This window comes from Cryobacterium frigoriphilum, from assembly GCF_004403305.1.
In the GTDB taxonomy this organism is placed as follows: Bacteria; Actinomycetota; Actinomycetes; order Actinomycetales; family Microbacteriaceae; genus Cryobacterium; species Cryobacterium frigoriphilum.
The window spans coordinates 1-51,299 of sequence record NZ_SOHE01000002.1 but is presented as its reverse complement, the minus strand read 5'-3'; the positions used below and the strand labels follow the sequence as shown (position 1 = coordinate 51,299).

Annotated in this window: 60 protein-coding genes; 3 read left to right on the top strand and 57 right to left on the bottom strand. The window is 65.5% G+C overall.

The annotated features are described in order from the left end of the window. Positions 1 to 597, top strand: a 597-nt coding sequence (locus tag E3T55_RS20115; RefSeq protein ID WP_478213433.1) for an SGNH/GDSL hydrolase family protein, incomplete at its 5' end; no start/stop codon positions are given. Here the strand turns inward: E3T55_RS20115 and E3T55_RS00350 are convergent. The 3 genes from E3T55_RS00350 to E3T55_RS00340 form a co-directional block, all read right to left on the bottom strand. Then, positions 594 to 1,694 (bottom strand): WxL protein peptidoglycan domain-containing protein, encoded by a 1,101-nt coding sequence (locus E3T55_RS00350; RefSeq protein ID WP_134517598.1) that lies wholly within the window; start codon positions 1,692 to 1,694, stop codon positions 594 to 596. The genes E3T55_RS20115 and E3T55_RS00350 overlap by 4 nt on opposite strands. 89 nt (positions 1,695 to 1,783) lie before the next feature. Further along, positions 1,784 to 3,619 (bottom strand): fibronectin type III domain-containing protein, encoded by a 1,836-nt coding sequence (locus E3T55_RS00345; RefSeq protein ID WP_134517597.1) that lies wholly within the window; start codon positions 3,617 to 3,619, stop codon positions 1,784 to 1,786. Between the two features lie 160 nt (positions 3,620 to 3,779). Next, complete coding sequence (locus E3T55_RS00340) at positions 3,780 to 5,027, bottom strand: HupE/UreJ family protein (protein WP_134517596.1); 1,248 nt, start codon at positions 5,025 to 5,027, stop codon at positions 3,780 to 3,782. Between the two features lie 199 nt (positions 5,028 to 5,226). Between E3T55_RS00340 and E3T55_RS00335 the strand changes: the two genes are divergently transcribed. Next, positions 5,227 to 5,913, top strand: coding sequence for a type 1 periplasmic-binding domain-containing protein (locus E3T55_RS00335; protein WP_134517595.1), 687 nt, complete (start codon positions 5,227 to 5,229; stop codon positions 5,911 to 5,913). Positions 5,914 to 5,944: 31 nt separating this feature from the next. On the opposite strand, the gene E3T55_RS00330 is transcribed toward E3T55_RS00335, so the two are convergent. The 11 genes from E3T55_RS00330 to E3T55_RS00280 all read right to left on the bottom strand — a co-directional run bounded on the left by E3T55_RS00330 (position 5,945) and on the right by E3T55_RS00280 (position 14,007). Further along, on the bottom strand, positions 5,945 to 7,033 hold the full coding sequence (locus E3T55_RS00330; protein ID WP_134517594.1) for a GNAT family N-acetyltransferase: 1,089 nt from the start codon (positions 7,031 to 7,033) through the stop codon (positions 5,945 to 5,947). Positions 7,034 to 7,109: 76 nt separating this feature from the next. After that, positions 7,110 to 7,643 carry a 50S ribosomal protein L17 gene (gene rplQ, locus E3T55_RS00325; protein ID WP_134517593.1) on the bottom strand — a complete coding sequence of 178 codons (534 nt, stop codon included), beginning with the start codon at positions 7,641 to 7,643 and terminating at the stop codon, positions 7,110 to 7,112. A gap of 50 nt (positions 7,644 to 7,693) precedes the next feature. Next, complete coding sequence (locus E3T55_RS00320; protein WP_119971139.1) at positions 7,694 to 8,686, bottom strand: DNA-directed RNA polymerase subunit alpha; 993 nt, start codon at positions 8,684 to 8,686, stop codon at positions 7,694 to 7,696. Between the two features lie 132 nt (positions 8,687 to 8,818). After that, positions 8,819 to 9,217 (bottom strand): 30S ribosomal protein S11, encoded by a 399-nt coding sequence (gene rpsK, locus E3T55_RS00315; protein ID WP_119971141.1) that lies wholly within the window; start codon positions 9,215 to 9,217, stop codon positions 8,819 to 8,821. A gap of 45 nt (positions 9,218 to 9,262) precedes the next feature. After that, on the bottom strand, positions 9,263 to 9,637 hold the full coding sequence (gene rpsM, locus E3T55_RS00310; RefSeq protein WP_134517592.1) for a 30S ribosomal protein S13: 375 nt from the start codon (positions 9,635 to 9,637) through the stop codon (positions 9,263 to 9,265). Positions 9,638 to 9,825: 188 nt separating this feature from the next. Then, positions 9,826 to 9,939 (bottom strand): 50S ribosomal protein L36, encoded by a 114-nt coding sequence (rpmJ, locus tag E3T55_RS00305; protein ID WP_035834639.1) that lies wholly within the window; start codon positions 9,937 to 9,939, stop codon positions 9,826 to 9,828. Positions 9,940 to 10,005: 66 nt separating this feature from the next. Then, entirely contained in the window at positions 10,006 to 10,227 is a 222-nt protein-coding gene (gene infA, locus E3T55_RS00300; protein ID WP_035834638.1) for a translation initiation factor IF-1, read from the bottom strand. 150 nt (positions 10,228 to 10,377) lie between these two features. Then, positions 10,378 to 11,541: a mannitol-1-phosphate 5-dehydrogenase gene (locus E3T55_RS00295; RefSeq protein ID WP_134517591.1), complete on the bottom strand. Its 1,164-nt coding sequence runs from the start codon at positions 11,539 to 11,541 to the stop codon at positions 10,378 to 10,380. Beyond that, positions 11,541 to 12,008 carry a PTS mannitol transporter subunit IIA gene (locus E3T55_RS00290; RefSeq protein WP_134517590.1) on the bottom strand — a complete coding sequence of 156 codons (468 nt, stop codon included), beginning with the start codon at positions 12,006 to 12,008 and terminating at the stop codon, positions 11,541 to 11,543. The genes E3T55_RS00295 and E3T55_RS00290 overlap by 1 nt, the downstream gene beginning before the upstream one ends. Continuing rightward, the gene (locus tag E3T55_RS00285) at positions 12,005 to 13,666 is read right to left on the bottom strand and encodes a PTS mannitol transporter subunit IIBC (protein ID WP_134517589.1); all 1,662 of its coding nucleotides are present in this window, start codon (positions 13,664 to 13,666) and stop codon (positions 12,005 to 12,007) included. The genes E3T55_RS00290 and E3T55_RS00285 overlap by 4 nt, the downstream gene beginning before the upstream one ends. After that, positions 13,663 to 14,007 carry a PTS sugar transporter subunit IIB gene (locus E3T55_RS00280; RefSeq protein WP_134517588.1) on the bottom strand — a complete coding sequence of 115 codons (345 nt, stop codon included), beginning with the start codon at positions 14,005 to 14,007 and terminating at the stop codon, positions 13,663 to 13,665. The genes E3T55_RS00285 and E3T55_RS00280 overlap by 4 nt, the downstream gene beginning before the upstream one ends. Positions 14,008 to 14,229: 222 nt before the next feature. Between E3T55_RS00280 and E3T55_RS00275 the strand changes: the two genes are divergently transcribed. Next, on the top strand, positions 14,230 to 16,143 hold the full coding sequence (locus E3T55_RS00275) for a BglG family transcription antiterminator (RefSeq protein ID WP_174775402.1): 1,914 nt from the start codon (positions 14,230 to 14,232) through the stop codon (positions 16,141 to 16,143). 78 nt (positions 16,144 to 16,221) lie between these two features. Here the strand turns inward: E3T55_RS00275 and map are convergent, their stop codons facing one another. The 43 genes from map to E3T55_RS20105 form a co-directional block, all read right to left on the bottom strand. Beyond that, the gene (map, locus tag E3T55_RS00270) at positions 16,222 to 17,052 is read right to left on the bottom strand and encodes a type I methionyl aminopeptidase (protein ID WP_134517587.1); all 831 of its coding nucleotides are present in this window, start codon (positions 17,050 to 17,052) and stop codon (positions 16,222 to 16,224) included. A gap of 76 nt (positions 17,053 to 17,128) precedes the next feature. Next, complete coding sequence (locus E3T55_RS00265) at positions 17,129 to 17,725, bottom strand: adenylate kinase (protein ID WP_134517586.1); 597 nt, start codon at positions 17,723 to 17,725, stop codon at positions 17,129 to 17,131. After that, the gene (secY, locus tag E3T55_RS00260; protein ID WP_134517585.1) at positions 17,722 to 19,044 is read right to left on the bottom strand and encodes a preprotein translocase subunit SecY; all 1,323 of its coding nucleotides are present in this window, start codon (positions 19,042 to 19,044) and stop codon (positions 17,722 to 17,724) included. Before secY ends, E3T55_RS00265 begins: the two co-directional genes overlap by 4 nt. Positions 19,045 to 19,142: 98 nt before the next feature. Next, positions 19,143 to 19,703 (bottom strand): 50S ribosomal protein L15, encoded by a 561-nt coding sequence (gene rplO, locus E3T55_RS00255; RefSeq protein WP_134517584.1) that lies wholly within the window; start codon positions 19,701 to 19,703, stop codon positions 19,143 to 19,145. Beyond that, positions 19,703 to 19,885: a 50S ribosomal protein L30 gene (gene rpmD / locus E3T55_RS00250; RefSeq protein WP_174775401.1), complete on the bottom strand. Its 183-nt coding sequence runs from the start codon at positions 19,883 to 19,885 to the stop codon at positions 19,703 to 19,705. Before rpmD ends, rplO begins: the two co-directional genes overlap by 1 nt. After that, positions 19,885 to 20,592: a 30S ribosomal protein S5 gene (gene rpsE, locus E3T55_RS00245; RefSeq protein WP_420897953.1), complete on the bottom strand. Its 708-nt coding sequence runs from the start codon at positions 20,590 to 20,592 to the stop codon at positions 19,885 to 19,887. Before rpsE ends, rpmD begins: the two co-directional genes overlap by 1 nt. Then, the gene (gene rplR, locus E3T55_RS00240) at positions 20,589 to 20,960 is read right to left on the bottom strand and encodes a 50S ribosomal protein L18 (protein WP_134517583.1); all 372 of its coding nucleotides are present in this window, start codon (positions 20,958 to 20,960) and stop codon (positions 20,589 to 20,591) included. Before rplR ends, rpsE begins: the two co-directional genes overlap by 4 nt. Positions 20,961 to 20,962: 2 nt before the next feature. Next, positions 20,963 to 21,499, bottom strand: a complete 537-nt coding sequence (rplF, locus tag E3T55_RS00235) for a 50S ribosomal protein L6 (protein WP_134517582.1) — start codon at positions 21,497 to 21,499, stop codon at positions 20,963 to 20,965. A gap of 6 nt (positions 21,500 to 21,505) precedes the next feature. Further along, positions 21,506 to 21,904, bottom strand: coding sequence for a 30S ribosomal protein S8 (gene rpsH, locus E3T55_RS00230; RefSeq protein ID WP_119971172.1), 399 nt, complete (start codon positions 21,902 to 21,904; stop codon positions 21,506 to 21,508). A 149-nt stretch (positions 21,905 to 22,053) separates the two neighbouring features. Then, on the bottom strand, positions 22,054 to 22,653 hold the full coding sequence (gene rplE, locus E3T55_RS00225) for a 50S ribosomal protein L5 (RefSeq protein WP_134517581.1): 600 nt from the start codon (positions 22,651 to 22,653) through the stop codon (positions 22,054 to 22,056). Further along, entirely contained in the window at positions 22,653 to 23,015 is a 363-nt protein-coding gene (gene rplX, locus E3T55_RS00220; protein ID WP_134517580.1) for a 50S ribosomal protein L24, read from the bottom strand. The genes rplE and rplX overlap by 1 nt, the downstream gene beginning before the upstream one ends. 2 nt (positions 23,016 to 23,017) lie before the next feature. Further along, positions 23,018 to 23,386: a 50S ribosomal protein L14 gene (gene rplN / locus E3T55_RS00215; RefSeq protein ID WP_035834620.1), complete on the bottom strand. Its 369-nt coding sequence runs from the start codon at positions 23,384 to 23,386 to the stop codon at positions 23,018 to 23,020. Between the two features lie 33 nt (positions 23,387 to 23,419). Next, complete coding sequence (rpsQ, locus tag E3T55_RS00210; protein ID WP_134517579.1) at positions 23,420 to 23,719, bottom strand: 30S ribosomal protein S17; 300 nt, start codon at positions 23,717 to 23,719, stop codon at positions 23,420 to 23,422. Positions 23,720 to 23,721: 2 nt separating this feature from the next. Further along, positions 23,722 to 24,072 carry a 50S ribosomal protein L29 gene (gene rpmC, locus E3T55_RS21000; RefSeq protein ID WP_134517578.1) on the bottom strand — a complete coding sequence of 117 codons (351 nt, stop codon included), beginning with the start codon at positions 24,070 to 24,072 and terminating at the stop codon, positions 23,722 to 23,724. Further along, positions 24,072 to 24,491 (bottom strand): 50S ribosomal protein L16, encoded by a 420-nt coding sequence (gene rplP / locus E3T55_RS00200; RefSeq protein ID WP_134517577.1) that lies wholly within the window; start codon positions 24,489 to 24,491, stop codon positions 24,072 to 24,074. Before rplP ends, rpmC begins: the two co-directional genes overlap by 1 nt. Continuing rightward, positions 24,491 to 25,261 carry a 30S ribosomal protein S3 gene (rpsC, locus tag E3T55_RS00195; protein ID WP_092107240.1) on the bottom strand — a complete coding sequence of 257 codons (771 nt, stop codon included), beginning with the start codon at positions 25,259 to 25,261 and terminating at the stop codon, positions 24,491 to 24,493. Before rpsC ends, rplP begins: the two co-directional genes overlap by 1 nt. Further along, the gene (gene rplV / locus E3T55_RS00190) at positions 25,261 to 25,626 is read right to left on the bottom strand and encodes a 50S ribosomal protein L22 (RefSeq protein WP_119971185.1); all 366 of its coding nucleotides are present in this window, start codon (positions 25,624 to 25,626) and stop codon (positions 25,261 to 25,263) included. The genes rpsC and rplV overlap by 1 nt, the downstream gene beginning before the upstream one ends. Positions 25,627 to 25,651: 25 nt before the next feature. Continuing rightward, a complete protein-coding gene (rpsS, locus tag E3T55_RS00185) occupies positions 25,652 to 25,933 on the bottom strand; it encodes a 30S ribosomal protein S19 (protein WP_092107237.1) in 282 nt (93 codons plus the stop codon). A 9-nt stretch (positions 25,934 to 25,942) separates the two neighbouring features. Continuing rightward, complete coding sequence (gene rplB / locus E3T55_RS00180) at positions 25,943 to 26,782, bottom strand: 50S ribosomal protein L2 (RefSeq protein ID WP_134517576.1); 840 nt, start codon at positions 26,780 to 26,782, stop codon at positions 25,943 to 25,945. Positions 26,783 to 26,806: 24 nt separating this feature from the next. Further along, positions 26,807 to 27,109 carry a 50S ribosomal protein L23 gene (gene rplW / locus E3T55_RS00175; RefSeq protein ID WP_119971190.1) on the bottom strand — a complete coding sequence of 101 codons (303 nt, stop codon included), beginning with the start codon at positions 27,107 to 27,109 and terminating at the stop codon, positions 26,807 to 26,809. Beyond that, positions 27,109 to 27,759: a 50S ribosomal protein L4 gene (rplD, locus tag E3T55_RS00170; RefSeq protein WP_134517575.1), complete on the bottom strand. Its 651-nt coding sequence runs from the start codon at positions 27,757 to 27,759 to the stop codon at positions 27,109 to 27,111. Before rplD ends, rplW begins: the two co-directional genes overlap by 1 nt. 5 nt (positions 27,760 to 27,764) lie before the next feature. After that, positions 27,765 to 28,424 carry a 50S ribosomal protein L3 gene (gene rplC, locus E3T55_RS00165; RefSeq protein ID WP_134517574.1) on the bottom strand — a complete coding sequence of 220 codons (660 nt, stop codon included), beginning with the start codon at positions 28,422 to 28,424 and terminating at the stop codon, positions 27,765 to 27,767. 8 nt (positions 28,425 to 28,432) lie between these two features. Beyond that, on the bottom strand, positions 28,433 to 28,741 hold the full coding sequence (gene rpsJ / locus E3T55_RS00160) for a 30S ribosomal protein S10 (protein ID WP_035834607.1): 309 nt from the start codon (positions 28,739 to 28,741) through the stop codon (positions 28,433 to 28,435). Positions 28,742 to 29,180: 439 nt separating this feature from the next. Beyond that, complete coding sequence (locus tag E3T55_RS00155; RefSeq protein ID WP_134517573.1) at positions 29,181 to 30,152, bottom strand: type IV toxin-antitoxin system AbiEi family antitoxin domain-containing protein; 972 nt, start codon at positions 30,150 to 30,152, stop codon at positions 29,181 to 29,183. Positions 30,153 to 30,673: 521 nt separating this feature from the next. Further along, the gene (locus E3T55_RS20110; protein WP_166791627.1) at positions 30,674 to 31,705 is read right to left on the bottom strand and encodes a CAP domain-containing protein; all 1,032 of its coding nucleotides are present in this window, start codon (positions 31,703 to 31,705) and stop codon (positions 30,674 to 30,676) included. Between the two features lie 368 nt (positions 31,706 to 32,073). Further along, positions 32,074 to 33,267: an elongation factor Tu gene (gene tuf / locus E3T55_RS00135; RefSeq protein ID WP_134517571.1), complete on the bottom strand. Its 1,194-nt coding sequence runs from the start codon at positions 33,265 to 33,267 to the stop codon at positions 32,074 to 32,076. Between the two features lie 137 nt (positions 33,268 to 33,404). Further along, on the bottom strand, positions 33,405 to 35,519 hold the full coding sequence (gene fusA, locus E3T55_RS00130; protein WP_134517570.1) for an elongation factor G: 2,115 nt from the start codon (positions 35,517 to 35,519) through the stop codon (positions 33,405 to 33,407). 168 nt (positions 35,520 to 35,687) lie between these two features. Continuing rightward, positions 35,688 to 36,158: a 30S ribosomal protein S7 gene (gene rpsG, locus E3T55_RS00125; protein WP_119974622.1), complete on the bottom strand. Its 471-nt coding sequence runs from the start codon at positions 36,156 to 36,158 to the stop codon at positions 35,688 to 35,690. Continuing rightward, on the bottom strand, positions 36,158 to 36,532 hold the full coding sequence (rpsL, locus tag E3T55_RS00120; protein WP_119974621.1) for a 30S ribosomal protein S12: 375 nt from the start codon (positions 36,530 to 36,532) through the stop codon (positions 36,158 to 36,160). The genes rpsG and rpsL overlap by 1 nt, the downstream gene beginning before the upstream one ends. Before the next feature lie 370 nt (positions 36,533 to 36,902). Next, the gene (locus E3T55_RS00115; RefSeq protein WP_134517569.1) at positions 36,903 to 37,577 is read right to left on the bottom strand and encodes a spermidine/putrescine ABC transporter substrate-binding protein; all 675 of its coding nucleotides are present in this window, start codon (positions 37,575 to 37,577) and stop codon (positions 36,903 to 36,905) included. A gap of 115 nt (positions 37,578 to 37,692) precedes the next feature. Further along, positions 37,693 to 38,364: a hypothetical protein gene (locus E3T55_RS00110; protein ID WP_134517568.1), complete on the bottom strand. Its 672-nt coding sequence runs from the start codon at positions 38,362 to 38,364 to the stop codon at positions 37,693 to 37,695. Continuing rightward, positions 38,361 to 38,876 carry a hypothetical protein gene (locus E3T55_RS00105; RefSeq protein ID WP_134517567.1) on the bottom strand — a complete coding sequence of 172 codons (516 nt, stop codon included), beginning with the start codon at positions 38,874 to 38,876 and terminating at the stop codon, positions 38,361 to 38,363. The genes E3T55_RS00110 and E3T55_RS00105 overlap by 4 nt, the downstream gene beginning before the upstream one ends. 4 nt (positions 38,877 to 38,880) lie before the next feature. Then, the gene (locus E3T55_RS00100) at positions 38,881 to 40,539 is read right to left on the bottom strand and encodes a hypothetical protein (RefSeq protein WP_134517566.1); all 1,659 of its coding nucleotides are present in this window, start codon (positions 40,537 to 40,539) and stop codon (positions 38,881 to 38,883) included. Further along, entirely contained in the window at positions 40,526 to 40,831 is a 306-nt protein-coding gene (locus E3T55_RS00095; protein WP_134517565.1) for a hypothetical protein, read from the bottom strand. The genes E3T55_RS00100 and E3T55_RS00095 overlap by 14 nt, the downstream gene beginning before the upstream one ends. Before the next feature lie 64 nt (positions 40,832 to 40,895). Further along, positions 40,896 to 41,795, bottom strand: a complete 900-nt coding sequence (locus E3T55_RS00090; protein WP_134517564.1) for a hypothetical protein — start codon at positions 41,793 to 41,795, stop codon at positions 40,896 to 40,898. Next, the gene (locus tag E3T55_RS00085) at positions 41,792 to 42,421 is read right to left on the bottom strand and encodes a hypothetical protein (protein WP_134517563.1); all 630 of its coding nucleotides are present in this window, start codon (positions 42,419 to 42,421) and stop codon (positions 41,792 to 41,794) included. Before E3T55_RS00085 ends, E3T55_RS00090 begins: the two co-directional genes overlap by 4 nt. Continuing rightward, positions 42,418 to 43,188 carry a hypothetical protein gene (locus E3T55_RS00080; RefSeq protein WP_134517562.1) on the bottom strand — a complete coding sequence of 257 codons (771 nt, stop codon included), beginning with the start codon at positions 43,186 to 43,188 and terminating at the stop codon, positions 42,418 to 42,420. Before E3T55_RS00080 ends, E3T55_RS00085 begins: the two co-directional genes overlap by 4 nt. Next, complete coding sequence (locus E3T55_RS00075) at positions 43,185 to 44,420, bottom strand: hypothetical protein (RefSeq protein WP_134517561.1); 1,236 nt, start codon at positions 44,418 to 44,420, stop codon at positions 43,185 to 43,187. The genes E3T55_RS00080 and E3T55_RS00075 overlap by 4 nt, the downstream gene beginning before the upstream one ends. Positions 44,421 to 44,458: 38 nt before the next feature. Continuing rightward, the gene (locus E3T55_RS00070; RefSeq protein ID WP_134517560.1) at positions 44,459 to 44,767 is read right to left on the bottom strand and encodes a hypothetical protein; all 309 of its coding nucleotides are present in this window, start codon (positions 44,765 to 44,767) and stop codon (positions 44,459 to 44,461) included. Positions 44,768 to 44,907: 140 nt separating this feature from the next. Continuing rightward, the gene (locus E3T55_RS00065) at positions 44,908 to 45,204 is read right to left on the bottom strand and encodes a WXG100 family type VII secretion target (RefSeq protein WP_119974608.1); all 297 of its coding nucleotides are present in this window, start codon (positions 45,202 to 45,204) and stop codon (positions 44,908 to 44,910) included. Positions 45,205 to 45,519: 315 nt separating this feature from the next. After that, positions 45,520 to 50,073: an FtsK/SpoIIIE domain-containing protein gene (locus tag E3T55_RS00060; protein ID WP_134517559.1), complete on the bottom strand. Its 4,554-nt coding sequence runs from the start codon at positions 50,071 to 50,073 to the stop codon at positions 45,520 to 45,522. A 9-nt stretch (positions 50,074 to 50,082) separates the two neighbouring features. After that, complete coding sequence (locus E3T55_RS00055; protein ID WP_134517558.1) at positions 50,083 to 50,565, bottom strand: DUF6121 family protein; 483 nt, start codon at positions 50,563 to 50,565, stop codon at positions 50,083 to 50,085. 59 nt (positions 50,566 to 50,624) lie between these two features. Further along, positions 50,625 to 51,299, bottom strand: a 675-nt coding sequence (locus E3T55_RS20105) for a hypothetical protein (protein ID WP_166791626.1), incomplete at its 5' end; no start/stop codon positions are given.

Below are 51,299 nucleotides of genomic sequence, written 5' to 3'. Positions count from 1 at the left end.
GTCGCCATCGCGCGCGGGCAGGCCGCCCTCGAAGCCGCGGAAGCCGTCGCGGCGGCGCGTACCGCGCAAGAGAACGCCGCGCGTGCCGCCGCCGCTGCGGCCGCCGCGGTGCCGACCGGCGACGCCATCACGGCCGTCGGGGATTCGGTCATGCTCGCCTCCGCCGCCGAGCTGCAGACCACATTTCCCGGCATCACCATCGACGCCGCCGTCAACCGGGGCATGTATTCCGCGGCCGGCATACTCGCGGCATCCGCTGCTGCTGGAACTCTGCGGCCCGTGGTCGTCGTGGGTCTCGGCACGAACGGGCCCATCACGGCCGGGGAGTTGACGGCAATCGAGACTGCGATCGGCCCGGACCGGCACCTTGTGCTCGTCAACGCCTTCGCCGAACGGGACTGGACCCCCACGGTCAACACGACCCTCGCGAATTTCTCCGACGACGAACCCTACGTCGTTCTGGCCAACTGGCATGATGCGATCGCGCCGCGCCTCGACCTGCTGGCCGAGGACCGGGTGCACCCCGGCCCGACGGGCGGGCAGGTCTACGCCGACAGCATCCGCTCTGCGCTCGAGGCCCTCGCGAGCGACAACTAGTTCGACGCGGCACCCTGCTGCTCGACCTGAGGCGCGACTGCGCGCAGCGCCTCGTCAACGGCGTGCTGCACCCGGGCCTCCTCGAGACGAGCACGTTCCGCGCGACGACGCGTGACGAGAATCAGCGCCCCCCACACCGCGCCGGCAAGAAGCACGAGCAGAACCAGCAGCGGCCATGGCACCGCCCAGGTACCGGTGGACGCCTGAACGGGCTCAAGCCCCGGCGTCGAACCGGCAACGACGGCCAGTTCGGGATCGAGCACAACCGAGCCGGTGAGCCAGAACGCGGGGAATACCTTGCTGGCCGCAACCCTGACCGGCCACGATTCGCCCGGAAGCAACTCAGGAACGGGCACGACAGCGCTCACCTGAGCGGGCAGCGCGCCCCACGGCCCGGCAAGCGACACGGTCTGGCCGGCCGCGAGACGTACATTGCCGGTATTGGTCACGGTGTAGCTCACGGTGGCGTCGGATGTTCCGAACGGATTGAGGGTGCCCGCGTACTCAACGGTCAGGTTCTCTACAGCAAGCCCGGGCTGCAACTCTCCCAGAACACGCAGGTGCATGCGGATGCCCAGGCGCCGGTCCACATCGATACCCTGTTCCTGTCCGGGCTGCGGCAGAGACGTGAGGATTCCGCCGAGGTAGTCTCCCGGGGTCTCATCGACCGGCACCGTCACCAGGAAGGGTACCTCCACGGTTTCTCCGGCAGGGATGCTCACGTGACCGGTTTTCAGCACCGTCCACTTGCCCACGGCAACGGATGCGGTGTCGCGTGTGACGAGATCGACCTGGCCGCTCGTGGTCGTGAAGCCATCGGCCGCGTAGACGTCCAACTCGAGGGGTTCAGCATCATGGTTGCTGATGACCAGCGCGTCGCTGAGCGTCTCGCCCGGGTCGAGCACGTAGTCGAAATTCTGACGATCGCTGTCGGTGTCGTTCGTGGCCGTTCTGACCCCCCAGGTGACGTCACCGTCGGTTCCGACGGCCGCGGAGGGGCTGACCGCCATCACACCGATGGCGAAGACCACGGCCACGGGCAGGGCGCGAAGCAGGGATACGGCACTTCTCGTGCTGCGTGATGATCGGGCAGGCATCTGGTGTCCTTGGCTGTGAAATGAAGGGGCAGGTGGTGCTGACGCACGAATTGGGGTGGGCGCCGGCGGCGCCCACCCCAATCGGTCAACTAGCTCAGCGCGGTGAGGGTAAGCGTCGCCTTGTAGGTACCGTCGGTGACGTCGACCGGCACGGAGAGTCCGAGACCCGCGTCGAGTTTCGCGGAACCGAGCGAGTGGCCGTTCGCCGCGTAACCCAGGGTCGAGGAGACGGACAGTCCGTCACCCTCGAAGAATCCGGACGAAACCGGGGCACCGGCAACGGCGTCGCCACCGGTCTCCACGACGGAGGGCGACCAGCCGAGGTAGCGACCCGAGAACGACTTGGCGCCGGAGGTGAAGTCACCAACCTGGGCGGAAACCGACCACGCCGAGCCGGTCGGCCGGGTGTCGGTCACGCGGATCGCGTTGATCGAACCGACGGCCGAGAAGTGGTCACCGGCGTCGACAGCGGTACCGAGATCGAGGATCCCGTTCGTGCCGTCGATGTTCCAAACGAATTCGCCCGGTGCGGCTTCGGGCACGATGACCTGAAGCTCCTGGGCATCCGTGTCCGGCAGGGTCTCGCGGGTCAGCGTGACCTGGTCGACGACGCTGTTGACGGGATTCGCGTCGCCGTAGGCCTGGCTGCGCAGCGTCTTAATCGTGAAAGCATCATCGGTAACCTCGATGGCGCTGTAGTTACGTACCTTCTCCTGGTTGGAGGCCGACAGGTACGAGAAGCCCTGAGCCTGCAGGTTGTAGTACTTCGAGCCGGAGGCCGAGTTGGCCGTGACATACAGCACGCCGCCGGGGCCGGCAATGACGGAATCGGCGCCGGCCTCTTCCTCGGCGTTGGCCTTCTCGCCGTTGTGCAGCAGGTAGCTGCGCGCGTAGGCGTGGTCGTGGCCCTGCAGGACCACGTCGATGCCAAGGTCAGAGATCGCCGTCGGAAGAACACTGCGACGGTCGATGATGTCGGTGTCGGTCGCGTGCACGGCGGGCGAGTAGATCGAGTGGTGGAAGGCAAGAACCTTCCACTTGGCCTCGTCGCCGTGCTCGGCAACGATTTTGTTCATCCACGCGATGTGCGAGTCGTTGTCACGGCTGTTCGAGTTGATGTCAAGGAACAGCACGTCCTTGTAGATGAACCAGTAGTTGCCGCCCGAGGCGGTGTCCGAACCGGCACCCGACGTGGCGTCGACGTTCGGGGTGTTGAAGTGCTGCTCGTAGGCCTTGGAACCGACGTCGTGGTTTCCGTTGGTGGCAACGAACGGAATCTCGCGCAGCTGGTCGGGCTCGAGGAACGCGCTGTACTGGGTCTCGTTGGCGGCGGAGTCAACCTGGTCACCGGCCGAGAACAGCAGTTCGGCGTCGGGGTAGGTGTCGGTGGCCACGTTCAGCGTGTCGGTCCAGCCGGCGGTGTCGCCGGGGATGTCCTTCGACGATCCGATCTGCGGGTCGCCGAAGAACAGAAAGTTGAAGTCTCCGTCGAAGTCCTGGGTGCGGAAGGAGTAGGTGTTTGACCAGTCGCCCTCGCTGCCGACGCGGTACACGTAGGCGGTGTTTTCCGTGAGGCCGCTCACCGTGGCGAAGCGGTTGTACTCGCCGCTCGTGGTGAGTCCGCCGGTAGCCGAGATGCTCGTGGCCAGGCCGGGGAAGGCGCCATCCACGACGTTGGCGGCCAGTGCGACCTGAGCTACCTGCGCGGTATTGCCTGCGGAGTACCACGAGAAGTTGCGCTGGGTTTCGTCAGCACCGACGTGAAGCACGATGTCGGACTGGCTCGAGGTGCTGGCGAAGGCAGACGTCGCCGTGAGCACGCCGCCGGTGAGCGCCATGGAGAGGCAAACGGCAACGGCGCCGAGGACGATCCCCGTGCGTCGGTGTCCGGGCTGTGCGGCCCGTGCTGTGGTGTCAAAAGACATGTGTGATTCCAGTACCTCTCGGTTAAGAACACGCGGATGCGCAACTGCGCACGCACCGTCAGTGTGATCTTGCTGAGTAAATGGGGTGTGAATGCTAGGAGCCGTGCTGGCAAAGGCTGCACAAAACATCCGGCCACGTGACACGGCCGGGACCGTGCATCTAAGCGAGTGCGATCAGTCGCTCCGCGAACCAGACCAGGCCGAACGCGGCCACCGCGGCCGAGACGAGCACGGTGATCCAGGTCCCCAGCCGGGGCGAGCGTCGCCGCATCACAATCAGCAGCGGAAAGACGACGGCGATGATCAGGAGCTGCACCGCCTCGATGCCGACGTTGAACACCAGCAACGACCACAACAGCGTCCACGACCACGCCTCGTCGATTCCGAGCGCCCCCGCAAAGCCGAGACCGTGCACGAGTCCGAAGCCGAAAACGACGGCAAGCCGAACCCACTCGGCCCGGCCGAGCGCCCACGGCCCAGCGGGCGCGGCCCGGACAGTTCCGGAGAGGCGCGAGCGACGACGGTTGATCCACAGCGGCCAGGCGGCGACCACCGCGATCGAGAGGGCGATGATCGGTTCGACGATGGAGTCCGGCACGGCGATCAGGTTGAGCGCCGCGATCACGAAGGTCAGTGAATGAGCGACGGTGAACGTCGTCGCCGCGAGAACCACGTCACGCAGTCGGCGTGATCCGACGATGAGGGCGAGCAGAAAAAGCAGGTGGTCGGGGCCGGCCGCCAGGTGTTCAGCCCCCAGCAGAAAGAATTCGACAAAGCGTTCGTGCCAGGCCTGCCCGGTGGAGAAGGTGGTGTGGGAGGAATCGAGTGCGGCGCTTCCGGACTGGCCGTCGAGCTCGTAGGTCACGATGGTCTTGGTGTCGGTCACGTAGTCTTCGGCGTCGGGAAACAGGCTGCTGGTCAATTCGTAGGACAATTCTTCCCCCGACCCAGCCGCGCAGGCGAAGTCGAGCACCAGCAGGGCGTACGGCACGTCGTCGCGCAGGTCGACCGTGATGTCGCCCACGGGCGTCGGCACGCACGCCGCGCCGGCAGATGCGACCAGAAGCCGTTCCTCAACGTAGTCCAACACCGTGTCGGCGTGGTCGTTCATGGCAATCGCCTCATCGCCGGTCTCAAACAGCGCCATGCCGTCGTCGAACAAGCCGGGATCATTCTGATTCTCGGCCGCGGACACGACCAGCAGGTCGTACTCGAGGTACACGTCGGTGCGAATCTGTCCGCTGGCCGTCGCGGACGCGTCAACGTAGACCGTGGACTCAAAGCCGTGGGCCGATGCCGGTGCCACGGTCAGGGCAACGCTCGCGGCCGCAGCGACCAGACCCAGAAGAACCGGCAGAAGGCTGACGCGGCGGGGTGCCCGATACCGGGAAGAATCGATCCTACTCATCCGCTCAACCTGTCCGAAGCGGATGAACAAGCAACGCCTGAAGCGTGAACTCAGGGTTAAGGGGTATTCGCTTGACGCGGTGCTGAAAGTGTTCACCTGCCTGATTCGCGGCCGACACCCCGTGGCCACCCGCGGCTGCCAACCTGTGGCGGTGTCGGACTCTCCCCGATTCCCGATATGCCTCGGAGGATGAGTTGTCATGCGCCCCAGACCACACGTCTCGACTGTCGTGGCTGCGGCCGTCGCGGTCGCGATGTTCGCCCTCGTGACCGGCTGCACGACCCCCACCGACACGTCAGGTTCTGTCGGCACTTCGGGCTCAAGTCTGCGCCCGCTCGGCTCGGGCTTTCTGGGGGGCATCACGCTCCCCACCTCGGAGGCGACGCTGACTCCACAGCCCGGCTCGTGGCACGGCGTCGTACCGCCCGCGGACTTCAGCGCGGTCGTCATTTACACCGGTGACGACAACGCGACCCGACAGATCGGGGTCGCCGTCGAGCGGTGGGCCAGCGAACACGACGTTGAGCTGCGGGTGATGGAGGCGGCCGATGACGACGAGGTCGAGCGGCACCTCAACACGGCCGTCGAGCTGGCCCCCGATCTGGTTCTCGGAGCCGGCAGCGGTGTCGTCGATGTCTTTTCGCTGCTCACCGCCCAAAACCTGGGTCAGGAGTTTCTTATGATCGGCGCTCAGCTGCCCGAACCGACCGAGAACGTAACGGCGGCGGTCTGGGAGGGAGCCACGTTCCGCGGCACCGGCATCAGCGCCGCCGCAGACCAGACGGCATCTGCGGTCACGGTGGATCGCGCCGAAGACGCCGTCAACGCGGGCGTCGCGAGCGTGTTGCACGACCTGACCGGGATCGTGCTGCGGCTCACCTTCTGACGCTCGTGCTGCGGCTGAGAACTGCTGCCGACTAGTACTGCAGCGTGAAGGCGAGCTTGCGGTGGGTCGGCGCGTAGCCCATGCCCTCGTAGAGGCCGAGGGCGCCGGTCGGGCTCGCGGAGTCCACGGCGAGCGTCGACCGTTCGTAGCCGAGGGCCTGCCCGGCCGAGAGGTGTGCGGCGAGCAGCGATTGGGCGATGTGCCGGCCGCGCCAGGCGCTCGTCACTCCGACCAGGTCGACGTAGCCGCCGGTGAACCCCTGCGTGCGCCAGACGTCTTCGTTCGCGCTCGACAACACGAAGCCCACGACCTGCTCGACGCCGGCGTCGTCGGTTCCGAAGGCAACGAACGACAGGTCCGGTCGAAACCAGCGCCCGGTCACGAAGGCGTTCCAGTTCTCATCGCTCATCGGCTGGCTGGCCCAGTGGTCCATGAACGCGTCGTCGCGGGCGACGTGCACGGCCTGCGACACCTGCGCGGTGAACGGCGCGAGACGGATGCCCGGCGCCGGTTCGACCGCCGCAATCGGTTCGGACAGCAGCCGCTCGAGCGAGAGAAAGTAGCGCGACAGGTGCATGCCGCCCAGGCGCAGCAGTCGGGCATTCTGCGGGGAGCGTTCGTCGGCGTAGGCGAGAATCCAGCCGGGCAGCATCTTGTTCGATGAGGCGAGCTGCTGTTTCGCCCGCCCAAGCTGCCAGGCCAGCAACTGGCGGCCGATTCCGCGGCCGCGCAGCTCAGGGTGCACTCCGCCGATCGGCAGTGAGCGCACGAGCGTGACCTGACGCGGCGGAAACATGACCATGGCGACCGCAACGACCCGGCCGTTACCGTCGATGCCGATCAGCGAGTCGTGTTCGGCGTGAAAGTGGGAGTAGCCAAAGTCGGCCGCGATCGCGCCGCGCGCGGTCAGATAGTTGGGGTGATCGACCCGGCCCATGTCCTGCCGCAGCTGCCAGATGCCGTCGATGTCGGCATCCGTCGCCGCCCGCCAGACGGCCACATCGGGATGCCGCGGTGCGGCCAGTCTCAACGGCGCCGCCACCCGGGAACTCAGCGGTGACTCTCGGGGCGGTCGGGGAGCTTGCGGTCGCACGCTCTGGGCACGTTCCGGATCAGGCATATGACCAGCCTACGGAGTTAATGCGAAAAAAGAGGGGCCCGGCCGAAGCCGGACCCCTCTTGTTGCGAGCTACAAACTATTTGGTCTCTTCGACCGGAGCGTCAGCAACGACCTCGTCAGCGACGACGTCTTCAGCAACAACGTCTTCGACTACGACGTCTTCAGCAACAACGTCTTCGGCAACAACCGCGTCGGAGCCGACCGGAGTCGCGGCGACGGTGGCAACCTTGGAGCGCTTGACCTTGGGCGTGACGGGCTCGAGAACGAGTTCCATCTGCACCATCGAGGCGTTGTCACCCTTACGGAAACCGAGCTTCGTGATGCGGGTGTAGCCGCCCTCGCGCTCGTTGACCTGGGGTGCGATCACGGTGAAGAGCTCGTGAACGACGGTCTTGTCGGTGATCGTCGCGAGAACGCGACGACGAGCGTGCAGGTCGCCGCGCTTGGCGAACTGCACCATGCGCTCGGCGAGCGGACGCAGGCGCTTGGCGCGCGTCTCGGTCGTCTTGATGGACTTGTGGGTGAACAGGGCAGCAGCCAGGTTGGCGAGCATGAGGCGCTCGTGCGCCGGGCCGCCACCGAGCCGGGGTCCCTTTGTGGGCTTAGGCATGGGTAATCTCCAGTATCAAAAAACAGTAGAGGTCGTCGAAGAGACGAACCTTAGTTGGTGGGCTCTTCTTCGTATCCGCTGTAGAAGTGGGCGCCGTCGAATCCGGGAACGGAGTCCTTGAGGCTCAGGCCGAGCTCAACGAGCTTGTCCTTGACCTCGTCGACGGACTTCTGTCCGAAGTTGCGAATGTTCATGAGCTGGGTTTCCGAGAGGGCGACCAGTTCGCTGACATTGTTGATGCCTTCGCGCTTGAGGCAGTTGTACGAACGCACCGACAGGTCGAGGTCTTCGATCGGAATCGAAAGCTCGGTCGAGAGCACGGCGTCGACCGGCGCGGGGCCGATCTCGATGCCCTCGGCTGCGGTGTTGAGTTCGCGTGCCAGGCCGAACAGTTCGGTCAGCGTGCGACCGGACGATGCGATGGCGTCGCGGGGCGAGATGGCCGACTTGGTCTCCACGTCAACGACGAGGCGGTCGAAGTCGGTGCGCTCACCGGCACGAGTTGCCTCGACGCGGTAGGTCACCTTGAGCACGGGCGAGTAGATCGAGTCAACCGGAATCTGGCCGGCCTCGGAGAACTCGTTGCGGTTCTGTGCGCTGGACACGTAACCGCGACCGCGTTCAATGGTCAGTTCCAGTTCGAACTTGGCACTGTCGTTGAGCGTGGCGATGACGAGCTCGGGGTTGTGCACCTCGACGCCGGCCGGAGCCGAAATGTCTGCTGCGGTAACCTGGCCGGCACCCTGCTTGCGCAGGTACGCGGTGATCGGCTCGTCGTGCTCGCTCGAGACGACGAGGCCCTTGATGTTCAGGATGATCTCGGTGACGTCTTCCTTGACACCGGGGACCGTGCTGAACTCGTGCAGAACGCCGTCGATACGGATGCTCGTAACAGCAGCGCCCGGGATCGAGGAGAGCAGGGTACGACGGAGGGAGTTGCCAAGGGTGTATCCGAAGCCGGGTTCGAGCGGCTCAATGATGAACCGTGAACGGAACTCCGAGATGTTCTCTTCGGTGAGCGTGGGACGCTGTGCAATAAGCACTGTTGATTCCTTTCGGCTAAGTGTCCGCTATATGACACTTGCAATGACGAGGTGTTGATTTGAGAAAGAAAGTGTCCAGGCGGGCCCGACCACCGCAGTGGTCGGGCCCGCCACACAGACAGTGACAGTGCTTTAGACGCGGCGACGCTTCGGCGGGCGGCAACCGTTGTGCGCCTGGGGGGTGACGTCGTTGATGGAACCGACCTCGAGGCCAGCGGCCTGAAGCGAACGGATCGCGGTTTCGCGACCTGAACCCGGTCCCTTGACGAAGACGTCAACCTTCTTCATGCCGTGCTCCTGAGCCTGGCGGGCAGCGGACTCCGCTGCCAGCTGAGCGGCGAACGGGGTCGACTTACGCGAACCCTTGAAGCCGACCTGGCCCGAGGAGGCCCAGCTGATAACCGCACCGGTGGTGTCGGTGATCGAGACGATCGTGTTGTTGAAGGTGCTCTTGATGTGGGCCTGGCCCACAGCAACGTTCTTCTTCTCTTTTTTACGCGGCTTCCGTACGGCCGACTTAGGTGTTGCCATGAATTTCTCCTGAATCCTAAAGGCGTTAGCGGGCTAGGCCGGGGCCTAGCGCGCCTTCTTCTTGCCGGCTACGGTGCGCTTCGGGCCCTTGCGGGTGCGAGCGTTGGTTTTGGTGCGCTGGCCGCGAACGGGCAGGCCCTTGCGGTGGCGAATTCCCTCGTAGCTGCCAATTTCAACCTTGCGGCGGATGTCAGCGGCAACCTCACGGCGGAGGTCACCCTCAACCTTGAAGGTTCCCTCGACGTAGTCGCGCAGGAGGACGAGCTGGTCGTCGCTCAAGTCCTTCACGCGGATGTTTCCGTCGATTGCGGTGTCGGCGAGGGTCTTGAGGGCCCTCGTGCGGCCAACACCGTAGATGTATGTCAATGCAACTTCCACGCGCTTATCGCGCGGGATGTCGACGCCGGCTAGACGTGCCATTGTGTCTCCTGATACTGGTTGGAGGTCTGTAACAAGTCCTGTACACCGGCCTCCAACCGATGGTGTCACCCTCGCGGGCTCCCGGACTTGCTATTTACTTGTCGTACCGAAGCGCTGTCTGCACACTCGATCTCTCAGGGCTTGATCCGAGCAACTGCACGGTGATCGAGCCTGTCGAGATCAAGAGATCAGCCCTGGCGCTGCTTGTGACGCGGGTTCTCGCAGATGACCATCACGTTGCCGTTACGGCGGATGACCTTGCACTTGTCACAGATCTTTTTGACGCTGGGCTTGACCTTCATGGTGATTCCTTGTTTTCGCTGTCCTCGTACCCACGGAGTGCCGCAGGCCGTTACTTACAGCAGTCGTTACTTGTAGCGGTAGACGATCCGGCCACGGGTCAGATCGTACGGGCTGAGTTCTACAATGACGCGGTCCTCTGGGAGGATACGAATGTAGTGCTGACGCATCTTGCCCGAGATGTGGGCAAGCACTCGGTGGCCGTTGGACAGCTCAACGCGAAACATCGCGTTGGGCAGGGCTTCGACTACCGCGCCCTCGATTTCGATGACACCGTCTTTTTTGGCCATAGCCTCACTGTCGCTCTTGTATTGATTGCTGGTCATGCGGATATTGCTGTCTGACACGCCGTAAAACACGATGCCAGACACCAAAGATCAATCTTATGGTACGAAGTTGCCTTTTGGCAATTCGGTCCTATAATCCGCCAGAAATCATTATTAGAGCGTCTGAGCGCGTCTCACCTCGGCCGCGACCGGTTCGAAGAGCGGATGCTCCGGCGTGAGCCCGCAGACCTGCTGCACGACCCGCTCGGCCGGCTCGGAGCGCAACAGCCGGTTCAACTCCACACTCTGTTCGTCATCGGGCACGATGAAGCGAAACGCGGCCCCGATCGCGTCGAGCAGGGCAACCGGACGGATACCCTCCTCGGCGATCTCCGCGGCCGGGCCGATGAATCGCTCGGTGCGGCCGAGCTTGCGCAGCGGCTGGCGTCCGACCCGTTCGACCGTGTCCGGAAGCTGTGGGTTGGCGAAGCGGCGCAGAATCTTCTCGCGGTAGGCGCGCTGTTCGGCCTCGTCGAGTCCGTGCTTGGCCACGAGCAGGCCGGAGGTCTCCTCGAGAACGCGGCGGGCGGCATCCGCTACCCGAGCCACCCGCAGGGCATCGTGCAGCGGATGCACCCCCTCGAGAAACCCGAGGTAGGCCACGGTGGCGTGGCCGGTGTTCACCGTGAAGAGTTTGCGTTCGATGTAGGGCCGCAGGTTGTCGACGAAGGTCGCGCCGACGATCGGCGGCGGGGCGCCATGGAAGGCACCCCGCTCGATGACCCACTCGTAGAAGGTCTCGACGGTCACATCGATGCCGCCGCCGGCCGGCTGGGCCGGCACGATTCGGTCGACGGCGGTATTGGCGAAGGCGGCCCGACTGCCGACCGTCGCCCACTCCCCCGGCGGCACCTGGGCCTCGATATACGCGGCGAGCCGGTCGGTCGCGTTGATGGCGTTCTCGCAGGCGATCACGGCGAGCGGGGCGAGGTCGCTCGAGCGCCGCGCGAGGGCGGCGGCGATCACCGGCGCCACGCGCGGCAGGATCGTGGGCCCGACCGCGGTCGTCACCACGTCGGCGCTCGCGATCTCACTGATCAGGGCATCCGCTTCGGTGAGACTGTTGATCGCCCGAAAGTTGTCGACGACGTGCACGGCCGGATTCTCGCCGACCTCGTGCACCCGGTAGACGGGGGCGGCCGCCAGCGCCGCGATGAGGTCTGCGTTCACGTCGGCGAAGACCACCTCGTACCCGGCCTCGTGCAGCAACAGTCCCACGAACCCGCGCCCGATGTTGCCGGCACCGAAGTGAACGGCCCGGCGCTGATCTGACTGCATTATTCGTTGACCTCCTCGAGCAGGGTGAAGATTTCTTCAGAGGATCCGGCCTCGAGCAGGCGCTGCACCTCGCTCTGGTCGGAGAACACCACGGCGATCTTCGACAAGATCTGCAGGTGCTCGTTGTTCAGACCGGCGATGCCGACCGCGAACCGCACCGGTTTGCCGTTCCAGTCGATCGGCTCCGGGTAGCGCACGATCGACAGCGACGAGCGCAGAATCGACTCCTTGGCCTTGTTCGTGCCGTGGGGAATCGCCAGATAGTTGCCCATGTAGGTCGAAACGGATGCTTCACGCTCGAACATCGAGTCGATGTAGTCCGCGCGCACCGCGCCCGAGGCCACCAGCAACGCGCCGGCCTCTCGGATGGCTTCGTCCCGCGAGGTGGCCGTTCCGCGGGCGACGACGTTGGTCGGCTGCAGAATGTTCTGGTTCGAGGCGTTCTGGTTCGAGGCGTTCTGGTTCATTTCGTCACCTCGTCGCGGTGCTCGTCGTGGCCACCCTGCCGGGTCAGCAGGCCGACGACCTCGTCGTAGCGGGGGCTGGCCATGAAGTTCTCGACCGAGAGGTGCATCGATCTCGGTGAGGCCTCGCGGGCGCGGTCGGTGAGGTCCTGGTGCGTGATCACGAGGTCGGCGCTGCCGTCGAGGTTCGCGATGGCCTGATTGGTCACCGTGACGCCCGTAACGCCGGCCTTCTTGATCTTGTTGCGCAGCACCGAGGCGCCCATCGCGCTCGATCCCATACCGGCGTCACAGGCGAACACGATGTTGTGCAGTTCGCGCGCCGGCGGGGCGGTGTGGCCCCCGGCGGGCTGGGCGGTTACGGGCTGGGCGGTGGCGGGCTGGGCGGTGGCGGGCTGGGCGGTCGCGGGCTGGGCAACATCCGCTTGCCCGGCGAGGCCACCGAGAACCGCGCTGGACTTGCCCTTGTAGGCCTCGGTCTGCGCCACGGCCATGCCGAGGTCGCCGGTCTCTCCGGTGGCGAGGTCGCGCTTGCGGCTCGCCCGCAGAATGACCGCGGCGATCAGGAACGAGACCCCGGCGGCGGAGATCACCGAGAGAATCACGCCGACGTAGCTGTCGGGGGCGGTTTGGAACAGCACCGCGAAGATGCTGCCCGGCGAGGCGGGGGCCCGCAGCCCGGTCTGAAAGGCAACGTTGACGGCCACGCCGGTCATGCCGCCGCCGATCGCCGCGAGAATCAGGATCGGCTTCATGAGCACGTAGGGGAAGTAGATCTCGTGAATGCCGCCGAAGAACTGAATGATGATGGCACCGGGGGCACTCGCCCGGGCGATGCCGAGGCCGAAGAACGTGTACGCGAGCAGAATGCCGAGGCCGGGGCCGGGGTTCGCTTCGAGCAGGAACAGCAGTGACTTGCCGCTCTCTTCGACCTGCTGCACCCCGAGCGGGGTCAGCACGCCGTGGTTGATGGCGTTGTTGAGAAAGAGCACCTTGCCTGGCTCGATGAGAATGCTCGCGAGCGGCAGCAGCCCCGCGTTGATGAGCCAGTCGACGCCGGCCTCGAGCAGGGAGCTCAGCCAGGTCACGACAGGCGCGATGCCGAAGAAGGCACCGATGGCCAGCACGGCGCCGAGGATTCCGGCGGAGAAGTTGTCGATGAGCATCTCGAAGCCGGGCTTGACCTTGCCGTCCCAGATGCTGTCGACCTTCATCAGCAGCCAGGCAGCGAGCGGGCCGACGACCATGGCACCGATGAACATCGGGATGGTGCTGCCGACGATCACGCCCATGGTCGCGATCGTCGCGATGACGCCTCCGCGGGTGTTGTAGACCATGCGGCCACCGGTGTTGGCGATCAGCAGCGGCAGCAGGTAGACGATCATGGGGCCGACGAGGCCCGTGTACTGGGAAAAGGTGGAGCCGTCGTCGGCGACACCGACGGTGGTTGCGGCGCCGGCCCAGCCGACCAGGTCGGCGTTGCCGAAGCCGCCGAGGATGCCGTTGGGCGCCCACCCGGTGGGAATGAACAGGGCGGTGATGAGCCCCCACGCGATGAAGGCGGGGATGTTGGGCATGACCATGCCGCTGAGAAAGGTGCCGAAGCGTTGCACGCGCACGCGCGTGCCCGCAGGCTTCGACTGGGGGGCCATCGTCGTCATTGCAGTGTCTCCTTCGGTGTGGGTGAGGCGTAGTAGGTCGCTGTTGCTGCTTCGAGGGCGAGGTCGACGGATGCGTCCCCGTTGCGAATGCTGAAGACCTCGGCGGGCAGCAGTCGGGCACGCACCCCGTATTGGGCGGCGAGGGCGCAGATCTGCTCGTACTGTGGGGCGAGGTGCGGGCCGACAAGCAGCACGTCGATGTTGCCGAGGCTCGCGCCGAGTTCGGACTCGCTTCCGGCCGCGACCTGCGCGGTGAGGCCGCGCGCGGCGAGCGTGACCCGCATTCGCTGGGCGACGAAGGTGCTTGACGCGCCAGCGCCACAGACCACCAGAATCTTCATCGATCGCCCTTCTCGGCACGCACGCGTGGTGCGTTCTGGCCCTGATCCTCGCGGCTGGGGCGCGCCCGTGCCAGCACGGAAATTTCCGCACCCCCGGAAACTGACCCGCCGCATCTGCCGAAAGCGCAGCACAATGTCTGCAGCGACGTGGCTGTATCGAAGTGGCTGCATCGACGTGGCTGCATCGAAGTGGCTGTATCGACGAGACGACGGAGTCTGGCCATGAGCGACAAAGCGACCCGCATGCTGGAGTACCTCGCGCACACCCCGGCCTGGGTCACCGCGGCCGAAATCGCCGACCACCTGGGGGTGACGCCGCGCAGCGTGCGCAGCTACGTCACGCAGGTGAAGACGTTCGCGCATCCGCTCAGCATCATCGAGTCAGGTCCGGCGGGCTATCGCCTGAACCGGCAGGCCTACAGCCGACTGCATGAGGCCGCGACGCCGCATCCGCCCGATGCCCCCACCGCCCGGCTCTACCGGCTGGTGCGCCAGCTCACGGATGCGACCGGCGGCCTCGATGTGTACGAGCTGGCGGCATCCGTCTTCGTGGCAGATTCGACGCTCGAAGCCGACCTCACCCGCCTGCGCGCGCTGCTCGTCGAGTCGGGCCTCACGCTCAGCCGGCACGGCAGCATCGTGACCCTCGAAGGGTCTGAGACAGACCGGCGCCGGCTGCTGAGCCGGATGTTCCGCGAAGAGGGAACCCGCGGGCTGCTCGAGCTGGAGGCGATTCAGGCCGAGTTCGCGGCCGACAGCCTCGGCGCGTTCAAGACCGATCTGCTCGCGATGCTCGACGCGCAGGGCTATTTCGTGAACGAGTTCGGTACGACGGCGCTGCTGTTGCACGTGGCGATCGCCGTCGACCGGGTCAGCCGGCGCCCGGGGCCCGCGGTACCCGTCGCGGGGCGATCGGGCGCCGCAACACCGATGGCCGAGCAGCTCGGGGTGCTGTTGCAGCGCCACTTCCGGGTCACGCTCGACGCACACGACCTCGACTTTCTCGCCCTGCTGCTCGCGACCCGCGTCGTCACGCCCGGGCACGACCAGCCGGCCGGCATCGTTGCGGCGAACTACGTGCGGCCGGGCGACCTCGCGGTCGTGCGGCGCATCGTGGCGCAGGCGAGTGCCGAGTATCTCGTCGACCTCGAGGATGAGGGCTTCATCGTGCGGTTGACGCTGCACGTGCGCAACCTCATCGACCGAGCCCAGCACCGCTCATACTCGCGAAATCCCCTGACCAGGTCGATCAAGACCGCGTATCCGATGACCTACGAGCTGGCGGTGTACATCGCCAGCGCGCTCCAGGCGCAGGAGCACATCACCATCACCGACGACGAGATCGCCTACATCGCCATGCACGTCGGCGCCCACCTCGAGCTGCAGGGCCGCCGCGAAGAACTCGTGACGTGCATCATCGTGTGCCCGAACTACTACGACGTGCACCTGCTGCTGCAGGAGCGCATCGAACGACTGCTCGGCACCGACCTCGAGGTCGTGACCGTCGTGACGCGCAGCGACGTCGAGTGGTCGGCGCTGCACGCCGATCTCGTGCTGACGACCATCGATCCGCAGCTGCACGGCGACGGGGTCATCGTGATCCAACCGTTTCTCACGGCCGCCGATGTCGACCGCATCCGTCTGGCCGCGAGCCGGGTGCGTCGCCTGCGCCGACGCGCGCAGATCACCGGGGACCTGCTGAAGTTCTTCGACGAGGGCTTGTTTCTGCGCAATTTCTATCCGCGCGGCGAACTTGCCATGATTCGGGCCCTTGGCGAGCGGATGCAGCGCCTCGGCCTCATCGATCAGGCTTACGTCGACGGCGCGATCGACCGTGAGCGGATGTCGTCAACCGCCTTCACCGACCACCTCGCCGTTCCGCACGCGATGGCAATGACGGCGAGGCAGACCAGTATTGCCATCGTCATCAACGACGCCGCGATGGACTGGGGCGAAACCCGCGTCAACGTGGTCGCGTTCATCGCCTTCAGCGCCGCGGGGCGGTCATCGTTTCAGGCGGTCTTCGACCAGTTCGTGGAGGTCTTCGCCGACCGGGCCGACGTGCAGCGCCTCATCAAACGCTCGGTCGACTTCGAGGCCTTCATCGGCGAACTCGCCCACCTCATGGACCAGTAGCCGGCCCGCGATGTCGGTTGTCGAGCTTGTCGAGACACCCTCGGCATCCGCTGCCACGGAGCGTGGACGGTAACCGTGTTACGGGATCGGGACCGGCGTGATGCCGAACTGGGCGAGGCCGGCGGCGCCGCCGTCTTCGGCGGTCAGCACCCAGATGCCGTCCTTGTGCACGGCGATGCTGTGCTCCCAGTGGGCGGCGGCGAGGCCGTCGCTCGTGGCAACGGTCCAGTCGTCGTCTTTCGTGTACGTTTCGATGTCGCCCATGACGACCATCGGCTCGATCGCCACGACCAGGCCCGGCTTCACGTCGGGGCCCTTCGGTCGTACGCGGTAGTTGAACACCGGCGGAGCCTCGTGCATGCTGCGGCCGATGCCGTGACCGACGTAGTCCGTGAGAATTCCGTACGTGCCCTGAGACTCGACGTAGTCCTCGATGGCGTCGCCGACCTCGTTGAGGTGACGCGCAGTGGCGAGGCGGGCAATGCCGTGCCAGAGCGACTGCTCGGTCACGTGCGAGAGCAGTTCCCGTTCGGCGACGATCTCGGGCCGGTTCGGGTCGGGAATCACGAAGGTGAATGCGGCGTCGCCGTTCCAGCCCTCGATGATCGCTCCGCTGTCGATCGACACGATGTCGCCGGCCGCGAGTACCCGGCCGGTCGGAATTCCGTGCACGACCTCATCGTTGACCGAGGCGCACACGGTGTGGTGGTAGCCGGTCTCGAGCTTGAAGTTGGGTTTGCCGCCGAGGGCCACAATTGCGGCCTCGGCGGCGGCATCCAGATCCAGTGTCGTTGCCCCCACTACCATTGCCGCCCTGGCCGCGGCGAGTGATGCCGCCGTGGCCAGACCGGGCGCCACCATGAGGCGCAACTGGGCAGGGTTTTTGTAAATCGAGCGACGAAGGCTCATATTAAAGGGTTCCCACAAACTAACTATCTCGATGCGATTGGCTCGGTTGGAGCCAAGTAATTCAGAACAACAGGTGCTATTTGCTGGCGACCGGCGGGCGCAGTCCGCGCTCGGCCAATGCGTCAAGGATGCGCCCGGTCACCGTCGCGACGGCGCCGAGACCGTCAACGGTGACGACGAGGCCCCGCGCGCTGTACACGTCGATGAGCGGAGCGGTCTGCTCTTCGTAGACGGCCAGGCGGTGACGAATCACGTCGGCCGTGTCGTCGGCGCGACCCTGCTCGGCGGCACGCTTGAGCAGTCGGCTGACGACCTCGTCGGTGTCGGCCACGATGAGCACGACCACGTCGAGCGCGGTACCGGATGCCTGCAGCAGGCGGTCGAGTTCGGCAACCTGATCCGTGGTGCGCGGGTAGCCGTCGAGCAGAAAGCCGGGGGCGGCATCCGCTTCCTGCAGACGATCTTCGACGATCGCGTTGGTCAGGGAGTCGGGAACGTACTCGCCGGCATCCATGAACGCTTTGGCCTGGAGGCCGAGCGGCGTTTCGTTCTTCACGTTGTAGCGAAAGATATCGCCCGTGGAGATGGCTGGAATGCCAAAGGCCTCGGCAAGCTCGGTGGCCTGGGTGCCTTTGCCCGCGCCAGGCGGGCCGATCAGGAGAAGTCGCGTCATCGGAGAAGTCCCTCGTAGTGTCGTTGCTGCAGCTGTGAGTCGATCTGTTTGACTGTCTCCAGTCCAACACCGACCACGATCAGGATACTGGCTCCGCCGAAGGGGAAGTTCTGGTCGGCGCCGATGACGCTGAAGGCGAGCAGCGGGATGAGCGCGATGAGGCCGAGGTAGATCGATCCGGGCAGCGTGATGCGCGTCAGCACGTAGTCGAGGTATTCAGCCGTCGGGCGGCCGGCACGGATGCCGGGGATGAATCCGCCGTACTTCTTCATGTTGTCGGCGACCTCTTCGGGGTTGAAGGTGATCGCAACGTAGAAGTACGTGAAGCCGATGATCAGCAGGAAGTACATCAGCATGTACAGCGGGTTGTCGCCCGAAGTGAGGTTGTTGGTGACCCAGGTGACCCAGGCGGCGGGCTCCTGGCCGGCGGCGGGCTGGTTGAACTGGGCGATCAGGGCCGGCAGGTAGAGCAGCGACGAGGCGAAGATCACGGGGATCACGCCGGCCATGTTGACCTTGATCGGGATGTACGTATTGTTGCCGCCGTACGTGCGGCGGCCGACCATCCGCTTGGCGTACTGCACAGGAACGCGGCGCTGCGATTGTTCAACGAAGACGACCGCCATGACCACGAGCAATCCGACCGCGACCACGATCAGCAGCACGTCGATTCCCTGCTGCTGGCCGATGGACATCAGCGAGCCGGGGAAGAGTGCGGCGATCGAGGTGAAGATGAGCAGCGACATGCCGTTGCCGATGCCGCGCTCGGTGACGAGCTCGCCCATCCACATGATGACGCCGGTGCCGGCGGTCATGGTGATGACCATGAGCATGATGGCGTACCAGGCATCGTTGGTGATCAGGGCCGAGCATTCGGCGCTGGCGGATGTTCCGAACAGCGCGCCGCTTCTGGCCACCGTGATCAGCGTGGTCGACTGCAGCAGGCCGAGGGCGATCGTCAGGTAGCGCGTGTACTGGGTCAGTGTGCTCTGACCCGACGCACCCTCCTTGTAGAGGGTGTCGAAGTGGGGGATGACAACCCGCAGCAGCTGCACGATGATCGAGGCCGTGATGTACGGCATGATTCCGAGTGCAAAGACCGAGAGTTGCAGGAGCGCGCCACCACTGAAGAGGTTGACGAGCTCATAGAGGCCGCTGGCCCCCTGGTTAGCCGCGAGACAGGCCTGCACGTTGCCGAAGTCCACGAATGGGGCGGGAATGAACGAGCCCAGACGGAACAGAGCAATGATGCCCAGGGTGAAGCCGATCTTCTTGCGAAGGTCAGGCGTGCGGAATATCCGCGCTATGGCGCTAAACAACAAAGGCCTCCAGTTATTAACGTGAATCGAGCTTGCCGAGTCCACACCAACGATTTACTCGAAAGGTGGTCTCGACAAGCTCGACCAGCGTCTAGGACTTACTTGACAGAGCCACCTGCGGCGACGATCTTCTGCTCAGCTGAGCTCGAGACCTTATCGACTGCAACAGTCAGCTTAACCGTAATGTCACCGTTACCGAGAACCTTGACCTTTTCGTTGTCGCGAACCGCACCCTTGGCAACGAGATCGGCGATGGTGACATCGCCGCCGTTGGGGTACAACTCGGCCAAACGGTCAATGTTCACGACCTGGTACTCAACGCGGAACGGGTTCTTGAATCCGCGCAGTTTCGGGGTGCGCATGTGCAGAGGCATCTGCCCACCCTCGAAGCCGACGCGCACTGTGTAGCGCGCCTTCGTACCCTTGGTTCCACGACCCGCGGTCTTACCCTTGGATCCTTCACCACGGCCCACGCGCATGCGCGACTTCTTGGCACCGGGAGCGGGGCGAAGGTGGTGTACCTTCAGGACCTGCTCGCGGGCCTCGGCCGGCGCAGCCTTGGCCTTGGCCGGAGCCTTAGCCGCAGTGGACTTGGCGGCCTTGGGGGCTGCCTTCTTGGCGGGCGTAGCTGTTGTTACAGCTTCCTTTTCGTCAGCCATTAGTCAATCTCCTCGACCTTGACGAGGTGAGCGACGGTGTTGACGTAGCCACGGTTCTGCGAGTTGTCCTCGCGGATCGTGACGGCGCCAATGCGTCGGAGACCCAGGCTGCGAAGCGTGTCGCGCTGGTTCTGCTTCTCACTAATTTTGGACTTGATCTGCGTGATCCTCAACTGAGCCATCAGGCACCTGCCTTTGCGGTTGCTGCAGCAGCTGCCGCAGCGGCATCGGCACGCAGAAAACGGGCCGGAGCCACGTCTTCGTACGCGAGGCCACGACGAGCAGCAACCGCACGCGGCTCTTCGAGCTGGTGCAGTGCTTCGACCGTGGCGTGCACGATGTTGATGGTGTTCGAGGAACCGAGCGACTTGCTCAGCACATCGTGGATACCGGCGCACTCGAGTACGGCGCGCACGGGGCCACCGGCGATAACGCCGGTACCTGCAGCGGCCGGACGCAGCAGCACAACGCCGGCTGCGGCCTCACCCTGTACGGGGTGCGGGATGGTCAGGCCAACGCGGGGAACGCGGAAGAAGTTCTTCTTCGCTTCCTCGACGCCCTTGGAGATAGCCGTGGGCACCTCGCGGGCCTTGCCGTAGCCAACGCCGACCAGTCCGTTGCCGTCTCCGACAACAACCAGTGCGGTGAAGCTGAAGCGACGACCACCCTTGACGACCTTGGACACCCGGTTGATGGTGACGACGCGCTCCAGGAACTGGCTCTTGTCGGCATCGCGGCTTCCGCGGTCCTTGTTGGGGTTGCGCTCACGTCCACCACGACGAGCCTCGCGGGGCTCGCTCTGCGGCGGGGTCGTGGATGCAGCAGTCTCAACCGGTGCCTCAGCAACGGCAGCGACGGGCGCTGTGGTTTCGATCTTGTCAGTGCTCACAGGTTCAATCCACCCTCTCGAGCTCCATCGGCGATGGCTGCGACGCGTCCTGCGTACTTGCTGCCACCACGGTCAAATACAACGGCTTCGATTCCGGCTGCTTTCGCACGCTCGGCGACGAGCTCACCGACCTTGCGGGCCTTGGCGGTCTTGTCACCGTCGAACGTGCGCATGTCAGCTTCGAGCGTGGATGCCGACGCAAGGGTGAAGCCCTTGCTGTCGTCGACAACCTGCACGAATACGTGACGGGCCGAACGGGTGACGACCAGGCGCGGACGAAGCGCGGTGCCCTCGATCTTCTTGCGAAGACGAGTGTGACGACGTCCGCGGGCAGCGGTCTTGCTCTTACCTCTAGTTCCGAGACCCATGGTTACTTACCACTCTTTCCGGCCTTGCGGCGAACAATCTCGCCGGCGTAACGCACACCCTTGCCCTTGTAGGGCTCAGGCTTGCGAATCTTACGGATGTTGGCGGCGACCTCGCCGACGGCCTGCTTGTCGATGCCGCTGACCGTGAGCTTGTTGACGCTCTCCACGGTCAAAACGATTCCAACGGGCGGCTCAACGACGACCGGGTGCGAGAAGCCAAGGGCGAACTCAACGGAGGTGCCCTTCTGCGCCGCGCGGTAACCGGTACCGACGATTTCGAGACCCTTGGAGTAACCGACGGTCACTCCGATGATCTGGTTGTTGATCAGCGTGCGGGTCAGTCCGTGCAGCGAACGCGAAACGCGCTCGTCATTGGGACGGGAGACCAGTACGTGACCGTCTTCGACCTTGACCTCGATCGGGTTCGCAACGACGAGCGCGAGCTCGCCCTTGGGACCCTTGACCGAAACGGCCTGGCCGTCAGCGACGACCGTGACCCCGGCGGGGATCAGGATGGGCAGTCTTCCAATACGTGACATTGCGGGTTACCACACGTAGGCGAGAACTTCTCCGCCTACGCCCTTCTTCTCTGCCTGGCGGTCGGTGAGCAGACCGCTGGAGGTGGACAGGATGGCTACGCCGAGGCCGCCGAGAACCGTGGGGATCTCTGTGGACTTGGCGTACACGCGCAGGCCGGGCTTGGAAACCCGCTTGATGCCCTTGATGGAACGCTCACGGTTCGGACCGAACTTCAGGTCGAGCGTGAGGGTCTTGCCAACGGTTGCATCCTTGACGTCCCAAGCGGAAATGTATCCCTGGGCCTTGAGGATGTCTGCGATGTGCGCTTTCAATTTGCTATGCGGCATGGACACGGTGTCGTGGTATGCCGAGTTCGCGTTGCGCAGTCTGGTCAGCATGTCTGCGACCGGATCTGTCATTGTCATTTGTGGTGCCTTTCTCGCCTGGTTTCGCGCACCCGTTACAAGGATGGCGACCTGTGGTGGTGAGGGGGCCGGTCGGTTGACCGGCCCCCGGGGTGAAAAACGTGCGGGTTAAGCAGTTCCCGAAGGAACTACCGCCCAAAGAACCAAGACTACTTGGTGTTTTCGGCCGTCTTGAACGGGAAACCGAGCGCCTTGAGCAGCGCGCGACCCTCTTCGTTGTTCTTGGCGGTCGTCACAACGGTGATGTCCATGCCGCGAACGCGGTCGATGCGGTCTTGGTCGATTTCGTGGAACATGACCTGCTCGGTCAGACCGAAGGTGTAGTTGCCCGCACCATCGAACTGCTTGTCCGAGAGGCCGCGGAAGTCGCGGATACGCGGAAGAGCAAGGCTCAGCAAGCGGTCAAGGAACTCCCACATGCGGTCGCCACGCAGGGTGACGTGCGCGCCAATGGGCTGGCCCTCACGCAGTTTGAACTGCGCGATGGACTTGCGTGCCTTGGTGACCTGCGGCTTCTGGCCGGTGATCTTGGTGAGGTCGGAAACCGCACCATCCATGACCTTGCCATCGCGAGCCGCTTCTCCGACACCCATGTTGACGACAATCTTCGTCAGGGTCGGGATGCGGTGCACGTTGGTGAAGCCGAGTTCCTCGGACAGTTTCGCGGACAGTTCGTCGCGGTACTTCTGCTTCAGGCGCGGCAGGGCTTTGACGGGCGCAGTGCCCGTAACAACTGCAGTGTCAGTCATCAGATGTCCTTCCCTGACTTCTTGGCGTAACGGATGCGGACCGTCTTCGTGACGCCGTCCTTCGTTACCTCTTCCTGGCGGAAGCCAACGCGAGTCGGCTTCTTGGTCTCCGGGTCGACGATCGCAACGTTGGACACGTGGATGGCGGCTTCGAAGGTCTCGATGCCACCCGTCTTCGTGCCGCGCTGGGTCTGACCAACACGTACGTGCTTGGTCACGAAGTTGATGCCCTCAACGAGCACGCGGTTCTTCTCGACGTCAACAGAGATGATCTTGCCCTGCTTGCCCCGGTCGCCTCCGCGAGCCTGGGTACGGCCGGTGATGACCTCTACGAGGTCACCCTTCTTGATACGGGCTGCCATGACTAAATAACCTCCGGTGCCAGCGAGATGATCTTCATGAACTTCTTGTCGCGAAGTTCGCGACCGACCGGTCCGAAGATTCGGGTGCCGCGGGGGTCACCGTCAGCCTTCAAGATCACTGCTGCGTTCTCATCGAACTTGATGTACGAACCGTCTGGACGACGGGTCTCCTTCTTGGTGCGAACGATGACAGCTTTGACGATGTCACCCTTCTTGACGTTGCCGCCCGGGATGGCGTCCTTGACCGTGGCGACAATGACGTCGCCCAGTCCGGCGTAACGACGGCCGGAGCCACCGAGAACGCGGATGGTCAGGAGTTCCTTGGCACCGGTGTTGTCGGCAACTTTGACTCGTGATTCCTGCTGAAGCATTTTCTAACTCCTTATGTCAAGTAAGCGCGAGGCTTACTTGGCCTTCTCGAGAATCTCGACCAGGCGAAAGCGCTTGGTGGCGCTCAGCGGGCGAGTTTCACTGATCAGGACCGAGTCACCGACGCCGGCAGAGTTTGCCTCGTCGTGAACCTTCAGCTTGGACGTACGGCGGATGACCTTGCCGTACAGGGGGTGCTTTACGCGGTCTTCGACCTCGACAATGATGGTTTTGTCCATCTTGTTTCCGGTGACGATGCCGCGCAGGGTCTTGCGGTAGCCGCGGACGAGAGCCTCGGCCGGGGCTTCAACGGACTTTCCGTCAGTCTTCGCCATGACTAGGCCTCCTTCGTGGGGGTAGCCTCGGCTGCCGCGTCATCCGTGCTGGATTCCTCGGCGGCCTTGGCCTTTTTGGTCTTCTTCTCGGTCTTCTTGTCGGCCTGGGCCGGAGCCTCGACTGCAACGGGAGTGGCACGAATGCCCAGCTCACGTTCACGGAGAACCGTGTAGATACGAGCGATGTCGCGCTTGACGGCGCGCAGGCGGCCGTGGCTCTCGAGCTGACCGGTGGCCGACTGGAAGCGCAGGTTGAACAGCTCTTCCTTGGCCTTCTTCAGCTCATCGAACAGACGCCCGTTGTCAAAAGTATCGAGCTCGACTGAGGCGAGCTCCTTGGATCCGATCGCCATTATGCGTCGCCCTCCTCGCGCTTGATGATGCGTGCCTTGAGCGGCAGTTTGTGAATGGCACGAGTGAGTGCCTCTTTGGCGACGGCTTCGGTGACACCGCTGAGCTCGAACAGAACGCGTCCGGGCTTGACGTTGGCGACCCACCACTCGGGCGAACCCTTACCGGAACCCATGCGGGTTTCGGCGGGCTTCTTCGTCAGCGGGCGGTCGGGGTAGATGTTGATCCACACCTTTCCACCACGCTTGATGTGACGCGTCATCGCGATACGAGCGGACTCGATCTGACGGTTGGTCACATAGGCGGAGGTGAGGGCCTGCAGGCCATACTCACCGAACGACACCGTGGTACCACCGGTTGCGTGGCCGGAACGGCCCGGGTGGTGCTGCTTGCGGTGCTTGACTCTACGCGGAATCAACATTATTTAGCCTCAACTCCTGCTGCGACCGGGGCCGCTGCCGGAGCATCTGCACGAGGTGCACGGCGCGGTCGATCGTCACGACGCTCGGGGCGGGACGACTTAGCGTTGGCCTGCTCGCGAGCGAGTTCCTTGTTGGTGATGTCGCCCTTGTAGATCCAGACCTTCACGCCGATGCGGCCGAAGGTGGTCTTGGCCTCGTAGAAGCCGTAGTCGATGTTCGCGCGCAGCGTGTGCAGCGGCACACGACCTTCGCGGTAGAACTCGCTGCGGCTCATCTCGGCGCCACCCAGACGACCGGAAACCTGGATGCGAACACCCTTGGCTCCGGCGCGCTGAGCGCCCTGCAGGCCCTTACGCATCGCGCGGCGGAAAGCCACACGAGCGGAGAGCTGCTCGGCAATGCCCTGGGCAACCAGCTGGGCATCCTGCTCGGGGTTTTTGACCTCGAGGATGTTCAGCTGGATCTGCTTGGCGGTGAGCTTTTCGAGGTCAGAGCGGATGCGCTCGGCCTCGGCGCCGCGGCGACCGATCACAATGCCCGGACGGGCGGTGTGAATGTCAACGCGAACGCGGTCACGGGTGCGCTCGATTTCGATCCGGCTGACGCCGGCGCGGTCGAGGCTCGTGCTGAGCAGGCGACGGATCTTGACGTCTTCGGCGACAAAGTCGGCGTAACGCTGTCCCGGCTTCGTTGAGTCAGAGAACCAACGCGACACGTGGTCGGTCGTGATTCCCAGACGGAAGCCATACGGGTTTACTTTCTGACCCATTACTTCGTCCCCTCCTCAGGAGTGGTGAGCACAACCGTGATGTGGCTGGTGCGCTTCTTGATTTCGAATGCGCGGCCCTGGGCACGAGCCTGGAAACGCTTGAGGGTCGTACCCTCATCAACGAATGCGCGGCTGATGTACAGGTCCTGCTCGTCCAGGTACGTGTTGGCGGCATCCGCCTTGACCCGGGCGTTGGCGATGGCCGAGGCCACCAGCTTGTACACCGGATCGGACGCGCCCTGGGGCGCGAACTTGAGAATACCCAGCGCTTCCTGCGCCTGCTTGCCGCGGATCATGTCAACGACGCGACGGGCCTTCTGGGGGGTAACGCGGATGTGACGCACGCGTGCGATCGACTCCACCATTTCTTCTCCTCCTTACGTCACCGCGTTAGCGGCGACGACCCTTCTTGTCATCCTTCACGTGTCCACGGAAGGTGCGGGTGGGAGCAAACTCGCCGAGTTTGTGCCCAACCATGCTCTCGGTGACGAACACCGGGATGTGCTTGCGACCGTCGTGCACTGCGATGGTGTGTCCGAGCATGTCGGGGATGATCATCGAGCGGCGCGACCAGGTCTTGATTACGTTCTTGCTCTTGGCTTCGTTCGCCGCGAACACCTTGCGAAGCAGGTGGTCGTCAACGAAAGGGCCTTTCTTAAGACTTCTTGGCATCGTCTACTCCTACTTACGCTTCTTGCCGACGGTACGGCGACGAACGATGAGCTTGTCGCTTTCCTTGTTCGGGTGGCGGGTGCGCCCTTCCTTCTGGCCCCACGGGCTGACGGGGTGACGTCCACCGGACGTCTTACCCTCACCACCACCGTGCGGGTGGTCCACCGGGTTCATGGCTACACCACGAACGGTCGGGCGAACGCCTTTCCAGCGCATACGGCCGGCCTTGCCCCAGTTGATGTTCGACTGCTCGGCGTTGCCGACCTCGCCGATCGTTGCGCGGCAGCGAGCATCCACGTTGCGGATTTCGCCGGAGGGCAGACGCAGCTGGGCGTAGACACCTTCCTTCGCGACGAGGCGAACCGACGAACCGGCGGAGCGGGCCATCTTGGCGCCACCACCCGGACGCAGCTCGATCGCGTGAATGATGGTACCGGTGGGGATGTTCTTCAACGGCAGGTTGTTGCCGGGCTTGATGTCAGCCCCGGCGCCCGACTCGATGATGTCGCCCTGTGCCAGCTTGTTCGGCGCGATGATGTAACGCTTCGTGCCGTCAATGAAGTGCAGGAGCGCGATGCGCGCCGTGCGGTTAGGGTCGTACTCGATTTCGGCAACGCGAGCGTTGACGCCATCCTTGTCGTTGCGCTTGAAGTCGATCACGCGGTACTGGCGCTTGTGGCCACCACCGATGTGACGAGTCGTGATGCGCCCCTGGTTGTTACGTCCACCGGTCTTGGAGAGCGGCCGAAGCAGCGACTTTTCCGGGGTCGAACGGGTGATTTCCGCGAAGTCGGCAACGGAGGAACCGCGACGACCCGGGGTCGTGGGCTTGTACTTACGAATAGCCATTAGTTATCCCTTTGTCCGGTCGTTCTAGCCGACGGCCGTGAAGATGTCGATGGACCCGGACTTGAGCGTGACGATGGCACGCTTGGTGTCCTTGCGCTTGCCCATACCGAACTTGGTACGACGAGTCTTGCCCACGCGGTTCAGGGTGTTGATCGAAGCGACCTCTACCTTGAAGATCTTTTCAATCGCGAGCTTGATCTCGGTCTTGTTGGAACGAGGGTCAACGATGAAGGTGTACTTGCCCTGATCGATCAGGCTGTAGCTCTTCTCGGAGACAACCGGGGCGATGATGACATCGCGGGGGTCCTTGTTGACAGCGGTAGCCATTATGCGGACACCTCTTCCTTCTTGGTCTTGCTCGCCACGAACGCTTCGAAAGCGCCCTTGGTGAAGACGATGTCGTCAGAGACGAGCACGTCGTAGGCGTTGAGCTGGTCCCACGAGAGGATGTGCACGGCGGGCAGGTTGCGAATGCTTCGCAGCGTGAGCTCGTCGGTACGCTCCAGAACAACCAACACGTGCTTGCTGGAGGCGATCTGCGTGAGCAGGGCCATAGCCGTCTTCGTGTGGGGGATCTCGCCGGTGAAGAGCGCCTCAACGATGTGCAGGCGACCGCCGCGTGCGCGGTCGGACAGTGCACCCTTGAGGGCTGCGGCGATCATCTTTTTCGGGGTGCGCTGGTCGTAGCTGCGCGGCGTCGGGCCGTGCACGATGCCACCACCGGTCATGTGAGGAGCACGGATCGAGCCCTGACGAGCGCGACCGGTTCCTTTCTGCTTGAACGGCTTGCGGCCGGCACCGGAAACTTCTCCACGGCGCTTGACCTTGGAGGTTCCCTGGCGAGCGGCAGCGAGCTGCGCAACAACGACCTGGTGAATCAGCGGAATGTTGGTCTGTACGTCGAAGAGGTCCGCGGGAAGCTCAGCAGAGCCGGCCTTCGCGCCCTTCGCGTCCAGAATGTCGAGTGCGGTAGTCATGATAACTACGCTCCCTTCACTGCGTTGCGAACGAATACGAGACGGCCCTTGGCACCGGGAACGGCACCCTTGACCAGCAGGAGGCCCTTGTCGGCATCAATCGCGTGAACCTTGAGGTTCAGCACGGTGACGCGCTCGCCACCCATACGACCGGCCATGCGCATGCCCTTGAAGACACGGCTCGGGGTCGAGGAAGCACCGATGGAACCGGGCTTGCGGTGGTTACGGTGTGAACCGTGCGAGCTGGAGACACCCTTGAAGTTGTGACGCTTCATGACACCGGCGAAGCCCTTACCCTTGCTGGTTCCCATGACGTCGACCTTGGTACCGGCAGCGAACACACCGTCAACGGTGAGTTCCTGGCCCAGGGTGTAGTCAGCGGAGTCAGCGGTACGGAGCTCGGTGACGTGGCGGCGCGGCGTGACGCCGGCCTTCTCGAAGTGACCGGCAGCGGGCTTGTTGACCTTACGGGGGTCAATAGCGCCAGCGGCGATCTGAACACCGGTATAGCCGTCAACGGCCTTGGTGCGCAGCTGCGTCACAACGTTCGGGGAGATTTCGATGACGGTGACGGGAACAAGCTTGTTGTTCTCATCCCACACCTGGGTCATGCCGAGCTTCTTGCCCAACAGGCCTTTAGTGGTCTTGGTATCTGCGTAAGACATCGCGGGCCCTAGAGCTTGATCTCGATGTTGACGTCGGCCGGAAGGTCGAGACGCATAAGCGAGTCCACAGCCTTCGGGGTCGGGTCAATGATGTCGATCAGACGCTTGTGGGTGCGCATTTCAAAGTGCTCCCGGCTGTCCTTGTACTTGTGCGGAGAACGGATAACACACACCACGTTCTTCTCGGTCGGAAGCGGCACCGGGCCAACAACCGTAGCGCCCGCACGGGTCACTGTGTCGACGATCTTGCGCGCCGAAATGTCGATGACCTCGTGGTCATACGACTTAAGTCGAATGCGGATCTTCTGTCCCGCCATGTCGAACTCTCTCTCTGTCTGGGCGTCTTACATCCCGGGGGTTGCATTGGACGCCGTAGTAGCACTGCTGCTGTCGCACCACTGTTCTTATGTCAATTTCCGTTGCGCCATATGGATGGCGGTCCGGATCAACGTCGACTCCCAGAGCAGAACCCGGGGAAATCCTCGGTGCGTCCACACGTGGACGAGCCGAATCATTCAGATAGTTGATTTGTGCGTGTCCTGCTCCCCGCGGCCTAACCTGCACCTTCGAGAGGGCGGCTATGCACTGCCTGGCAGTGATTTCGAAACATGCGTAACGCACGCCGAAAATGTTGAACTAGACGATTCTGCCACAGGTCTACCCCTTTGTGCAACCCGGGCGTGTCGCGTTCGGCGTGTCGGGTCTCCCCCACGTTCGCCGGGGCGTCTCAGCCCGCCATTTCGGCGATGCGTGGTCTTATTTCACCAGCCACGGATGCCCCGGTTCGAGCCCCAACATCAGCAGTCGGGCACGCAGGCGATGCTGACTCATCCCGGTGCCGAAGTCCCATCGAGTGAACGCCCGCACCTGCCGGCGAACCCCGTCTTCGCGTTGCTTCTCGGCATAGTGCACCTCCTGCGGCGTGCGCCCCCGCATCAGGGCCGGGTCGGTGTATTTGCCCTTGCCGTCGGCCTCTCCGACGGCATCCGCTTGGGGCCAGAAGAAGTCGGTGAAGACGTCAGCTCCGTCGACGACGAAATGGTGCTGCAGTTCGGGGCGGGGGAACCCGCTGAGGGCCATGTTCACCCGGCTGCCGGACTCGAGCAACGACTCGGACTGGGTCACGGCGAAGTCGATGATCGCCCGCGCCCGCACCGAACCGCGGAAGGGGAGCATCCGCTGCCAGACGTCGATCAGTTCATCTTTCGTCGCCAGCGGCGGATGCCCCGCGCGGTCTGCGTGCAAAACCTGGTCGACGACGGCGACCGCCGACTTGAGGTCAAGCACAGCGGCGAGGTCGACGGCGGTGCGGGCCGCGCTCGTCACGAGGACACTTCCGCGCATTGTGATGTCCCGGGCATCGATGCCGATTGCATGGCGCCGCACACCGGGAGCAGAACGACCACCGGCGGCACGCTCAACGACGAAGTGGACCTCGTCCGGCCACGGGCCGAAGAGCGACAGTCCCCACAGCGCGGCGGCCGACTCGTGCGACAGCGGCGGCGGCGCGGTTCGGGCTAGTGCAACGCCAATCACCCGGGCCGCATACTGCTCATTCTCGGTGAAACCGTTCCACCGGGTCGTGTTGCAGTACGTGCCGCGACCCACGCGGAACAACTCACCTTTCTGGGCGATCCGCCGGAGGCGTAGATCGGTTCCTAGGGCTCCATGGATGTCGGCAGCGAGGATGAGGCTCTGGGTTAGGAGTTCGGTGTCCAGTGGGCGCATGCCGTCAGTTTGCATGACTGAGCTCGCCCGCGTCGGTGCACCGGGAAATCTGGGGACAACTTGATGTTCGCGGGGCCTATGGAGGGATGGCAATGAGCGTATTCGCTCGCTTGCGCACCTGCGGAACTTGGCGCAACTAACGCGCAGCGGCGCAAGTACCGCGCAGCGATGCCTGGCAAGACACGCCGAGGCGAAGCGCGCCGGCTACGCCGCTACGCCGTAGGCACGCCTACAGCGTTACGGCGCAACTACCGCGCAACGCCGCACACAGACACTCACTGCCCGGCGCGACTACCGCGCAGCGGCGCGACTACCGCGCAGCGGCGCAAGTACCGCGTAGCGGCGCAAGTACCGCGCAGCGACGCCCGGCAAGACACGCCGAGGCGAAACGCGCCAGCTACGCCGCTACGCCGTAGGCACGCCTGCAGCGATACGGCGCAACTACCGCTGGGGGCGCAAGTCCCGCGCAGCGGCGCAACAGCCGCGCACGGCGGCGGCAGGCGGGCGGCGGGCGGCGTCGGCTAGCCGACGACCATGGCGGTGGGCTGGGACTTGCGAGCAACCGGGCCATAGTTGGGCTTCGTGCCGGTGACGGTCACGGTCAGGGTGGCGCCGACATCCGCTGCCCGGATCGTGTAACTCGACGCCGTCGCTCCCGTGATCGCGGTGCCGGAGCGCGTCCACTGGTACAGCAGGGTGACCGGAGCGGGAGCCCAGGCGCCCGTGGCAGCGGTCACGACCTGGCCGACCTTCGCTGTGCCGGCGATCGTCGGGGTCGGCGTGGCAGTGAGGGTTCCCTTCACCGCCGCGGTGCCGATGGATGTCTTCGCCACCGTCGCGTAACCCGGCTTCGTTCCCGTCACGGTCACCGTGAGGCGCTTGCCGAGGTCAGCCGTGACGGCAACGTAACTGGGCGCGGTCGCACCGGCAATCTTCACACCCGCGGCGCTCCACTGGAAGGCGAGCGACACCGGAGACGGAGCCCAGGCACCCGCACTCGCGGTGAGAGTGCGGCCGAGAGTCGCGGAGCCCGAGACCGTGGGCACCGGCGTCGCGGTCAAGGCGGCGGGGGTAGTCGAGGTCGGATACCTGGCGAAGTTCTGCACCGAGTAGGCCGTGCCGCCCGGCGCGACGTAGAAGCCGATGCCGATGTCAGTCGCGGCCGACATGATGTTGGTGCGGTGACCGGGCGAGTTCAGCCACGCGTTCACAACGGTCGCCGCGGAGTATCCGCCGGCGATGTTCTCGGATGCCAGCGACCAGCCGGCCGGAATCTGAGCCGCGTAATTCGGGTTGTGGGCAAAACCGTCGGTGGCCATTTTCTGTGCCCAGGCCTGTGCCACGGCATCGATGGCCGTGTTGCGTTTCAGCGCCGGCAGGCCTGCGGCCGCACGCGCGATGTTCGTGTCGACCAGAATCCGGTCGATGTCGCTGGGTGCGGCGATGGCCGGCGCGGCGAGTGAGCCGAGCGTGAGGCTCGCCGACAACGCCGTGGTCAACACGGCGACCCCGATCCAGCGAACGGCCCTCGAACCTCGGGTGACGATCAGCATGAGTTCCCCCTTGATCAATGCGTGGCGTGCACGTTACCCCCCGAATAGGTGTATTACCTGTGGATACCCTACCCGCGCAGAACCGCGCGAGAGCGGGTGAATCGTCGGTATGGCTCGTCCGGAACGGCGATTCACCCGCTTTCGCGGGACCGGGAGGGGACCGGGAGAGGACGGGGAGAGGACGGGGAGGGGAGGGTCGGGACGGGGAGGGACGGGGATGGTCGGGACGGGGAGGGTCGGGACGGGGAGGGTCGGGACGGGGACAGGGAGGGGAGGTGCCGGGCGCGAAAAAACGGGCCAGCCCCGAAGGGCCGACCCGTTTTACGTGAAGCAGTGAAGCGGTGAAGCAGTGAAGCAGTGAAGCGGTGTTACTTGATGATCTTCGTCACGGTTCCGGCGCCGACGGTGCGGCCACCTTCACGAATAGCGAAGCCGAGGCCCTCTTCCATGGCGATCGGCTGAATCAGCGCGACGGTCAGGTCGGTGGTGTCGCCGGGCATGACCATCTCGGTGCCCTCGGGCAGCGTGATGACGCCGGTGACGTCGGTGGTGCGGAAGTAGAACTGCGGGCGGTAGTTCGCGTAGAACGGGTTGTGACGGCCACCCTCGTTCTTGCTGAGGATGTACGCGGTGCCCTCGAAGTCGGTGTGCGGCGTAACCGAACCCGGCTTGACGACAACCTGGCCGCGCTCAACGTCTTCGCGCTTGGTGCCACGAAGAAGAAGTCCACAGTTCTCGCCGGCCCACGCCTCGTCGAGTTGCTTGTGGAACATTTCGATTCCGGTGACCGTGGTCTTCTGCGTCGGGCGGATGCCGACGATCTCGACCTCGGAGTTGATCTTGAGCGTTCCACGCTCGGCGCGGCCCGTAACAACGGTGCCACGGCCGGTGATCGTGAAGACGTCCTCGATCGGCATCAAGAACGGCTTGTCCTTGTCGCGGATGGGGTCGGGAATGAACGTGTCAACAGCCTTCATCAGCGTGAGGATGTTGTCGGTCCATGCCGGGTCGCCCTCGAGTGCCTTGAGTGCGGAGACCGGGATCACGGGGGCGTTGTCGCCATCGAAGCCCTGGCTGGAGAGGAGTTCACGAACTTCGAGCTCAACGAGCTCCATGATCTCTTCGTCGTCAACCATGTCAGCCTTGTTCAGCGCGACGAGCAGGGTCGGAACGCCGACCTGCTTGGCGAGAAGAACGTGCTCACGGGTCTGAGCCATCGGGCCGTCAGTAGCGGCAACCACGAGGATCGCGCCGTCCATCTGAGCTGCACCGGTGATCATGTTCTTGATGTAGTCAGCGTGGCCCGGAGCATCGACGTGCGCGTAGTGGCGAATGTCGGTCTCGTACTCAACATGCGAGATGTTGATCGTGATGCCGCGCTGGCGCTCTTCGGGAGCCGAGTCAATCGACGCGAAGTCGCGCTGAACATTGATCTTGGACGGGAACTTATCGGCGAGGACCTTGGAGATCGCTGCAGTCAGCGTGGTCTTTCCGTGGTCAACGTGACCGATGGTTCCGATGTTTACGTGCGGCTTTGTCCGCTCGAACTTGGCCTTGGCCACTGTGGGTCCTCCTCAGGACTCGCGTGCAAATACACGACCGCTTTTTGTGAAGCAATCGGGGATGCGCTGGATGTGTCTACTAATGGTACCCGGGCCGGGAGGCCCAGGCGATTCGGCCCGAAGGCCAACCCTAAAGGCTATTCGCCCTTGTTCTTGTTGATGATCTCGTCGGCAACAGCGCGCGGGACCTCGGCATAGCTCTCGAAGGTCATCGAGTACACCGCACGGCCCGAGGTCTTGGACCTCAGGTCGCCGATGTATCCGAACATCTCCGACAGGGGGACGTGTGCGCGAATTACCTTCACGCCCTGAGCGTCCTCCATGGTCTGGATCTGACCGCGCCGCGAGTTGAGGTCTCCGATTACGTCACCCATGTATTCCTCAGGGGTGCGAACTTCGACGCTCATGAGCGGCTCGAGCAGAACGGGGTTTGCCTTACGAACGGCTTCCTTGAAGCCCATCGAACCGGCAATCTTGAACGCCATCTCCGAGGAGTCAACGTCGTGTGCAGCACCGTCGAGCAGGCTGGCCCGAACGCCGACCATCGGGTAACCGGCAAGGACACCCACGTGCAGGGCGTCCTGGATACCAGCATCCACGGAAGGAATGTACTCACGCGGGATACGTCCACCGGTGACCTTGTTCAGAAACTCGTACGTCTTGTCGGCAGTGATTTCCATCGGCTCGATCGCGATCTGAATCTTCGCGAACTGGCCGGATCCACCGGTCTGCTTCTTGTGCGTGTAGTCGTGACGCTCGACGGCCTTGCGGATCGTCTCGCGGTACGCGACCTGGGGCTTGCCGACGTTGGCCTCAACGTTGAATTCACGCTTCATGCGGTCGACGAGGATGTCCAGGTGAAGTTCACCCATTCCCTTGATTACCGTCTGGCCAGTTTCCTGGTTCTGCTCGGTACGGAAGGTGGGGTCTTCTTCGGCCAGCTTCTGGATCGCGAGACCCAGTTTTTCCTGGTCCTGCTTGGTCTTGGGCTCGATGGCCACCTCGATGACCGGGTCAGGGAACGTCATCGACTCGAGTACGACCTGGTTGTTCGGGTCGCACAGGGTGTCGCCGGTGGTGGTGTCCTTGAGGCCGATGACCGCGTAGATGTGACCGGCGGTAACGAAACCGACCGGGTTCTCTTTGTTGGCGTGCATCTGGAAGATCTTGCCGATGCGCTCTTTCTTACCCTTGGTCGAGTTGATGACCTGGGCTCCGGAGTCGAGGCGGCCGGAGTACACGCGAACGTAGGTCAGACGACCGAAGAACGGGTGAACGGCAACCTTGAACGCGAGGGCCGTGAACGGCTCCGACGCGTCGGGGTGACGCATGATGACCTTTTCTTCGTCACGAACGTCGTGCGCCTCAATGGCGGCCACGTCGAGCGGAGTCGGAAGGTAGTCAACGACAGCGTCAAGCATCGGCTGAACGCCACGGTTCTTGAACGCGGAACCGCAGAGCACCGGGTAGATCTCGCTGTTGATGGTGAGCTTGCGGATGGCGCCCTTGATCTCGGCAACCGTCAGCTCTTCACCGGCGAAGTAACGCTCCATGAGGTCATCGTCGGTCTCGGCGACGGTCTCGAGCAGCAGCTTGCGGTATTCCGCAGCCTTCTCGACGAGGTCGGCGGGGATCTCTTCGATGGCGTACTTGGAGCCCATCTCGACGTCACCCTTGGAGTCGCCACGCCAGGTCAGCGCGCGCATCTGAACGAGGTCAACGACACCCTCGAAGTCAGACTCGGCACCGATCGGCAGCTGGATGACCAGCGGCTTGGCGCCGAGGCGCTTGATGATCGTGTCTACGGTGAAGTAGAAGTCGGCGCCGAGCTTGTCCATCTTGTTGACGAAGCAAATGCGGGGCACGTCGTACTTGTCGGCCTGGCGCCAGACGGTTTCGGACTGGGGCTCAACGCCCTCCTTGCCGTCGAACACGGCAACCGCGCCGTCGAGCACGCGGAGCGAACGCTCCACCTCGACGGTGAAGTCCACGTGGCCGGGGGTGTCGATGATGTTGATCTGGTTGTTGTCCCAGAAACAGGTCGTCGCGGCGGAGGTGATCGTGATGCCACGTTCCTGCTCCTGCGCCATCCAGTCCATCGTCGAGGCGCCGTCGTGCGTTTCACCGATCTTGTGATTGACACCCGTGTAGAACAGGATGCGCTCAGTCGTGGTGGTCTTGCCGGCATCAATGTGAGCCATGATGCCGATATTGCGGACCTTACTCAGGTCGGTGAGCACGTCAAGTGCCACGGGGGTCCTCCAACAAATAGGGGTGGGTCATACGGTGCAGGTTCAATGATTGCATCCCAAGCTGACCGGGCCTGACGAGCGTAAACTCGTCGGGCGCGGTCAGCGTGGTCCGTGCAAAGCGGATGCCGCGCCCCGGCCAGCGGGAAACGGCCGCTCAGTGAGCGAAAGCTACCAGCGGTAGTGAGCGAAGGCCTTGTTGGCTTCGGCCATCTTGTGCGTGTCCTCGCGGCGCTTGACAGCGGCACCGAGGCCGTTGCTGGCGTCGAGGATCTCGTTGGTGAGACGCTCGGTCATGGTCTTCTCGCGACGCGCCTTGGCGTAGCTGGTCAACCAGCGCAGCGCCAGAGTGTTGGCACGGTGCGGCTTGACCTCAACCGGAACCTGGTACGTCGAGCCACCGACGCGGCGCGAACGCACCTCGAGGGTCGGGCGCACGTTGTCGAGTGCCTTCTTCAGCGTGACAACGGCATCCTGCTCGTTCTTGGCGGAGACGCCGGCGAGTGCATCGTAGACGATGCGCTCGGCGAGGCCCTTTTTGCCGTCGAGGAGGATCTTGTTGACGAGCTGGCTGACGATGGGTGCACCGTAAACCGGGTCGGCAACGACGGGGCGCTTGGGAGCGGGTCCTTTACGAGGCATTACTTCTTCTCCATCTTTGCGCCGTAGCGGCTACGTGCCTGCTTGCGGTTCTTGACGGCCTGGGTGTCCAGTGCGCCGCGAATGATCTTGTAACGCACGCCGGGAAGGTCCTTTACACGACCTCCGCGCACGAGCACCATCGAGTGCTCCTGCAGGTTGTGGCCCTCGCCGGGAATGTAGGCGGTGACTTCGGTTCCGTTGGAAAGCTTGACGCGAGCGACCTTACGCAGAGCCGAGTTCGGCTTCTTCGGGGTAGTCGTGTACACGCGGGTGCAAACGCCGCGCTGCTGCGGGTTGGACTTCAGGGCGGGAGCCTTGGTCTTGGTGATCTTGGGGCTACGGCCCTTTCGCACCAACTGCTGAATGGTGGGCACTAATTACTCCTTGTTATTGCTGCACGGTGACAGCTTTGTGATTAGCATTCGATTCGCACCCGCACACATTGCTGCGCACCGGGCGTACCGAGTTCATCTGGACCCGCGTGATCTCACGCGCTCACGCGCGTGGGTGTTGGCGGGTATGCCGTGGGGGCTGTTCGGAGAACAAACCCGTGGTGTGCCGTACCGACGCTCCCAACGCTTCACACCGGCCGTGACGTTCCGTAGGGAACCTCGCGAGGGCACAAGTCAGGCGCACGACAAAGCGCACACCGGGAAATACTATCCCGCCACGGGGGCCCGGTCAAATGGACGCGATGGGCACACCCGGGCTGGTCGCGAGGCCGGGCTGGTCGCGAGGCCACTGCTAGTCACGGGGCCACTGCGGCGAGTCGAGACTGCTTTCCAGATCGGCGAGCAGCGACTGCACCTGCGGCTCGACGTACTCGGCGACGGCGGAGCGCATCCGCTCACGGTGACGGGCCAGTTCGACGCACAGCGCCCGCCCGACCCGGGTGGCGAAGTCGTCGGCCCTGGCCAGTTCGGCGCGCATCGCGACCTTATCGGCGGCGCTCAACGGCGGTAACGGATGCGCCGGGGCGGCCACCGCGGGCACCTCCGGCGCCACGTCGGGCTCGGCATCGGCGAGTTCGGCGAAGGTGAACAGAAAGGGAGCATCGTCGGCCGGCGGCGGATCGAGGTCGAGACCGCTGAACTCGGGGTCGAGCCCCTCAGCCGGGCGGTACGGGCGACGGGCCCGGCGCTCCTCACTGCGGCGCAGCTCGCGCGCCAGCATCGGCAGGTTCTCGGTCGTGAAGTCGTCGACGAGCGCCTCGACGATGCCCTTCATGCGCATCGTCAGCGCGTGCTGCACGGAGTGCGGAACGTCTTCGGCGAGGCCAGCGGACGCGATGACGGGCGATCCGAAGCACTGGCGGCACAGCCGGGTGCGGGCCCGATGCGTTCCGGGCCTCCAGCGGGGCAGCCAGCGCAGCCAGCTGTCGACCTCCTGGCCAACGCGCGACTCGAGCGACACGTCCATGGGTTCAGAGTACCCGCTGCGCGCTGAAGCCTGCCAAGGAGTGAAGGCGCCGCGCCCGATCGCCGAAAGTCGTGACCGCGCCCCTGTTACGACGAGCTCAACAACCGGGGCGCGGTTATGGGGCTTCGGGCCAGCGAGCGGATGCGACGATCGCGCCGAACAGGTTGAGGAGCGGTTCGAGCAGCTCGGCCGCCGGGGAGGTGAAGACGAGCAACACCACCCGTTTCTGGCCGGGAACGGTCATCCAGAATTCGACGATGAGGTTGGTGACGGCGGGGGCCTCCCCCTCGGCCGGCACGGTGCGGTACCGCACGCGGCGGGCCACCTGCGCGGGGCCGACCGCGAACCTCTCCATCGCCTCGGCCGGCGCGGGCGCTGGTCCGGTGGCGGGCGCGGCATCGGTGGCGGGCGCGGCATCCGTCGCCGGATCGGCGCGGGCGAGACCGGCCAGAAACAGGTCAAGCACCGGCCCCGGCTCGGTCGATGCGGCGGCGGTGAGTTCGGTCGTCGAGTCGACGATGCTGAGAAAAGCCGGAATGGGAACGTCAGGAACGATCTCCAGGGCGATCGCGAAGCGCCGCGCGTCGATGGTGCGCGCCTCGGTCATCGCGTCGTCGATGCTGCGACGCAGTTCGGCGCGCAGTTGCGCATGCTGATCGGCGCGACCGATCACCCGCACGACGAGGGCCCTGGCCGATTGCTTCGCGGCCTGCGGGTCGGCGAGCGCTATTTGCCACCAGGATCCCGGAAACCGCAGCTGCAGGCCGTCAACCCCGGCCCGGCTCACGGCCGGGGGCCGTACTTCGTTTCGAGCACGACCGCGTCGAGGGCGAGCTGACGGTCGTAGACGTAGCCGCCGGCCAGGTCGAGTTCGGGCAAAATCGTCTCGATGTCGAACATGTCGTCGTAGTTCACGGGAGGCTCGGGCACCGGTGCCGGCCACACCTCGATCGCGTAGCCGACCGGGGTGAAGGCGTCGAACTCCCACGTCTGGCGCAGGGCATCGGCGACGATCGGGGTCACGGCTGCCGGCGAGGTATCGGTCACGTACAGCACGACGTTGAGGCGCCGCTGGCTGGGCGAGCCATCGGTATTGGCGTTGATCTGCGCTTCTTCGACGCCGCCGATGGCCGTGAGGGCGGTGTGCAGGGCCTCGATACCCGCTTCGACGCCGGGCTGGGAGCCGCTCGTGGCGGCTTGCCCTGCGGCGCAGCCGACGAGCCCCAGGCTGGCTGGAATCACCATGGCCGCGGCGACGCCGGCCAGTAATGCACGCTTCATCGGATGTGCGGATGCCATGGGGTTAGCCTCTCACGACCTGATAGTCGAAATATCGTTGGGTGCCGCCGAAGAACTCCGCCGTACGCTCTCGAAAGGCGACGGCCCGCGGATGATCCGAGCGGGTGATCTCGTTCTGTGCGGTGACCGCGTAGTCGACCGCGCCGTGCCCGAACGGTGCCGGCGTGCTCGACCCCGTTCCCCAGTCGTCTGGCACGGCGGCGGGGGCTGGCACGTCGACGACGTACCGGTTGGCGTCGTGCCGGTGCCCGGCGAGTAGGTCGCCGCCGTTCGCTACCGGGTCGCTGTCGTGCTCGAGGGAGAGCACCGAGACGCTCGACTCGATGGCGATGTCGTCGAGCGGGGACCCGGCCGTGAGCACGGCCTGCACGTTGAATTCGGCGACGAAGTCGGCATCCGCCGCGAGGTTTCCGGCCGTGATTCCGCCGAGGCTGAAGCCGGTGAGCATGACCGGGTCGCCGGCCGTGTACCCCTCGGTCTGCTCGAGGGCCGTCTGCACCGCCTTCTCAAGCTGGGTGCGCTGGGCCGGGTTGAGCTTGGCGACGAGGTCGGAGTTGAGGTCGTTGGGGGCGTCGTCGGAGAACGGCGACCAGACCTGGGTGCTCGGAATCAGTACCCGCCAGCGGGATACTCCGTCGGCCCCGACGACCTGCGTGACCCGGATCACCGCGTTGTCGGGCTCGCCGTCGTGGTCGATGTCGGTCCCGAGGCCATCGACCCGGCGCTGCTCCAGAAACACCGCGGCGTACGGATCACTCGGGTTGCTCACGGTGCTGCGGGATCCGAGTGCGGTCACCGTGGGGGTGCCGCGTTCCTTGAGCATCGCGCGCAGGGCAAGGGCCACGAGCGCGACGCTCGCGATGATCGCGAGCGCGAGCACCGCCACGAGCACGCCGAGCGCAACCCCGAGGGTCGCGAGCACGAGAATCAGCAGGGCGGCGAGCGCGACGACGATGAGCACCGCCACGAGCAGGCGGGCGATCACATCAACGGCCGCCGCCACGAAGTCGATGACGGCGCCGAGCACATCGGCGATCCAGCCGCCGACCCCGGCGAGAAACCCGCCGATGTTGCTCCACATGCTGTCATTGAGCGGGCTGCCTTTCACGACCGCTTCGATGCGAGCGGATGCCCGCTCCGCCGCGTCGTTCTTATCGGCCACGGCCGCGTTGTACTCGGCAGCTGCCCCCGCCTGCGCTCCCTCGGCCGTGTCGAGCCGGGACTCTGCGCGCGCGAGTCGCTGCTGGCTGGCGAGTTGCTCCGGGCCGGGAATCAGGGCGGCATCCCGCAGAGCCTCGACCTGACCCGCCCAGGTACCGGCCTCGCCCTGAGCCGATCCGGCGGCCGTGATCGCCCGGTTGGCCCGGTCCTGGGCAGCACTGAGATCCACGGCGTACTCGGCGAGGGCCTGCGCGGTGGCCCGGTAGCGTTCCTCGGCCTGACCGATGTCGCCGGCGACCTCGTCGGTCAGCTCGCGCACGGAGTCGAAGGCGTGCCCCACGGCATCCTGCTGCCCGGAAATGCGGATCAGACTCAGCGCTGCGGCGTTGATGGCGTCTGCGGTGGTCAGGTAGCGGTCGGCATGGTCGGCGACCACAACGGAATCTCCCCGCAGGGGTTCGAAGAGGGCCGAATCGAGCAGCCCGGAATCAGAGGTTGCCACTGTAGTTGTCATCCTTCGAGTGAGCGGTGTTGCGCAGTTCCAGATCGACCGAGATGAAGGAATCATGGATGGTGTCGACCGTCTTGGCGAGGTCGGCGAGACGCTCCACCATCCCATCGCGCTTGTCGTTCCACTGGTCGGCGAAGTCCTGCACGCGATCGGACAGGCCCGCATGCCCGACGGCCGCGGAGACCGCGTCGCTGAACTTCTCGGCCTGCTCGAAGTTGTCCTTGACCGTGACGAGGTCGTGAAAGAGCGTGTTGAGCTGGGTGAGATTGAAGTTCAGGTCCATGGTGTCAGGTTCATCAGTGTCAGGTTCATCAGTGTCAGGTTCATCAGCGTCAGGTCCATCAGCGTCAGGTGACCGACTCGGCGGCGGCGAGAACTTCGGCGCTGCGCCAGAAGTTCAGCGCGCAGATCACGCCGAGCGCCAGAAACACCAGCCCGATGCCGAGCGGCACGAGCAGAAAGATCGGGTCGTCGTAATACAGGGCGATCCAGCCCGGCCCCATGAAGAGTCCGCCGAGAAAGGCGAGCCACAGGTCGAAGCGCCAGAAGTAGGTCAGGCCGCGCCAGAATCGGCTGCCCGTTCCGGCCGGCAGCGTGGTGCCGGCCGCGACGCGCCGCGCGTAGGCGAGCTTTTTCACGAGCGACACGGCAATCACGGCCGCCACGCCGGAGGCGAGCGCGCCGTACATGCCGAGCAGCATCCAGACGTCTTCTTCGATCGAGTAGTGCACCTGGGCGGGCCAGCCGCCGGCGCGCCCAAGCGCGACGGGCACCGCGATCAGGGCGGCCCAGACCAGCACGGGGGCGGCGATCCAGGCGAGGTGCACGCGGGGGCTCAGCACCCGCAGGGTGGCGGTGTTGGTGGCGCCCCGCCAGGTGCCGCGGTCGGAGCGCACCCAGCGGGCGCGGCGCAGCAGCTCCCCCAGCATCAGCAGGCAGAACGCCAGCAGAAAGATGATCATCGGAGTTCCGACGATGAGGGACCCCACCGAGCGCTCGTACTGCGAGAGTCCGAGGTTGCGGGTGTCCGTGTACGTGCTGCTCATCGCCTCGTCGAAGGCAGCGCTGTTCTGCAGCGTCAGCGCCAGAATCGCGCCGATCGCGGCCAGGCCGAGCACCACGAGCCCGATTCCGCCCATCGTGAGCCAGAAGCCGACTCGCCGGCGCCGGGGAGTAGCCTCACGCACGGCTATCTCGATCGGCGGTGCGGCCGGCGGTGCGGCCGGCGACCTCGCCACGCGGGTCATGCCTCGACCCGCTCGGTCGCCGCTTCCGGTTCGGGGTGCCAGCTCACGGTCGACATGATCATGTCAAAGAGTTCGGTGAACAGCTCGTACCCTTCGACCATCGGAGCGGAGATCGTGAACTGCAGCAGCTCGGCGGCGCCCGGCACGGGCAGCCAGTAGTCGAGCGACAGCGTCTGCGTCGTGGTGTCGCCCCACTCGCGGGTACCGTGCTGGGTGCGGCGAGCGATCGGCCCGGCGCTTCCCGCCACGAACGTCGCCGCCGGAAAGTCGCGGCGCAGCCGGTCTTCGGGGGTGACGGCGAGGGCCGGCGTACCCGGCGCATCCGTCGCCCGGGGCGGCCAGGGCGTGCGGCTGCCGAGCATCGACGCGGGAAACGGAACACCCGGCGCGAGCTCGAGCGAGATGGCGAACGACAGCGCGTGCGCGGCCTGCGCCTGCAGCGCGGCGTCGAGCAGCTGATCGCGCACGTCCCGGCGGTGCCGGGCGAGGCGGTCGTTCATGCCGACCTGCTTCTTCACGAGGGCGCTGATGCGAGCGGATGCCGCCTCCCGACTCTGCATCGGAATCTGCGCCCAGGTGCCCGGAAGCACGATCGAGTAGTCGGCCAGGGCAATCTGTCGGCTCATGGGTGCTCCTTCGTGGCGGGCGGGCCCAGTGCCACCGGAGGGCTGAGTGTCACCGGAGGACTGAGTGTCACCGGAGGGCTGAGCGTCACCGGAGGACTGAGTGTCACCCGCAGGGTCTGCGCCAGGTCCTGCGTCTGCTGCGACATGTTCTCGAAGGCGGCGAGGTCGTGGGTCGAGAAGATGAACTGCACCATCTGGGCCGCGCCAACCGGGTAGACGCCGAAGATCGTGCGTTCTTCGAGCACCCCCTCGGCGTCACCCGGATTGCGGTGTTCGATGAGGTTGTTGGCCCCGACGAGCGGGCCGAGGTCGGTGTCGCCGTTCCACGCGAGAACGTCGCGCACTCGGCGCCCCGGCACCTGCACGACGGCATCGTGCTCGAGGGCGGCCTGAAACTCGGCCGGGCTGCCCACCTCGGCCACGGCGATCGCCTTGAAGCCGAGCACGCAGCTGGCCCGGCCCGATTCGGGGGCCGGAATGAAGACGGCGGCGGTCAGGTAGTCGTCGTCGAGCGCCCGCAGGCGCAGCTGCACGGCGGCGAGTTCGTCCCGCAGCCAGCGGCCGGCCTCGCTGCCGGCGGTACCGGCGGCAGCACCGGCTGCGGCACCGGATGCGAGGCGCTCGGCGAGGTCCGCGGCCCAGGCATCCGCTTGCGCGCTACGGTCGAGGGGCAGGGGATACCAGCCGGCGGGCAGGTCGACATCGAAGGCGAGAATATCTGCCAGTGCGGCGACAGCTCCGGCGTGACCATTCAGCTCGACGCTCATTTGCCGGTGACCGCGCGGACCGTGTGCACGACCCCGTTGGAGTAGAGCACTTCACCCGTCACGATGAGCTGGCCGGCTCCGACAACGGCCTTGGTACCGGTGCTGATGGGCTGCACGCCGTTGGCCCCCATGCGTGAGATCGGCGCGAGGTCGTCGGTGATACCGATCCCTTCTCTGAGCACCTCTCTAATCGAGCCGGGCCAGCCCTCGCCTGCGGCTCTGATGCCGAAGGGGTCGGAGAAGTTGGACCGGAACGGGGGCGGGTTGTTGGTCACCGCGCGCGCCGCGCTCTGGTTCATGAATTGGCCGGCCGGCGGGCGCCCCTGCAGGGCGGTGCGGGACATGCCGGTGCTGAAGGCGAGGCCGTTCGCCTTGACGACGCCCTTGGCTCGGGCCATCTTGCTGAACTGCCCGAGGATCTTACCGCCGAAGCAGGAGACCACGCCGAGCGCGACAGCGACGATGAGGTCGGTCCAGGAGCCCTCGCCGGTCGCGACCTTCACGGCGGCCTCGATGATGTTGATGAGGGCTCCGACGGCGGCCAGGGCCAGCAGCACCTGCCCGAGGCCGGGCACCCACGACAGAAAGATCGCGAGGATGCCGGCGATATCGCAGAGCTGGCGGAATTTCTCCCAAACGAACGCGACCAGATCGGCGCCCCAGTTGTCCCACCAGGAGTCGTTGAGGTCGCTGTCCTTGACGACGGTGTGAATGGCCGCAGCGGCCGTGCTCGCGGCGGTCTCTTTGGCGGCGCTCGCGGTGCGCCAGGCGGTTTGCGCGGCGACGATCCCCTCAAGCTTCTCCGCGGCATCCGTCACCAAACCGCGGGCGGTCTGTTGATTGGCGGCCTGCTCCGGTGTCGCCTCGGTGGCGGTCTCCTCGGCCGTGTCGGCCCGGGACTGCGCGGTGCGGTACTCGCTTTCGGCGCTGCCGATGCTCGCGATGGCGGTCTGTGCGTCGACCTGGGCGTCGTTCAACGCTCCGGAGTAGGTCGAGAGCGCCTCGGCCGTGTCGCGGTAGCGGCTTTCGGCCTGAGCGATGCTGTCGGCGACCTTGGTGGCGTTCTCGCGCACCGCGGCAACGGCCGAGCTCTGCATCTCGCTCGTGTCGGCGACGACGCGCAGCGAGGCGGTGGCCCGGCTGATGGCGTCGGCCATGCGCAGGTAGTCGGCGGACTTGGTGGCGAGCAGGCCGGAGTCACCCTGCAGCGGTTCGAATTCCCTGTCGTACACGATGTCCCCGGTTTCAGTGGTGCGCGGTCTGGTGCACGTTAGTTCGCGATGGCTGGTGCTTGTTCGGCCGCTTCGAGCGCCTGGGCAAGCTCGGAGTCAACCTGCAGAAAGGCGTTGTTGATGGCCGTGATCTGGCCGACCAGAGCGGTGATCTGCTCGACCATGTCGGCGCGTTTGTCGTCCCACGAGCCGGCGAAGTCAACCACGCGCTCTTCGAGTTCACGCTGGCCGGTGGCCCCGGCGACCGAACCGGCGATGCCCTCGGCACTCTCGAATTCGGTCAGAATCGCCGCGAGGTCGGCGCCGACCAGTTGCAGAATGGCGGTACTGACCTTGAGGTCAGCCATGGTGGTCCCTTTCCCGGGGGTGCGCTAGATGGAGTGCGCTAGATGGAGTGCACTGGATGGGGTGCGCTAGAGAGGTTCACAAGACGAGCGTGATGACACCGCCCCGACCGAAAGCCGGGGCGGTGTCGGCGTGAAGCTGCTTAGCCGCGGATGGCGTTGCCGAGCTCGGTGTCAACCTGCTCGAGGGCGGTGGCCGCCTGGGTGAGGAACGAGGACATGCCCTCGAGGCCGTTGACCGCTTCGGTCGTGCCGCGCGTGAAGGTCTCGTACGAGACCTGGAAGGCGCCGGAGGCCTGGTCGGTGATGAAGCCGTTGCCGACGAGGTTGTTCACGAGGGTCTGCAGTTCAACCAGCTTGCTGACCAGCTCTTCCTTGCCCGTGCTCAGACGCCCGGCGGCATCCGTCATTTCGCCGTAGGTTACGTTGACGTTCGCCATGAGATGCTCCCAAACCTTGTGTGACCCCCAGTGTGAGCATCAACTATCCCTAACCGTAGTTGTCTACCCCCCGAAAGAACATGGGTATCGGTACCCATGCCCTGTACCCAGGGGTGTCACGCGCTGCTGCGCCCGAAACCTGCACGTGCGCCCAAAATCCGCGGGCTCGCGCGCTGCTGCGCCCGAAACCTGCACGTGCGCCTGTAATCGCGGGCGCACGTGCAGCTTCTGGGCGCACGACCGCCGAGGCATGCAGGTTTGCGCCGCACACGCGACTCACGCGAGCACGCGGCTCGCCGCGGGGGCCACCGCGGGTTAGTCGCTGGCCAGGCCGAGCTGCACCCGCACGCTCTTGCCGCGCGCCACGTATATGCCGCGCCCGGTGGGAAATTCGGCGCGGTTGATGCGCGGCAGCGGGGTCTTCAGAATCAGGTCGCCCTCCATGCTGTCGGGCTGCAGCAGCAGGCCGCGACGGCCCGTCTTGACCTCGGTCATGAGCGGCCAACTCGAACTCCAGCTGCCCGTCTCCCCCTCGGCGAGCAAGAAGTGGTCGCTGCGCTTCACGTCCTTGATGAGCTGCACGAGCGGGGCATCCGCCGGCGATTGCAGAAACTCCGAGATGCTCTCGATGAAAATACCGATGCGGCCCTCGGTGTCGGCGTCGCTGACGGCGGCGGCGAGGTCCTTGGCCAGGGCGACGGCCTCCTCGACCGTCACCGCCCGGCCGGCCCAGGTCGGCAGTGCCGCGACGCTCGAGCGGGCGCTGCCGATGTAGTACAGCCGCATCGCCGGGTCGAAGCGCAACAGCGAGCGATGCAGCACGGTGAGCGCCGTCGTGCGGCCGCTCGCCGGCGGCCCGGCGAGCAGAAACACTCCGGTCGGGTCGAAGCCGATCGGCCCGAGGGTGTCTTCGGCGATGCCCAGCACCGGGGCGTGCCCGCCAGCCAGCTCGACAACGGCGGGCAGCTCGGACGCCGGGTATTCCCTGGGCATGGCGCCGATGGCCGGCGCCGCCGCGGTGCCGGCGCCGGCCCGCCGCATGGCGCTCGCGAGCTGCTTGACCGCCGCCGACTGGTCGCTCACCGAACGGGATCCCCCGAGCACGGCGACCTGGGTCTCGAGGTTGTCGACGATCGCCCGACCGGGCACCGATTTGGAGCTCAGAATGTCGCCGGGGGCATCGAGGATGCTGTAGCCGGCGTCGTCGGCGAGGCGCAGAATCACGCGGCGCTGCACGTTGGAGCTGACCGACGACGGCACCGCGCCTGGCCGGTCGGCGGTGAAGGCCACGTTGATGCCGAGCTGGCGGCCGTCGCTGAGAATGTCCTTGAACACGTTGTACCAGGGCGCTCGGCCGCTCGTGACCTCCCAGTCGTTGCGAAAGGTGGGGAAGCCATCGATGAGCAGCAGAATGCGCGGCTCGTTCGCGAGCCCGGTCTGGGCCCGGTAGTCGGTGATGTTGGAGGCATTGGCGTCGGCGAAGCGCGATCCGCGGTCTTCGAGCACGCCCTTGAGCATGCGGAACAGCCGCACAATGCGTTCGGTGTCGTCGCCGCTGATGACCCCGCCCACATGGGGCAGCGCGTCGAGCATGCGCAGGCTGCCGGCTCCGAAGTCGAGGCCGTAGACGTGCACCGGGCCGCCGCGCGGGGTGATCGCCGCGGCGCACGCGAGGGTGCGCAGGGCGGCACTCTTGCCGGAGCCGCCGGTGCCGTAGATCACGAGGTGACCGTCGACATCCGGATAGAAGTAGACCGAGCGCTGCTGCTGCAGCTGTGGAATATCGGACACCCCGATCAGCAGCTCGCTGTCGGTGCGCTGGCGCAGCTTGCTGAGGTCGTAGGCGGCGGCCATCTCGTCGAGCCACGGCCGACGCGGCGCGGGAATGGTGGCGAGAGCGGATGCCCCCCTGATGCGTTCCACGAGTCGCTGCTGGTCGGTGGGCCCCAGATCGTGCACCTCTTCGACGATGGTGCCCTTGGGCTCCTGCCACGGGGCCTCGCCGCCGAAGCGCAGCTCGGCGACCGTGATGCCGGGGCGGTCGGGCTCTCGGCTGGTCCAGCCGCCGGCGTAGCTCGACTGAAACTGCTGCAGCCGGCCGGGTCCGGTCTTGGCGATGCCGCGGCCGGGAATGCCCGGATCGAAGTGGCTCGCGTCTTTCGTGCCGATCACGTCGGAGCTGTCGGACTCGTCAGCCATGCGCAGGGCGATGCGCAGCGGCGTGTTGGCGCGCAGGTTGTCTTTGATCACGCCGGCGGGGCGCTGGGTGGCCATGATCAGGTGAATTCCGAGCGAACGACCGCGCTGGGCGATGTCGACGACGCCGTCGACGAACTCGGGTACCTCGCTCGCGAGGGCGGCGAACTCGTCGATCACGAGCACGAGGGCGGGCGGGCTCTCGGGATCGCCGCGCTTCTCGAGCTCGAGCAGGTCCTTGGCCTTCTTGCGGTTCAACAGGTGTTCGCGGTGGTGCAGTTCGGCGCGCAGGCTCGTGAGGGCGCGCCGCACGAGGTGCGGGCTCAGGTCGGTCACGAGGCCAACGCAGTGCGGCAGGTTCACGCAGTCGGCGAAGGCGGAGCCGCCCTTGTAGTCCACGAAGAGAAAGGTGACCCGGTCGGGGCTGTATTCGGCGGCCATGCCGAGCACCCAGGCCTGCAGAAACTCGCTCTTGCCGGCTCCGGTGGTGCCGCCGACGAGAGCGTGCGGCCCCTGCGTGCGCAGGTCGAGGTGCATTGCGTCGACCCCGGAGGAGCCGATGATGGCGCGCAGCTTGCCGGCGCGGCGAGCCGTGAACGCGGCGCCCGGCGTGCGGTTGTGAATGGATGCGTTCTGCCGCCACCGGTCGACGACGGCGTCGCTCGATTCGACGAGGTCGTGGCCCAGCAGAGTGACGAGGGAGACCGTGCGCGGCAGGTCGCTCGCGTCGGCGACGAGGGCGCCGGCGTCGATGACCGCAGCCATGCGGCGGGCGTAGGCGTGCGCGGTGGCGGCGTCGACGTATTCGGTCGCGACGTCGGTGATGGTCTCGCCGAGGCGCACGAATCCGACGGTCGCGGTGCCGGGTGTCGCGGTGCCGGGCCCGGTCTCCGTCGCGTCACTCGTGTGCAGCCAGGTACGGCAGGCGGCCGGCAGCTCGGGCACGCTCGCGGCGATCCAGATCGGAAAGACGCCGGCATCCGCCGCGGTTTCGGCGAGCTGCACGAGCCGGGCGCGGTCGAGGCCGACATCATCGGAGATGAGAACCACGATCGCGGGGATCGCACTGCGGGTGCCGGCCTCGGTGGCCTCGGTCCCCACATCCGCTCCCCGATCGAGCGCGGCCTTCTGCTGGTCCATCGCGCCGCGGCGGGTGGACTTGTGGCCGGAGCTGCCGAGCCGCTGGGTGATGAGCCCCTCGAGCTGGGAGAGCAGCACGGCTCCGCTCGCGGCGCCGTCGACGAGGTGGCTGCCGGCGAGCGGGCTCTGCGGTGACGAGGTGTGCGGCATCCACTTCAGCCATTCGAGCTCGCGCGACCAGGCCGGGGTGACGAGCGCGGCGACGACGAGCTCGGCCGGCGAGTGCAGCGCGGTCAGCTGCACGAGAATCGCATTGAGCGAGCCGCCAGCGGATGCCGGGCTGCCGGCGATGCCGAGCGCCCCGGAGTCGTAGAGGTTGTCGATGAGGGGCACGCCGTCGACCCGGCGGTGGTCGGCGATGACCTGGTCGAGGCGGGCGCGCAGCTCGGGCAGGATCTCGCCGCGCTTGCCGGCATCGACGGTGTTGCGGCTGAGCATCGAGCCGATGCCGAGGCGCACGTTGAGAAACGACCAGTGCTCGGGGCGGCGGGTCCACAGCATGGGGCCGCGGCGCAGGGCCTGCTCGAGGGTTTCGGCGGTCGAGGGCGATTCGGCCAGCCGCACCTGTTGCTCGATGATCTTTTCGTGGCCGAGCTGGGTGACGAGCGAGGCCAGGCGTTCGTCGAAGCGAGCGAGCAGTCGTTTGAGCTTCTTCTTATCGCGCGATTTGTTGGTGAAGTAGTTACCGATGAGCAGCAGCGGCGACAGCGCCACGAACATGAGCGACGACAGCCGCTGCGTCACGATGTAGAGTCCGATGCCGAGCACCATCGGCGCCATTAGCGCGAGAAACGGAAACCCGTTGTCGTCTTTCTCCGGCGGGGCTTCGGGGGCGGCGAAGACCTCGCCGGCGTAGCGGCGTTCGACCGTGGGTGAGCGGTTGAAGAAGACCGGCCCGGCGGTGGGCACGTACCCGGTCGAGGCGGCGCTCGCGAGCACCTCGATCTCGACCTCGGTGTCGCCGATCAGTAGGGCGGCGGTCGATTCGATGCGAAACCGGCCGATCAGTTCGCCGTCGACGACGATGCCGTTTGCCGAGCCGAGGTCGATGACCTCGACGCCGTCGCTGACCTCGAAGCGCACGTGGCGTTTCGAGACGAGCCTGTCGCCGAGCACGATGTCGCAGTCGTCTTCGCGACCGAGGACGGATGTTCCCACCGGCAGCGCGAATTCCCTCCCGGCATCGGGACCCGATTTCAGGCGCAGCATCGCCACGGTGGGCGCATTGCCGGTACCGGCCGGCGAGTAGTACACGCCGGCGTCTTCGAGGGTGACGCTCGCGCCCGAGCCGATCCAGGCCTCACCGATGGCACCGTCCGGCGGCAGCAGCAGCGACTCGGCGTGCCCGGGCAGGGTGGCGCGCAGCGTGAGAGCGGCCGGTGCCCCGGCCGACCCCGGCACGGCGGGCTGCTGGTGCGGGTCGAGGCGGGCGATCGTGGCGGCGATGTCGGAGATGTTGGCGGCGGCATCCGTCGTGACGACGATGTCCTGGGCGGGGCCAGCGGGGCGTACGAGGGTCAGTTTGAGGCGCATTGGTTCGTGTTACCCGTCATCGCGGCTTTCCCACGGCCACAGCGGGCGGCCATGCTGACCCTGCTGAGTCGCAAGGATCAATGAATACGACAGTACGACAATTGCCGCGAAAATGCCGGTGATCACGGTAAACGGGCTGATCAGCAGCGAACCGGCGAAGGGCATCGGGGCGACGCCGTCGAGCCCGATGCCCACGGCCCCGACCACGATGAAGGTCGCGCTCGCGGCGAATCCGGAGCCGATCGCGTAGCCGAGGGCCACCCGCTGACGCTCAGGGCGGGTCGTGATGCCGAGCTTGACCATGAGCGCGAAGACCAGCACGACCGGCACCCCGACCATGACCGGGCCGAGCACCGGACCGGCCAGCGGTTCGGCGATGACCTCACGGTCGGTGATGAGGCTGACCATGCCGAAGCCCGCCACCACGAGTGAGAGATAGAGCACGGCGGCGAACACCGACACGACAATGGCGTACTTCTGATAATCGCGCACGGTTCCCCTTCCGACAGGCACCCTGCCGACAGGCGCCTGCCCTCAGCGTACAACCGGTGTTAGTTGGCGCGCGCGACCTGCGGTCCCTCGGCGAGCACACGCTCGTACTCGGTGCGGGCGGCCGCGTTGCGGGTCGTGACGCCGCGGCCGCGACGGCTGATCCAGGCGCCGAACCAGATCGGCACCTCGCGGGCGATGACCGCGGCGGCGATGGCGAAGGGCGCGAACCACTGCTGGCTCAGCACGCTGGCGATCTCGGTCGGGCTGAGGGTCCAGGCCTGCACGGTGAGCAGCACGCTGCCGACGTAGGAGACATAGACGACCACGGCGACCAGGAACCCGAAGAGCACGTAGCTCCACCAGCCGGCCCGGTTGACCAGGCTCACGAGCAGGGCGAAGCCGAGGAAGAAGAAGATGACGGGCACGTAGAAGACCGGGCGCACGGCGAACTCGGTGAAGACGCGGGTGGTCTCGGTGATCGTCGAACTCGACAGGCCGACGATCGTGAAGACGGCCGCGGCGTAGATGACGGCGTAGACCAGGGTCGCGACGAGGGCAATGAGGATGCCGCCGCCACGGTTGCTGCGATCCTTCGGCGGGGTGGGCGCCTGCACGTAGATCGGTGTCTGCGTGGCCGGCGCGGTCTGCGGGGCCTGCGGGGTCGGCGCGTACTCGGGCGTGGTGTTCGCGGCCGGGGCGACGGGCGCGGCGGCCGGCGCGGCGACTGCGGCAGC

Excerpts from the sequence above, each read along its gene's own strand:
- E3T55_RS00080 (WP_134517562.1), bottom strand. The coding sequence starts at position 43,188 with ATGAGCGTCGAGCTGAATGGTCACGCCGGAGCTGTCGCCGCACTGGCA.
- rpmD (WP_174775401.1), bottom strand. The coding sequence starts at position 19,885 with ATGGCTCAGTTGAGGATCACGCAGATCAAGTCCAAAATTAGTGAGAAG.
- rplE (WP_134517581.1), bottom strand. The coding sequence starts at position 22,653 with ATGACTGACACTGCAGTTGTTACGGGCACTGCGCCCGTCAAAGCCCTG.
- E3T55_RS00275 (WP_174775402.1), top strand. The coding sequence starts at position 14,230 with ATGAGCGACAAAGCGACCCGCATGCTGGAGTACCTCGCGCACACCCCG.
- rplN (WP_035834620.1), bottom strand. The coding sequence starts at position 23,386 with ATGCTTCAGCAGGAATCACGAGTCAAAGTTGCCGACAACACCGGTGCC.
- E3T55_RS00070 (WP_134517560.1), bottom strand. The coding sequence starts at position 44,767 with ATGGCTGACCTCAAGGTCAGTACCGCCATTCTGCAACTGGTCGGCGCC.
- rplQ (WP_134517593.1), bottom strand. The coding sequence starts at position 7,643 with ATGCCTAAGCCCACAAAGGGACCCCGGCTCGGTGGCGGCCCGGCGCAC.
- rplC (WP_134517574.1), bottom strand. The coding sequence starts at position 28,424 with ATGTCTTACGCAGATACCAAGACCACTAAAGGCCTGTTGGGCAAGAAG.
- rplP (WP_134517577.1), bottom strand. The coding sequence starts at position 24,491 with ATGTTGATTCCGCGTAGAGTCAAGCACCGCAAGCAGCACCACCCGGGC.
- rpsG (WP_119974622.1), bottom strand. The coding sequence starts at position 36,158 with ATGCCTCGTAAAGGACCCGCTCCCAAGCGCCCCGTCGTTGCCGACCCG.
- E3T55_RS00335 (WP_134517595.1), top strand. The coding sequence starts at position 5,227 with ATGCGCCCCAGACCACACGTCTCGACTGTCGTGGCTGCGGCCGTCGCG.
- rpsQ (WP_134517579.1), bottom strand. The coding sequence starts at position 23,719 with ATGGCGAAGACTGACGGAAAGTCCGTTGAAGCCCCGGCCGAGGCTCTC.
- rplX (WP_134517580.1), bottom strand. The coding sequence starts at position 23,015 with ATGGCAGCCCGTATCAAGAAGGGTGACCTCGTAGAGGTCATCACCGGC.
- rplB (WP_134517576.1), bottom strand. The coding sequence starts at position 26,782 with ATGGCTATTCGTAAGTACAAGCCCACGACCCCGGGTCGTCGCGGTTCC.
- E3T55_RS00105 (WP_134517567.1), bottom strand. The coding sequence starts at position 38,876 with ATGGCATCCGCACATCCGATGAAGCGTGCATTACTGGCCGGCGTCGCC.
- rpsC (WP_092107240.1), bottom strand. The coding sequence starts at position 25,261 with ATGGGTCAGAAAGTAAACCCGTATGGCTTCCGTCTGGGAATCACGACC.
- E3T55_RS00295 (WP_134517591.1), bottom strand. The coding sequence starts at position 11,541 with ATGCAGTCAGATCAGCGCCGGGCCGTTCACTTCGGTGCCGGCAACATC.
- E3T55_RS00350 (WP_134517598.1), bottom strand. The coding sequence starts at position 1,694 with ATGCCTGCCCGATCATCACGCAGCACGAGAAGTGCCGTATCCCTGCTT.
- rpsK (WP_119971141.1), bottom strand. The coding sequence starts at position 9,217 with ATGGCAACACCTAAGTCGGCCGTACGGAAGCCGCGTAAAAAAGAGAAG.
- rplW (WP_119971190.1), bottom strand. The coding sequence starts at position 27,109 with ATGGCTACCGCTGTCAACAAGGACCCCCGCGATGTCATCATCGCCCCG.
- E3T55_RS00085 (WP_134517563.1), bottom strand. The coding sequence starts at position 42,421 with ATGAGCCGACAGATTGCCCTGGCCGACTACTCGATCGTGCTTCCGGGC.
- E3T55_RS00280 (WP_134517588.1), bottom strand. The coding sequence starts at position 14,007 with ATGAAGATTCTGGTGGTCTGTGGCGCTGGCGCGTCAAGCACCTTCGTC.
- E3T55_RS20110 (WP_166791627.1), bottom strand. The coding sequence starts at position 31,705 with ATGCTGATCGTCACCCGAGGTTCGAGGGCCGTTCGCTGGATCGGGGTC.
- E3T55_RS00065 (WP_119974608.1), bottom strand. The coding sequence starts at position 45,204 with ATGGCGAACGTCAACGTAACCTACGGCGAAATGACGGATGCCGCCGGG.
- rplD (WP_134517575.1), bottom strand. The coding sequence starts at position 27,759 with ATGACTACCGCACTCGACATTCTGGACGCGAAGGGCGCGAAGGCCGGC.
- E3T55_RS00115 (WP_134517569.1), bottom strand. The coding sequence starts at position 37,577 with ATGGACGTGTCGCTCGAGTCGCGCGTTGGCCAGGAGGTCGACAGCTGG.
- rpsM (WP_134517592.1), bottom strand. The coding sequence starts at position 9,637 with ATGGCACGTCTAGCCGGCGTCGACATCCCGCGCGATAAGCGCGTGGAA.
- E3T55_RS00285 (WP_134517589.1), bottom strand. The coding sequence starts at position 13,666 with ATGACGACGATGGCCCCCCAGTCGAAGCCTGCGGGCACGCGCGTGCGC.
- rplR (WP_134517583.1), bottom strand. The coding sequence starts at position 20,960 with ATGGGTCTCGGAACTAGAGGTAAGAGCAAGACCGCTGCCCGCGGACGT.
- rplO (WP_134517584.1), bottom strand. The coding sequence starts at position 19,703 with ATGGCTGACGAAAAGGAAGCTGTAACAACAGCTACGCCCGCCAAGAAG.
- infA (WP_035834638.1), bottom strand. The coding sequence starts at position 10,227 with ATGGCCAAAAAAGACGGTGTCATCGAAATCGAGGGCGCGGTAGTCGAA.
- E3T55_RS00060 (WP_134517559.1), bottom strand. The coding sequence starts at position 50,073 with ATGCGCCTCAAACTGACCCTCGTACGCCCCGCTGGCCCCGCCCAGGAC.
- rpsS (WP_092107237.1), bottom strand. The coding sequence starts at position 25,933 with ATGCCAAGAAGTCTTAAGAAAGGCCCTTTCGTTGACGACCACCTGCTT.
- E3T55_RS00095 (WP_134517565.1), bottom strand. The coding sequence starts at position 40,831 with ATGGACCTGAACTTCAATCTCACCCAGCTCAACACGCTCTTTCACGAC.
- E3T55_RS00090 (WP_134517564.1), bottom strand. The coding sequence starts at position 41,795 with ATGACCCGCGTGGCGAGGTCGCCGGCCGCACCGCCGGCCGCACCGCCG.
- E3T55_RS00290 (WP_134517590.1), bottom strand. The coding sequence starts at position 12,008 with ATGAACCAGAACGCCTCGAACCAGAACGCCTCGAACCAGAACATTCTG.
- E3T55_RS00155 (WP_134517573.1), bottom strand. The coding sequence starts at position 30,152 with ATGCGCCCACTGGACACCGAACTCCTAACCCAGAGCCTCATCCTCGCT.
- E3T55_RS00330 (WP_134517594.1), bottom strand. The coding sequence starts at position 7,033 with ATGCCTGATCCGGAACGTGCCCAGAGCGTGCGACCGCAAGCTCCCCGA.
- rplV (WP_119971185.1), bottom strand. The coding sequence starts at position 25,626 with ATGGTGGAGTCGATCGCACGCGTGCGTCACATCCGCGTTACCCCCCAG.
- E3T55_RS00340 (WP_134517596.1), bottom strand. The coding sequence starts at position 5,027 with ATGAGTAGGATCGATTCTTCCCGGTATCGGGCACCCCGCCGCGTCAGC.
- rpmJ (WP_035834639.1), bottom strand. The coding sequence starts at position 9,939 with ATGAAGGTCAAGCCCAGCGTCAAAAAGATCTGTGACAAGTGCAAGGTC.
- rpsJ (WP_035834607.1), bottom strand. The coding sequence starts at position 28,741 with ATGGCGGGACAGAAGATCCGCATTCGACTTAAGTCGTATGACCACGAG.
- E3T55_RS00345 (WP_134517597.1), bottom strand. The coding sequence starts at position 3,619 with ATGTCTTTTGACACCACAGCACGGGCCGCACAGCCCGGACACCGACGC.
- E3T55_RS00265 (WP_134517586.1), bottom strand. The coding sequence starts at position 17,725 with ATGACGCGACTTCTCCTGATCGGCCCGCCTGGCGCGGGCAAAGGCACC.
- rpmC (WP_134517578.1), bottom strand. The coding sequence starts at position 24,072 with ATGGCGATCGGATCCAAGGAGCTCGCCTCAGTCGAGCTCGATACTTTT.
- rplF (WP_134517582.1), bottom strand. The coding sequence starts at position 21,499 with ATGTCACGTATTGGAAGACTGCCCATCCTGATCCCCGCCGGGGTCACG.
- rpsH (WP_119971172.1), bottom strand. The coding sequence starts at position 21,904 with ATGACAATGACAGATCCGGTCGCAGACATGCTGACCAGACTGCGCAAC.
- map (WP_134517587.1), bottom strand. The coding sequence starts at position 17,052 with ATGAGCCTTCGTCGCTCGATTTACAAAAACCCTGCCCAGTTGCGCCTC.